The organism is Mesorhizobium sp. M1D.F.Ca.ET.231.01.1.1 (assembly GCF_003999155.2).
Lineage (GTDB): Bacteria > Pseudomonadota > Alphaproteobacteria > Rhizobiales > Rhizobiaceae > Mesorhizobium.
Genome location: NZ_RZOZ02000001.1, coordinates 711,631 through 766,720, shown reverse-complemented (window position 1 = coordinate 766,720; position 55,090 = coordinate 711,631). Strand labels below are relative to the sequence as shown.

General features: G+C 63.9%; 58 protein-coding genes and 1 pseudogene (1 of these 59 cut by a window edge). 43 read left to right on the top strand and 16 right to left on the bottom strand.

The annotated features are described in order from the left end of the window. Positions 1 to 108 precede the first annotated feature (108 nt). The gene (locus EN874_RS03815; protein ID WP_127424120.1) at positions 109 to 1,641 is read right to left on the bottom strand and encodes an acyl-CoA carboxylase subunit beta; all 1,533 of its coding nucleotides are present in this window, start codon (positions 1,639 to 1,641) and stop codon (positions 109 to 111) included. A 408-nt stretch (positions 1,642 to 2,049) separates the two neighbouring features. Between EN874_RS03815 and EN874_RS03810 the strand changes: the two genes are divergently transcribed. After that, positions 2,050 to 3,495, top strand: a complete 1,446-nt coding sequence (locus tag EN874_RS03810) for a DEAD/DEAH box helicase (RefSeq protein ID WP_127424119.1) — start codon at positions 2,050 to 2,052, stop codon at positions 3,493 to 3,495. A gap of 65 nt (positions 3,496 to 3,560) precedes the next feature. On the opposite strand, the gene EN874_RS03805 is transcribed toward EN874_RS03810, so the two are convergent. Both EN874_RS03805 and EN874_RS03800 read right to left on the bottom strand, forming a co-directional pair. After that, positions 3,561 to 4,550: an alpha/beta fold hydrolase gene (locus EN874_RS03805; RefSeq protein WP_127424118.1), complete on the bottom strand. Its 990-nt coding sequence runs from the start codon at positions 4,548 to 4,550 to the stop codon at positions 3,561 to 3,563. Positions 4,551 to 4,723: 173 nt separating this feature from the next. Next, a complete protein-coding gene (locus tag EN874_RS03800) occupies positions 4,724 to 5,572 on the bottom strand; it encodes an SDR family NAD(P)-dependent oxidoreductase (RefSeq protein ID WP_127424117.1) in 849 nt (282 codons plus the stop codon). Between the two features lie 294 nt (positions 5,573 to 5,866). Here EN874_RS03800 and EN874_RS03795 point away from each other — a divergent pair, with 294 nt between their 5' ends. From EN874_RS03795 to EN874_RS03780, 4 genes are all read left to right on the top strand, one after another. After that, positions 5,867 to 6,901 (top strand): cysteine synthase A, encoded by a 1,035-nt coding sequence (locus EN874_RS03795; RefSeq protein ID WP_127424116.1) that lies wholly within the window; start codon positions 5,867 to 5,869, stop codon positions 6,899 to 6,901. Next, positions 6,901 to 7,644, top strand: a complete 744-nt coding sequence (locus EN874_RS03790) for an alanyl-tRNA editing protein (RefSeq protein WP_127424115.1) — start codon at positions 6,901 to 6,903, stop codon at positions 7,642 to 7,644. The genes EN874_RS03795 and EN874_RS03790 overlap by 1 nt, the downstream gene beginning before the upstream one ends. Positions 7,645 to 7,791: 147 nt before the next feature. Further along, entirely contained in the window at positions 7,792 to 8,643 is an 852-nt protein-coding gene (gene sseA, locus EN874_RS03785; RefSeq protein ID WP_127424114.1) for a 3-mercaptopyruvate sulfurtransferase, read from the top strand. Positions 8,644 to 8,648: 5 nt separating this feature from the next. Further along, complete coding sequence (locus EN874_RS03780; protein WP_127424113.1) at positions 8,649 to 9,212, top strand: GNAT family N-acetyltransferase; 564 nt, start codon at positions 8,649 to 8,651, stop codon at positions 9,210 to 9,212. A 48-nt stretch (positions 9,213 to 9,260) separates the two neighbouring features. On the opposite strand, the gene EN874_RS03775 is transcribed toward EN874_RS03780, so the two are convergent. Further along, complete coding sequence (locus tag EN874_RS03775; protein ID WP_127424112.1) at positions 9,261 to 9,671, bottom strand: GFA family protein; 411 nt, start codon at positions 9,669 to 9,671, stop codon at positions 9,261 to 9,263. A gap of 207 nt (positions 9,672 to 9,878) precedes the next feature. On the opposite strand from EN874_RS03775, the gene EN874_RS03770 reads away from it, so the two are divergent. Then, positions 9,879 to 10,346 (top strand): DUF1203 domain-containing protein, encoded by a 468-nt coding sequence (locus EN874_RS03770; RefSeq protein WP_127424111.1) that lies wholly within the window; start codon positions 9,879 to 9,881, stop codon positions 10,344 to 10,346. Between the two features lie 419 nt (positions 10,347 to 10,765). Here the strand turns inward: EN874_RS03770 and ald are convergent, their stop codons facing one another. Continuing rightward, positions 10,766 to 11,881 (bottom strand): alanine dehydrogenase, encoded by a 1,116-nt coding sequence (gene ald / locus EN874_RS03765; protein WP_127424110.1) that lies wholly within the window; start codon positions 11,879 to 11,881, stop codon positions 10,766 to 10,768. 213 nt (positions 11,882 to 12,094) lie between these two features. On the opposite strand from ald, the gene EN874_RS03760 reads away from it, so the two are divergent. Beyond that, positions 12,095 to 12,568 (top strand): Lrp/AsnC family transcriptional regulator, encoded by a 474-nt coding sequence (locus tag EN874_RS03760; protein ID WP_059188527.1) that lies wholly within the window; start codon positions 12,095 to 12,097, stop codon positions 12,566 to 12,568. Between the two features lie 3 nt (positions 12,569 to 12,571). On the opposite strand, the gene EN874_RS03755 is transcribed toward EN874_RS03760, so the two are convergent. Further along, the gene (locus EN874_RS03755; protein ID WP_127424109.1) at positions 12,572 to 13,234 is read right to left on the bottom strand and encodes a 5-formyltetrahydrofolate cyclo-ligase; all 663 of its coding nucleotides are present in this window, start codon (positions 13,232 to 13,234) and stop codon (positions 12,572 to 12,574) included. A 173-nt stretch (positions 13,235 to 13,407) separates the two neighbouring features. Here EN874_RS03755 and EN874_RS03750 point away from each other — a divergent pair, with 173 nt between their 5' ends. The 9 genes from EN874_RS03750 (at position 13,408) to eno (ending at position 21,672) form a co-directional block, all read left to right on the top strand. Next, entirely contained in the window at positions 13,408 to 14,673 is a 1,266-nt protein-coding gene (locus EN874_RS03750; protein ID WP_127424108.1) for an NAD(P)/FAD-dependent oxidoreductase, read from the top strand. Between the two features lie 130 nt (positions 14,674 to 14,803). After that, positions 14,804 to 16,777 carry a bifunctional 2',3'-cyclic-nucleotide 2'-phosphodiesterase/3'-nucleotidase gene (locus EN874_RS03745; protein WP_127424107.1) on the top strand — a complete coding sequence of 658 codons (1,974 nt, stop codon included), beginning with the start codon at positions 14,804 to 14,806 and terminating at the stop codon, positions 16,775 to 16,777. Between the two features lie 170 nt (positions 16,778 to 16,947). Further along, on the top strand, positions 16,948 to 17,082 hold the full coding sequence (locus tag EN874_RS34785; protein WP_281058947.1) for a hypothetical protein: 135 nt from the start codon (positions 16,948 to 16,950) through the stop codon (positions 17,080 to 17,082). Between the two features lie 101 nt (positions 17,083 to 17,183). Further along, complete coding sequence (locus EN874_RS03740; protein WP_126089306.1) at positions 17,184 to 17,474, top strand: Dabb family protein; 291 nt, start codon at positions 17,184 to 17,186, stop codon at positions 17,472 to 17,474. An 80-nt stretch (positions 17,475 to 17,554) separates the two neighbouring features. After that, positions 17,555 to 18,430 carry a VOC family protein gene (locus tag EN874_RS03735; protein ID WP_127424106.1) on the top strand — a complete coding sequence of 292 codons (876 nt, stop codon included), beginning with the start codon at positions 17,555 to 17,557 and terminating at the stop codon, positions 18,428 to 18,430. Further along, positions 18,427 to 19,272: a 3-deoxy-8-phosphooctulonate synthase gene (gene kdsA, locus EN874_RS03730; protein ID WP_127424105.1), complete on the top strand. Its 846-nt coding sequence runs from the start codon at positions 18,427 to 18,429 to the stop codon at positions 19,270 to 19,272. The genes EN874_RS03735 and kdsA overlap by 4 nt, the downstream gene beginning before the upstream one ends. Before the next feature lie 100 nt (positions 19,273 to 19,372). Next, positions 19,373 to 19,579, top strand: coding sequence for a dodecin family protein (locus EN874_RS03725; RefSeq protein WP_127424104.1), 207 nt, complete (start codon positions 19,373 to 19,375; stop codon positions 19,577 to 19,579). Positions 19,580 to 19,651: 72 nt separating this feature from the next. After that, positions 19,652 to 20,017: a PRC-barrel domain-containing protein gene (locus EN874_RS03720; RefSeq protein ID WP_127424103.1), complete on the top strand. Its 366-nt coding sequence runs from the start codon at positions 19,652 to 19,654 to the stop codon at positions 20,015 to 20,017. A gap of 380 nt (positions 20,018 to 20,397) precedes the next feature. Then, positions 20,398 to 21,672: a phosphopyruvate hydratase gene (gene eno / locus EN874_RS03715; RefSeq protein ID WP_127424102.1), complete on the top strand. Its 1,275-nt coding sequence runs from the start codon at positions 20,398 to 20,400 to the stop codon at positions 21,670 to 21,672. 164 nt (positions 21,673 to 21,836) lie between these two features. On the opposite strand, the gene EN874_RS03710 is transcribed toward eno, so the two are convergent. Further along, positions 21,837 to 22,433, bottom strand: a complete 597-nt coding sequence (locus EN874_RS03710) for a gamma carbonic anhydrase family protein (protein ID WP_127424101.1) — start codon at positions 22,431 to 22,433, stop codon at positions 21,837 to 21,839. After that, a complete protein-coding gene (locus EN874_RS03705; RefSeq protein ID WP_245513435.1) occupies positions 22,430 to 22,948 on the bottom strand; it encodes a MarR family transcriptional regulator in 519 nt (172 codons plus the stop codon). The genes EN874_RS03710 and EN874_RS03705 overlap by 4 nt, the downstream gene beginning before the upstream one ends. Positions 22,949 to 23,163: 215 nt before the next feature. Between EN874_RS03705 and EN874_RS03700 the strand changes: the two genes are divergently transcribed. From EN874_RS03700 to EN874_RS03650, 11 genes are all read left to right on the top strand, one after another. After that, positions 23,164 to 23,487 (top strand): septum formation initiator family protein, encoded by a 324-nt coding sequence (locus EN874_RS03700; protein WP_126089298.1) that lies wholly within the window; start codon positions 23,164 to 23,166, stop codon positions 23,485 to 23,487. Between the two features lie 175 nt (positions 23,488 to 23,662). Beyond that, the gene (pdhA, locus tag EN874_RS03695) at positions 23,663 to 24,709 is read left to right on the top strand and encodes a pyruvate dehydrogenase (acetyl-transferring) E1 component subunit alpha (protein WP_126089297.1); all 1,047 of its coding nucleotides are present in this window, start codon (positions 23,663 to 23,665) and stop codon (positions 24,707 to 24,709) included. A gap of 15 nt (positions 24,710 to 24,724) precedes the next feature. After that, positions 24,725 to 26,134 carry a pyruvate dehydrogenase complex E1 component subunit beta gene (locus EN874_RS03690; RefSeq protein WP_127424099.1) on the top strand — a complete coding sequence of 470 codons (1,410 nt, stop codon included), beginning with the start codon at positions 24,725 to 24,727 and terminating at the stop codon, positions 26,132 to 26,134. A gap of 12 nt (positions 26,135 to 26,146) precedes the next feature. After that, positions 26,147 to 26,434 carry a hypothetical protein gene (locus EN874_RS03685; protein WP_126089295.1) on the top strand — a complete coding sequence of 96 codons (288 nt, stop codon included), beginning with the start codon at positions 26,147 to 26,149 and terminating at the stop codon, positions 26,432 to 26,434. Positions 26,435 to 26,437: 3 nt separating this feature from the next. Next, positions 26,438 to 27,823, top strand: coding sequence for a pyruvate dehydrogenase complex dihydrolipoamide acetyltransferase (locus EN874_RS03680; RefSeq protein WP_127424098.1), 1,386 nt, complete (start codon positions 26,438 to 26,440; stop codon positions 27,821 to 27,823). 14 nt (positions 27,824 to 27,837) lie between these two features. Continuing rightward, positions 27,838 to 28,263, top strand: coding sequence for a hypothetical protein (locus EN874_RS03675; RefSeq protein WP_127424097.1), 426 nt, complete (start codon positions 27,838 to 27,840; stop codon positions 28,261 to 28,263). Continuing rightward, positions 28,260 to 28,898, top strand: coding sequence for an SGNH/GDSL hydrolase family protein (locus EN874_RS03670; protein WP_127424096.1), 639 nt, complete (start codon positions 28,260 to 28,262; stop codon positions 28,896 to 28,898). Before EN874_RS03675 ends, EN874_RS03670 begins: the two co-directional genes overlap by 4 nt. Positions 28,899 to 28,925: 27 nt before the next feature. Further along, on the top strand, positions 28,926 to 30,371 hold the full coding sequence (gene lpdA, locus EN874_RS03665) for a dihydrolipoyl dehydrogenase (RefSeq protein WP_127424095.1): 1,446 nt from the start codon (positions 28,926 to 28,928) through the stop codon (positions 30,369 to 30,371). A 102-nt stretch (positions 30,372 to 30,473) separates the two neighbouring features. Further along, on the top strand, positions 30,474 to 30,731 hold the full coding sequence (locus EN874_RS03660) for a GlsB/YeaQ/YmgE family stress response membrane protein (RefSeq protein WP_126089290.1): 258 nt from the start codon (positions 30,474 to 30,476) through the stop codon (positions 30,729 to 30,731). A 130-nt stretch (positions 30,732 to 30,861) separates the two neighbouring features. Next, positions 30,862 to 31,827 carry a lipoyl synthase gene (gene lipA / locus EN874_RS03655; RefSeq protein ID WP_127424515.1) on the top strand — a complete coding sequence of 322 codons (966 nt, stop codon included), beginning with the start codon at positions 30,862 to 30,864 and terminating at the stop codon, positions 31,825 to 31,827. Between the two features lie 8 nt (positions 31,828 to 31,835). Beyond that, positions 31,836 to 32,291, top strand: coding sequence for a type II toxin-antitoxin system RatA family toxin (locus EN874_RS03650; RefSeq protein WP_126089289.1), 456 nt, complete (start codon positions 31,836 to 31,838; stop codon positions 32,289 to 32,291). Here EN874_RS03650 and EN874_RS03645 read toward each other — a convergent pair. Both EN874_RS03645 and EN874_RS03640 read right to left on the bottom strand, forming a co-directional pair. Next, positions 32,270 to 32,776, bottom strand: coding sequence for a CinA family protein (locus EN874_RS03645; protein ID WP_127424094.1), 507 nt, complete (start codon positions 32,774 to 32,776; stop codon positions 32,270 to 32,272). The genes EN874_RS03650 and EN874_RS03645 overlap by 22 nt on opposite strands. Next, a complete protein-coding gene (locus EN874_RS03640) occupies positions 32,773 to 34,002 on the bottom strand; it encodes a bifunctional 2-C-methyl-D-erythritol 4-phosphate cytidylyltransferase/2-C-methyl-D-erythritol 2,4-cyclodiphosphate synthase (RefSeq protein ID WP_127424093.1) in 1,230 nt (409 codons plus the stop codon). Before EN874_RS03640 ends, EN874_RS03645 begins: the two co-directional genes overlap by 4 nt. A 139-nt stretch (positions 34,003 to 34,141) precedes the next feature. On the opposite strand from EN874_RS03640, the gene dusB reads away from it, so the two are divergent. From dusB to ntrC, 3 genes are read left to right on the top strand one after another with little or no spacing between them, the layout of a single operon-like run. Continuing rightward, positions 34,142 to 35,161, top strand: coding sequence for a tRNA dihydrouridine synthase DusB (gene dusB / locus EN874_RS03635; protein ID WP_127424092.1), 1,020 nt, complete (start codon positions 34,142 to 34,144; stop codon positions 35,159 to 35,161). Next, a complete protein-coding gene (locus EN874_RS03630; RefSeq protein WP_127424091.1) occupies positions 35,158 to 36,300 on the top strand; it encodes a nitrogen regulation protein NR(II) in 1,143 nt (380 codons plus the stop codon). The genes dusB and EN874_RS03630 overlap by 4 nt, the downstream gene beginning before the upstream one ends. Beyond that, positions 36,297 to 37,757, top strand: a complete 1,461-nt coding sequence (gene ntrC, locus EN874_RS03625) for a nitrogen regulation protein NR(I) (RefSeq protein WP_127424090.1) — start codon at positions 36,297 to 36,299, stop codon at positions 37,755 to 37,757. The genes EN874_RS03630 and ntrC overlap by 4 nt, the downstream gene beginning before the upstream one ends. Before the next feature lie 144 nt (positions 37,758 to 37,901). Here ntrC and EN874_RS34240 read toward each other — a convergent pair whose 3' ends face one another. Further along, positions 37,902 to 38,366: a hypothetical protein gene (locus EN874_RS34240; RefSeq protein WP_245513487.1), complete on the bottom strand. Its 465-nt coding sequence runs from the start codon at positions 38,364 to 38,366 to the stop codon at positions 37,902 to 37,904. Between the two features lie 236 nt (positions 38,367 to 38,602). Further along, positions 38,603 to 38,782: pseudogene (locus EN874_RS34235) on the bottom strand (NAD-binding protein); the annotation flags it as partial. Positions 38,783 to 39,065: 283 nt separating this feature from the next. On the opposite strand from EN874_RS34235, the gene EN874_RS03615 reads away from it, so the two are divergent. From EN874_RS03615 to hflX, 6 genes are all read left to right on the top strand, one after another. After that, positions 39,066 to 39,722: an AraC family transcriptional regulator gene (locus tag EN874_RS03615; protein ID WP_348631709.1), complete on the top strand. Its 657-nt coding sequence runs from the start codon at positions 39,066 to 39,068 to the stop codon at positions 39,720 to 39,722. A 168-nt stretch (positions 39,723 to 39,890) separates the two neighbouring features. After that, entirely contained in the window at positions 39,891 to 42,182 is a 2,292-nt protein-coding gene (locus EN874_RS03610; RefSeq protein WP_127424088.1) for a PAS domain-containing sensor histidine kinase, read from the top strand. Then, entirely contained in the window at positions 42,172 to 43,533 is a 1,362-nt protein-coding gene (locus tag EN874_RS03605; RefSeq protein ID WP_127424087.1) for a sigma-54 dependent transcriptional regulator, read from the top strand. The genes EN874_RS03610 and EN874_RS03605 overlap by 11 nt, the downstream gene beginning before the upstream one ends. A gap of 80 nt (positions 43,534 to 43,613) precedes the next feature. Continuing rightward, positions 43,614 to 44,477, top strand: a complete 864-nt coding sequence (locus EN874_RS03600) for a D-amino-acid transaminase (protein WP_127424086.1) — start codon at positions 43,614 to 43,616, stop codon at positions 44,475 to 44,477. Positions 44,478 to 44,620: 143 nt separating this feature from the next. Further along, a complete protein-coding gene (hfq, locus tag EN874_RS03595) occupies positions 44,621 to 44,866 on the top strand; it encodes an RNA chaperone Hfq (protein ID WP_006202172.1) in 246 nt (81 codons plus the stop codon). Next, complete coding sequence (hflX, locus tag EN874_RS03590; protein ID WP_127424085.1) at positions 44,867 to 46,255, top strand: GTPase HflX; 1,389 nt, start codon at positions 44,867 to 44,869, stop codon at positions 46,253 to 46,255. It abuts the gene before it with no gap. Positions 46,256 to 46,263: 8 nt separating this feature from the next. Here hflX and mazG read toward each other — a convergent pair whose 3' ends face one another. Both mazG and EN874_RS03580 read right to left on the bottom strand, forming a co-directional pair. Continuing rightward, complete coding sequence (gene mazG / locus EN874_RS03585; protein ID WP_127424084.1) at positions 46,264 to 47,088, bottom strand: nucleoside triphosphate pyrophosphohydrolase; 825 nt, start codon at positions 47,086 to 47,088, stop codon at positions 46,264 to 46,266. A gap of 82 nt (positions 47,089 to 47,170) precedes the next feature. After that, positions 47,171 to 48,355 carry an amino acid aminotransferase gene (locus tag EN874_RS03580; protein WP_127424083.1) on the bottom strand — a complete coding sequence of 395 codons (1,185 nt, stop codon included), beginning with the start codon at positions 48,353 to 48,355 and terminating at the stop codon, positions 47,171 to 47,173. Between the two features lie 170 nt (positions 48,356 to 48,525). Between EN874_RS03580 and EN874_RS03575 the strand changes: the two genes are divergently transcribed. From EN874_RS03575 to EN874_RS03555, 5 genes are all read left to right on the top strand, one after another. Then, positions 48,526 to 49,047, top strand: a complete 522-nt coding sequence (locus EN874_RS03575; RefSeq protein ID WP_245513433.1) for a sigma-70 family RNA polymerase sigma factor — start codon at positions 48,526 to 48,528, stop codon at positions 49,045 to 49,047. Next, the gene (locus EN874_RS03570; protein ID WP_127424081.1) at positions 49,044 to 49,817 is read left to right on the top strand and encodes an anti-sigma factor; all 774 of its coding nucleotides are present in this window, start codon (positions 49,044 to 49,046) and stop codon (positions 49,815 to 49,817) included. The genes EN874_RS03575 and EN874_RS03570 overlap by 4 nt, the downstream gene beginning before the upstream one ends. Positions 49,818 to 49,849: 32 nt before the next feature. Further along, a complete protein-coding gene (locus EN874_RS03565; protein WP_127424080.1) occupies positions 49,850 to 50,566 on the top strand; it encodes a Bax inhibitor-1/YccA family protein in 717 nt (238 codons plus the stop codon). A gap of 200 nt (positions 50,567 to 50,766) precedes the next feature. Continuing rightward, positions 50,767 to 51,636 carry an aldose 1-epimerase family protein gene (locus tag EN874_RS03560; RefSeq protein WP_127424079.1) on the top strand — a complete coding sequence of 290 codons (870 nt, stop codon included), beginning with the start codon at positions 50,767 to 50,769 and terminating at the stop codon, positions 51,634 to 51,636. Positions 51,637 to 51,639: 3 nt separating this feature from the next. Then, positions 51,640 to 52,050 (top strand): hypothetical protein, encoded by a 411-nt coding sequence (locus EN874_RS03555; protein WP_127424078.1) that lies wholly within the window; start codon positions 51,640 to 51,642, stop codon positions 52,048 to 52,050. 94 nt (positions 52,051 to 52,144) lie between these two features. Here EN874_RS03555 and EN874_RS03550 read toward each other — a convergent pair whose 3' ends face one another. Continuing rightward, positions 52,145 to 52,588, bottom strand: a complete 444-nt coding sequence (locus EN874_RS03550) for a class I SAM-dependent methyltransferase (protein WP_127424077.1) — start codon at positions 52,586 to 52,588, stop codon at positions 52,145 to 52,147. A gap of 128 nt (positions 52,589 to 52,716) precedes the next feature. On the opposite strand from EN874_RS03550, the gene EN874_RS03545 reads away from it, so the two are divergent. Then, positions 52,717 to 53,109 (top strand): GFA family protein, encoded by a 393-nt coding sequence (locus tag EN874_RS03545; RefSeq protein ID WP_127424076.1) that lies wholly within the window; start codon positions 52,717 to 52,719, stop codon positions 53,107 to 53,109. Positions 53,110 to 53,141: 32 nt separating this feature from the next. Here the strand turns inward: EN874_RS03545 and EN874_RS03540 are convergent, their stop codons facing one another. Then, the gene (locus EN874_RS03540; protein WP_245513431.1) at positions 53,142 to 54,659 is read right to left on the bottom strand and encodes a winged helix-turn-helix domain-containing tetratricopeptide repeat protein; all 1,518 of its coding nucleotides are present in this window, start codon (positions 54,657 to 54,659) and stop codon (positions 53,142 to 53,144) included. A gap of 258 nt (positions 54,660 to 54,917) precedes the next feature. On the opposite strand from EN874_RS03540, the gene EN874_RS03535 reads away from it, so the two are divergent. Beyond that, a protein-coding gene (locus tag EN874_RS03535) for a DUF1127 domain-containing protein (protein ID WP_168247385.1) crosses the window boundary here: on the top strand, positions 54,918 to 55,090 show its 5' portion. It continues 28 nt past the right edge of the window; 173 of the gene's 201 nt are visible here — the first part of the coding sequence; its start codon is at positions 54,918 to 54,920; its stop codon lies off the right edge, out of view.

Genomic DNA, 55,090 nt, shown 5'->3' with positions numbered 1-55,090 from the left:
AGATGGAGCCACACGCCAAGCGGGACGAAGAGCGGTAAGGCGAAAAGCAGGACGGCAAACCTGCCGAAACGTTCGCCAGCTAAAAGAACCAGTCGCGACATCGCCGCCTCACAGCGGAATGTTGTCGTGCTTCTTCCAGGGGTTCTGCATGTCCTTGTTGCGCAGCATGCGCAGCGCCCGGGCGACACGGCGACGGGTGGAGTGCGGCATGATCACCTCATCGACATAGCCGCGCTCGGCGGCGACAAAGGGCGACAGGAAACGATCCTCGTAAGCCTTTGTGTGGGCTGCGATCTTTTCCGCGTTGCCGATATCCTTGCGGTAGATTATCTCGACCGCGCCCCTGGCGCCCATCACGGCGATCTGCGCCGTCGGCCAGGCATAGTTCATGTCGCCGCGCAGGTGCTTCGAGGCCATGACGTCATAGGCGCCGCCATAGGCCTTGCGGGTGATCACGGTGATCTTCGGCACTGTGGCCTCGGCATAGGCAAAGAGCAGTTTTGCGCCATGCTTGATCAGCCCGCCATATTCCTGCGCGGTGCCGGGCAGGAAGCCCGGAACGTCGACGAAGGTGACGATCGGGATCGAGAAGCAATCGCAAAAGCGCACGAAGCGCGCCGCCTTACGGCTGGCGTCGGAATCCAGCACGCCAGCCAGCACCATCGGCTGATTGGCGACGAAGCCGACCGTTCGGCCTTCGACGCGGCCGAAGCCGGTGACGATGTTCCTGGCGAAACTCGCCTGGATCTCGAAGAAGTCGCCCTCGTCGGCAACCTTCAGGATCAATTCCTTGATGTCGTAGGGTTTGTTGGCGTTGTCGGGAATCAGCCGGTCGAGCGACATGTCGTGATCCGTCACCGACTGATAACATTCGATCTCGGGAATCTCGGAGGTATTGGACGCCGGCAGCAGATCCATCAGCCGGCGCATCTGCAGCAGCGCCTCGACGTCGTTGTCATAGGCACCGTCGGCGATCGAAGATCTCGTCGTGTGCACAGTGGCGCCGCCGAGGCTTTCGGCCGTCACCGTCTCGTTGGTCACCGTCTTCACCACATCCGGCCCGGTGACGAACATGTAGGAGGTGTCGCGCACCATGAAGATGAAATCGGTCATGGCCGGCGAATAGACGTCGCCGCCGGCGCAGGGGCCCATGATCAGCGAAATCTGCGGGATGACGCCGGAGGCAAGCACATTGCGCTGGAAAATCTCGGCATAGCCGCCGAGCGCGGCGACGCCTTCCTGGATGCGGGCGCCGCCGGCGTCGTAGAGCCCTATGATCGGCGCGCGATTGCGCAGCGCCATCTCCTGCACCTTGATGACCTTTTCGGCATGCGCTTCCGACAGCGAACCGCCAAAAACGGTGAAATCCTTGGCGAAGATATAGACTGGACGTCCATTGACCGTGCCCCAGCCGGTCACGACGCCGTCGCCTGCGATCTTGGTCTTCTCCATGCCGAAATCGGTGGAACGGTGCTCGACATACATGTCGAACTCTTCGAACGAGCCCTCGTCGAGGAAGATTTCGATGCGCTCGCGGGCGGTCAGCTTGCCCTTCCTGTGCTGGGCCTCGATCCGATCCTTGCCGCCGCCCATGCGGGCGATTTCGCGGCGGCGCTCGAGTTCCTTCAGCACGTCCTTCATCGCTGCCCCCAAAAAGGAAAGGTATTTTGTGGTAATGGCGAGGGCAGCCAAGCGCAAGCGGCAGCGCTTTTCGATCGTGATTTTGCTGCGCTGCAACATAGCCTCTTGCATTTCGGGCCGGACTCGGCCATATGCGGCGGCATAGGCGCTTGGGCCGGGACTGTCCGGCTTTCTCCACGCATTGAGACTGGTTGCGTCTGTTTTCCCTCCTTCCGGCAAGTCGGCTTTCCATCCGGCGGTCGACAAGGTGGCGAAAAAGCCCCGGGGCATGACGCCCGCGGGCACGACAGCGCAGCCGCGCGGACGCTCCCGTCCGCCGCCTTGTCGTTTCCCGACAATTTTTCGACGGCAGGTTGCGCCCTGGCGCGATTGATATTTGCGGCCTTGGCCGCGTGAAAGAAGACTATTTTGACCAACGAAAACCAAGCGGAACCGAACGGTTTCGCAGCCCTTGGAATAACCGGCGCGCTGCTCAAGGCCGCCAACGCGGCTGGCTTCACCGATCCGAAGCCGATCCAATCCCAGGCGATCCCGGCGCAGCTCGAAGGCCGTGACATATTCGGCATCGCCCAGACAGGTTCCGGCAAGACGGCGGCCTTCGCGCTGCCGATCCTGTCGAAGATCATCGGGCTCGGCACCAAGCGCCGGCCGAAGACGGCGCGCGCGCTGATCCTGGCGCCGACGCGCGAGCTTGCCGTGCAGATCGAGGACACGATCAAGCTGCTCGCCAAGGGCGCGCATATCTCGACCGCGCTCGTGCTCGGCGGCGTGTCGCGCTACAGCCAGGTAAAGAAGATCGGCCCCGGCGTCGACGTCCTGATTGCTACGCCGGGTCGCCTGACCGATCTCGTGCGCGAGGGCGACCTCATCCTTGCCGACACCAAATGGCTGGTGCTCGACGAGGGCGACCGCATGCTCGACATGGGCTTCATCAACGACGTCAAGCGTATCGCCAAGGCGACCGCGCCCGACCGCCAGACCGCGTTGTTCTCGGCCACCATGCCGAACGAGATCGCCGAGCTTGCCAAGGGGCTGCTGAAGGACCCGGTCCGCATCGAGGTGTCGCCGCAGAGCACGACGGCGGCCGAGATCGTGCAGAGCGTGGTGCTCGCCCGCACCAAGCAGAAGCGCCAGGTGCTGTCCAAGATGTTGGCCGACGAGGCGATGCGCTCGGTGATCGTGTTCTCGCGCACCAAGCATGGCGCCGACCGCGTCACCAAGGACCTTGCACGTGACGGCTTCGATGCCGCCGTCATCCACGGCAACAAGTCGCAAAACGCTCGCCAGAAGGCGCTCAACGATTTCCGCGACGGCTCGGTGCGCATCCTAGTCGCGACCGATATCGCCGCGCGCGGCATCGACGTGCCCGGCATCAGCCATGTCGTGAATTTCGACCTTCCGGACGAGGCGGAAAGCTATGTCCACCGCATCGGCCGCACCGGCCGCAACGGCAGGGACGGCATCGCGATCACGCTTTGCGATCCGTCGGAGAACGGCAAGCTGAGGCAGGTCGAGCGCATCATCCGCATGCGCCTGCCGGTCATTGCCGATCATCTGGGCAGCCCCGACCCGCAGCGTGATCCAAAGGAGAAGACCGAGCGTCATTTCGAGCCGGCCAACGACCGCGAGCACCACGGCGGCCGCCGTGACGGCCGTCGCCCCGCCAATGGCGGCGGCAAGAAGCGGTTCGGCGGCCAACCCAATGGCGAGCGCCAATTCGCGCCGAAGCCGCAAGGCGAACGCCCCATGGCCGCCAAGCCGAATGGCGAGCGCAAGCCTGACGGCTTCAAGCGCTTCAAGGGCAACAACAAGCGCCGCTTCGGCGGGAAGCGGCCGGCCAACCGGGCCGCTTGAGTTTCGTCCTCGAGGCTTGATCGGAACAGAAAACGGCCGGAGCAGCGCTCCGGCCGTTTCTCGTTTCACAGGCCCGATTGCTGCTCCATCAACGCCTTCACCCACACCACGATCCGCTCGGTAAGAAAGGCCGTGGTCTGCGGCGACAGCGCATCGCCGGCAATGACGTGATTGTCCGGGTCGCCGGTGTCGTCGACCGGCACCAGCTCGTGGGCGCCGCCCCAGCGGCCGGCGATCTCGCGCGTGCGATCGGGCCGCACCACCTTGTCGGCATCGGAGAAGATGAACAGGGCAGGGACGGTCGCCTTCTCGACCGGCGCGCCATAGGCGAGATTGGTGAGCGCGGCCATCGGCAGCGTTGCCGCCATCGGGTACTTGGTGGTCCAGAACCTTTCGTGCAGCGGGTTGCGCGCCGGAAAGCTGCGCTGCTTGCCGCCGACGAGCTCGGCGACCTCTCTGCCCCAGGGCATGGTCAGCAACTCGGCGCCGGACGCCTTGACGCCGAAATTCGGCGAGATGAATGCGATTGCAGCGACGCCGTCGGAGGCGCTGGGCTGGGTTGCGGACCAAGTCGCCAGCGAGCCGCCGGTCGAGGTGGCGATCACGATCACCTTGTCGCCGATCGCACGGCCGATCGCCAGCGCCTCCTCATAGTCGTTGATCCAGGCGTTGACGCTGCCTTCGGCCATGGCCGCGCCGTCCTGCCCATGTCCGGTCAGGCGGGTGTAGAAGAGATTGGCATCCAACGCGTCGGCGACATCGTCCGGCAGCGGGCGGACCTCGCCTTTCGACGCCGAGAAGCCGTGGATATAGACGATTGCAAGCTTCGTCCTGGCGTGAACCAGTGGGTTCGCCCAGATGATCTCCTTGTCCAGCCCGTCGCGGATATTGGGCACGGCGGCCTCTTCGCGCGCCAGATAGGCCTGCGGATCGTCGCCGATCGCGGAAGGATCGAACCGGATCGTCGTGTCGACCGCCACGCGTGGCCCGAGAACGAAACCAGCGACCAGAAAGAGGGCGAGACCCAGTACCGCAAGCACGATCCGTCGCCCCATCGCCGACTCCAAGCAACAATACTCAACCTAATGCATGTCGCGCAAAAGTGTGCAGCGGTTTTGCGAAAACGACATGCATAAAAACAAAGACATAAAGCGCGTCGCCTGAACCCATTTCAGCGCGACGCGCTTTATGGCCGCATCCGCCGGCAGGCAATCGCAGTTTCGCCGGCTTATTTCGCCTTGTCCGATGATGGGCCCATCCCGCTCGGCATCTTGCGATCGAAAAACAGCGGCCGAACCTTCCAGCTGGTCGTAAGGCTGATGACCAGGCGGCCGATCGGCCGCGGCAACAGACCAAGCAGCTTCAAGGGCCAGCTTATGTGATAGGGGAAGGTGACTTCGAAGCCGCCCTTCCTGATGCCGCGCGCCATGCGGCGCGACGCGCGTTGCACAGGCATCAGGCTTGGCATCGGCAGCGTGTTCTTTTCCGTCAGCGGGGTGTCGACGAAGCCCGGGTTGATCACCTGGATGCGGATATTCATCTTGTCGAAGTCGTATTTCAGCGATTCCGCCAGGATGTTGATCGCCGCCTTGGTGCCGCCATAGGCCGCGGTGGTCGGCCAGCCGGAATAGGCCGTGACCGATCCGACCAGGACCACATGCCCGCGCGCCCGTGCGCGCATGTAGTCGACCACGGGCACCAGGCCGTTGACGATTCCGAAATAATTGACGGCGAAGGAACGGTGAAAATCGCGCACCACCAGGTGTTCGCCGGGGGTGGCGATGTAGTTGCCGGCGTTGAAGACGGCGAGCACGATCGGTCCCATCTCCTTCTCGATCGCGGCGGCCGTCCGCGCCATGCCTTCCTCGTCGGTCACGTCGCAGGGGAATGATTTCACATGGCCGGTCATCTGGGCCGTCTCGACCAGCAGCGTGTCCGCCGGGTCACTCGGCAGCGACGTCACCGCCACGGCGTAGCCCTGCCGCGCGAGGTCCTTGGCCAGCGCCCGGCCGAGGCCGCTGCTGCCGCCCGTGATCCAGGCGACACCGTCTTTCGGGTTGGCCCGGTAAAGTGTCATTGAAAGCCCTGCGAGTTGTCTGGGTCGGCGCATGACCCCGAAAACCGGTACCGGTTTTCGGAAAGGAATCATGCGCCAGATTAAAGTCCTACAGCTTTGCGCGTCCGGTCGGACGCGCAAAGCATTAGTGCTCTAGCGGCGAAGAAATCCGATGAAAAGAGCGCTTTTGGGTGCATCGCCGAAATGATCGCGAGCATTGCAGCGTCCGGAATGCGACTGGACCAGGCAAAATCTTGCCTTGAAACCGCGGCTTCCGGTTTCTAGGGTCTCGCCGCATGCACAAAGGAATCCTGGATGCCCCGTAACGTGATCGAAGCGATCGGCAACACTCCCCTGATCCGGCTCAACAAGGCCTCGGACGCGACCGGCTGCGAGATCCTGGGCAAGGCCGAGTTCATGAATCCGGGGCAATCGGTCAAGGACCGTGCGGGCCTCTTCATCATCAGGGACGCCGAACAGCGCGGATTGCTGCGACCGGGCGGCGTCATCGTCGAAGGCACCGCCGGCAACACCGGCATCGGCCTGACGCTGGTCGCGAAGGCGCTCGGCTACCGGACCGTCATCGTCATTCCCGACACGCAGAGCCAGGAGAAGAAGGACACGATCAAGATCCTGGGGGCAGAGCTGATCGAGGTGCCTGCCGTGCCGTACAAGAACCCCAACAACTACGTGAAGCTTTCGGGGCGGCTCGCCGAGCAGCTCGCTCGGTCGGAGCCGAACGGCGCGATCTGGGCGAACCAGTTCGACAATGTCGCCAACCGCGACGGCCATATCCGCACGACGGCTGAGGAGATCTGGACCCAGACCGGCGGCAAGGTCGACGGCTTCGTGTCGGCCGTCGGCTCCGGCGGCACGCTCGCCGGCGTCGCGATCGGGCTCAGGGCCAAGAGCAAGGCCGTCAAGATCGCGCTTGCCGATCCGCTCGGCGCCGCCCTCTACAGCTTCTACACCAGCGGCGATCTGAAATCCGACGGCAGCTCGATCACCGAAGGCATCGGCCAGGGCCGCATCACCGCCAATCTCGACGGGTTCACGCCGGACTTCTCCTACCAGATCCCGGACGAGGAAGCGTTGCCGATCATCTTCGACCTGATCCAGGAAGAGGGGCTCTGCGTCGGCGGCTCGACCGGAATCAACATCGCCGGCGCCGTCCGGCTGGCGCGCGAGCTCGGCCCCGGCCATACTATCGTGACGATCCTCGCCGACTATGGAACGCGCTACCAGTCGAAGCTGTTCAATCCCGAGTTCCTGCGCGGCAAGAACCTGCCGGTGCCGGGCTGGATGGAAGAGAAGGCCGACATCTCGGTGCCGTTCGAAAAGGTGGCGTGATGGCGCAGAGGACCGAAGCGCTGTTTCGCGACGACGCCTATCTGAAGACTGCGGACGCGCAAGTCGTGGCCATCAACGACCGGGGCGGCATCCTTCTCGACCGCACCATCTTCTACGCCACGTCGGGCGGGCAGCCTGGCGATACCGGCTTGCTCGAACGCGCCGACGGCAGCCGCATCGCGATCGCCGCCACCATCACCGGCGAGACCAAGGACGAGATCATCCATGTGCCGACGCCAGGACAGGCGCTGCCTTCGGTCGGCGAAAGGCTGAGGCTCAACATCGACTGGCAGCGGCGGCATCTTCTCATGCGCATGCACGCCGCCTGCCATCTGCTCACCGTCGTATGTCCGTTTCCGATCACCGGGGCAGCGGTCGCCGAGGACGACAGCCGCGTCGACTTCGACATTCCCGATGCGGGCTTCACCAAGGAGGACGTGACGGCGAGATTGATGGAGCTCGTGCGCGCCGACTATCCGATCTTCACCCGGCTGATCACCGAAGAGGAACTTTCCGCCAATCCCGGGCTTGTGAAGTCGAAGAACGTGCGGCCGCCCGTCGGCACCGGCAGGATCCGCCTGGTCTGCATCGGCGAGAATGCCTCGGTCGACAGCCAGCCTTGCGGCGGCACTCATGTGAAGAGCACCGGCGAGGTCGGCGAGATCCATATCGGCAAGATCGAGAAGAAGGGCCGCGAGAACCGGCGCTTCCGCATCCGCTTCGGACCGATGCCGACGAATTGACGGGCGAAGGCTAGAGCAATTCCAGGAAAAGTGCGTAGCGGTTTTCCGTCCGGAATTGCGCAAAAACAAAGCCTAGAGCGGATCAGCGATTCTGTAAGAAGCTGAACCGCTCTAGCAGCGTCGCGAGAGGCGGACAGGAGCAGCAACATGGCCGAAGACAGCCCTTTCATCGTCGACGCGGACTGGCTCGAGAAGCGGCTGGGAACGCCCGGACTCACCATCATCGACGCCTCCTGGTACCTGCCGGCGCAAAAGCGCAATGCGCACGCCGAATACGTCGCCGCCCATATTCCCGGTGCCCGCTTCCTCGACCAGGACGCCGTTTCGGACCCGGAATCCAAGCTGCCGCACACATTGGCTTCGCCCCCGTACTTCGCCCAATATGTCGGCTCCATGGGAGTTTCGGCCGACGACACCATCGTCGTCTATGACGGCCCGGGCTTGTTTTCAGCGCCGCGCGCCTGGTGGATGTTCCGCGTCATGGGGGTCTTCCAGGTCTACATCTTGGGCGGCGGTTTCGACCGCTGGCAGGCGGAAGGGCGGCCGGTGACGGCGGAGCAGACCAGGATAGCGCCTTGCGTCTTTTACGCCGATTTCGATGCCGGCCGGGTCGTCGGCCTCGACGAGATGCGCCGGATCGTCGGAAGCGGGGAAAGTCAGATCGCCGATGCGCGCTCTCCAGGGCGCTTCGCCGGTACCGATCCGGAGCCGCGTCCCGGCGTCCGTTCCGGCCATATGCCGGGCGCTCACAATGTTCCGGTCGCCGCGCTCGCCGAGAATGGCGAGCTACTGCCCAAAGACCGCTTGCGCAAGGTCATCGAGGATGCCGGCATCGATCTTTCGAAGCCGGTCGTCACTTCCTGCGGATCGGGCATCACCGCTGCGGCGATCACGCTGGCCCTGGAGACGCTTGGCCATACCGACAACAGGCTGTACGACGGCTCCTGGACCGAATGGGGCGGGCTCAGCGATACCCCCGTCGTGACGGGCAAGGAATGATGGCGATGGAAAATGGTGTGCCGGAGGATATCGATGTCACGGTCACATTCCTCGAAATGCACGCACCACCGGCCGCATCGCCGCCGCTGCCGTACAACCGCCAGATCGCGCTCTTGAAGACCAAGGACATCCCGCTGCATTTCTATCGCTACCTGATGGATCGCGTCGGGCGCAAATGGCATTGGGTCAATGTGCTGAGACTGAGCGACGAGGAACTGGCCGCCGGCCTGCATCGCGAGGACCGCGACATCAGGGTGCTTTACCTTGACGGCTCCCCAGCCGGCTTCTTCGACCTCAAGCCGCATCTTCCGGACGAAGTGGAACTCGCCTATTTCGGCATGATGGAACATGCGCATGGCCAAGGCATCGGCCGCTGGTTCCTGGGGGCGGCGATCTCCGCTGCATGGTCGTATGGGCCGAAGCGCGTCACGGTGCAGACCTGCACGCTGGACCATCCGGCGGCGCTGCCGCTTTACCAGAAGCTCGGCTTCACGCCGGTGGCGCAGAAGAAGGAGGTCGTGCATCCGCTGACCTTCGCCGAGCGCTCGGCAAGCGTCATGCGGCCGTAGTCAGCGCGGGTAGCAAGAGGTCGATCGGTCGCCTTCATCGATGCCGGCCTACGCCACCGGCGGCGGCTGGGCCTCGAACGTGGGCAGCGAGGTGTCGATGCAGGCCCAGGCGGGCGCCATGCTCGTCCAGATCGTCGCTGTCGGCCTGATCATGTTCGGGTCGTCCAGCGTGCCCGCGCGCACGAAGATCAGATGCGGGCGCGACTCGGCCTCGCTAAAAAGATGCACGCCGCAGGCTGGGCAGAAGCGTCGGTGCATCCTGTCGCCGCTATCGGCCACGCTTTCGTAATCGCGCATCTCGCCGGCGACCTTGAAGTGCGCCGTCAGGAAACAGACGCTCACCGCCGCGTTGCCGGCCGCAATATACTGGCAGAAGCGGCACCAGCACAGCCGCGCGGTGATAGCCTCGGCGCGGCTCTCGTAGCGGACTGCGCCGCACAGGCATCCCCCGGTAATCATGCTCGGACCATCGCCAGACTCCAGCCGCCTGCACAGCGATGATCATGGCGCGGAACGCCCTGTCTGGCGAGTTCGATAACTTCAGTGTTGGGATTTCGGATTCGCTATATGCGCTCCGAGTAAGGCGCGCGGGCCGCTTGGCAGGAATCGGGTGGGAGACGCGACCGCCCGGGCATAATTTCCGGTCAACGCCATCGGAGATTTGCCATGCGCATCCAGTTCAAAGCCTTGCCGACTGAAGCCGTGCGCGCCCTGCAGCGGGGAGGACCCGACGCCTATGGCCGCGCGCCCGAACAACGGATCTCCGACGGCGACGGCGTGCCATGCCGGCATTGCATGAAGAACGTTGCGGAAGGCGAGGGCTATCTCATCCTTGCCTACCGGCCGTTCCCGGAACTTCAGCCTTACGCCGAGACCGGGCCGATCTTTTTGCATACGGGCGAATGCCAACGCGCCGCGGAGGCGGATGCGCTGCCCGAGATGCTCCAAAGCAGCGACTACATCGTGCGCGGCTATGGCAAGGACGACCGCATCGTCTATGGCAGCGGCGCCGTCATTGCGACCGGCGATATCGCGGCGCGCGCCGGGACCTTGTTCGAGCGCGACGACATCGCCTACATCCATGTCCGCTCGGCGCGGAACAATTGCTATCAATGCCGCATCGAGCGGGCATGACCCAAAAAGAAGCCCGCCGATGGTCAGGCGGGCCGTTGGAGGGTCTGACAGAAGCTGTCGGCAAGTGCTGTCCGGGCCGGGCCTTGTCCGACCCGGCAAACAGCTCAAGCCACCAGTAACGGTACGTGTCTAGGCGTCGTTCACGCGGTGCGAATGTGAAGCATTTCACACAAGGGCTGGAAGATGCAAATCGGGTTGCCTGTCGGGACTGTCGTATTCCCGTCGTACTACTGCGCTAAAAAGTAATGGTTGATGAGCTGTCGACCGCGGATGGACCGGCGACAGATCGCAACATCGAGGAAGCGGGGCTTTTGCTCCGCTTTTTTGTTGCCCGGATTCCGGACGGAACCAGTCTGCGCGCAAGAAAAAGCCCGCCGGAATGACCGGCGGGCGCGACAGGAGGAAGTTCTGGCCGGATGTCAGGCGGCGAGCACGGCCTTCGGCTCGACCATTTCGTAGCCGAGCGCCTCGGCCACGGCGCGGTTGGTGATCTTGCCCTTGTGGACATTGAGGCCATTGCGCAGGTGGTGGTCGTCGACCAACGCCTTCAGGCCCTTGTCGGCAAGCTGCAGGCCATAGTGCAGGGTCGCGTTGTTGAGCGCATGCGCCGAAGTGACCGGCACCGCGCCCGGCATGTTGGCCACGCAGTAATGGATCACGCCGTCGACCTCATAGGTCGGCTCGGCATGGGTCGTGGCGTGCGAGGTCTCGAAGCAGCCGCCCTGGTCGATAGCGACGTCGACGAGCACCGAACCCTTCTTCATGCCGGAGAGCATTTCGCGGGTGACGAGCTTGGGCGCGGCGGCGCCCGGGATCAGCACGGCGCCGATGACGACGTCGGCCGAGAAGCACTCTTCTTCCAGTGCCTCGACCGTCGAGTAGCGGGTATGCACACGGCCGGCGAAAATGTCGTCGAGCTGGCGCAGGCGCGGGATCGAGCGGTCGATGATCGTGACGTCGGCGCCGAGGCCGACGGCCATCTTGGCCGCATGCAGGCCGACGACGCCGCCGCCGAGCACCGTGACCTTGCCCGGCAGCACGCCGGGCACGCCTCCGAGCAGCACGCCGCGGCCGCCATTGGCCTTCTGCAGCGCGGTCGCGCCGGCCTGGATCGACAGCCGGCCGGCGACTTCCGACATCGGCGCGAGCAGCGGCAGGCCGCCGCGGTCGTCGGTCACCGTCTCATAGGCGACAGCGGTGACGCCCGAAGCGAGCAGACCCTTGGTCTGCTCCGGATCCGGAGCGAGGTGGAGATAGGTGTAGAGGATCTGGCCGTCGCGCAGCTGCACCCATTCATTGGGCTGCGGCTCCTTGACCTTGACGATCATGTCCGACTTGGCGAACACGTCGGCGGCCGTCTTGGCGATCGTGGCGCCGGCGCCGCGATAGGCGTTGTCGTCGGCGCCGATGCCTGCACCGGCGCCCGTCTCGACCAGCACTTCGTGACCGTGCGCGACATATTCGCGGACCGAGCCGGGCGTTAGGCCGACGCGGTATTCATGGTTCTTGATTTCCTTGGGGCAGCCGACGCGCATTTTCTTCTCCTGTCCGGCCCTTGAAAGGGCGCTCTCCCTGACATTTCCGAGCATGCCATCAGTGCCAAAACCGCCGCGCGATTTCGGGCGACATGCAATAGACGCAGTCAATCACGAATCGTTCCGTATGTGTTTGCGAATGCGCTTGCAGCAGGTCGCCATCTTCGATAATCGTTGCGCAAATTTCCAAAATATTCGCAGGAATCACGAAGAATGCCGCTCGACAGGATTGATATCGCCATTCTGGAGACTTTGCAGAAGGATGGCCGGATACCCAACGCTGCGCTTGCCGAGAAGGTCGGCCTGTCGCAATCCGCCTGCTCCAGGCGCCTGGACAATCTGGAGAAATCCGGAACCATCCGCGGCTACCACGCGCGGCTGTCGAATGCCGCGCTCGGGCATCAGATGACGGCGATCGTGCATATATCGCTGTCAGGACAATTCGAGAAGACGCTGTCCGATTTCGAAGCGGCGATCAAACGCTGCCCGAACGTGCTCTCCTGCCACCTGATGTCGGGCGAATACGACTACATCCTGCGCATCGCGGCGAAAGACCTTGCCGACTATGAGCGCATCCACAAGGAATGGCTGTCGGCCATGCCGCACGTGACGAAGATCAATTCGTCCTTCGCTCTGCGCGAGATAGTCGACCGGACGGCGGTCGGATTGAGGCCGGAGATGGCCTAGCCGTCATCGACCTCCAACCGCTTCGGTCACCACCGTCGTCATCGGGATATCGTGCGGCTGCGGGTAAATGGTGGGGATGCGCTGCAATTCATAGCCGACGCCGATCACCAGCGGCCTGAACGGCAGGGCGGCAAGCGTGCGATCGTAGAAGCCGCCGCCATAGCCGAGCCGGTAGTTGCGGGGGTCGATACCGACCACAGGCGAGATCACGATATCGGGCAGCACGGAATCGCCCTCGGCCGGGATCGGGATGTTCCAGACGCCTTTCTCCAGCCGGTCGCCAGGCGTGTAGGCGCGGAAGACCAGAGGCTGGCCCTTCTCGATGACGACGGGCAGCGCCGTGCGGCCGCCGCGCGCGTTGATCGACGCCATCCAGCCGCGCAGGTCCGGCTCGCCGCGGAACGGCCAGTAGAGGCTGACCATGCGGCCGGCAATGTCGCCGACCAGGGCGTCGAGGCTCTCGGCTATCCGCTGTGACATTGCCGCGCGCGCATCGGCCGAAACCGCAAGCCGCGCGCCGATCAGCCGTTCGCGCTCTGACTTGCGCCAGCGCCTGACATCGGTCCAATCGGTGAGCGGCATCTGATAAGCAGGGTCGAGCTCGTGCATGAAACAAGGCGGCGAGGCGTATTGGGCGGGGCCTTCGTCATCGCGGTTGTCGGCCATGCTTTGCTCCTATCGTTTCGCTCCACGTTATACCCGGCGCTCCGGGCGCGGCGTGCGCATTCACGACGCCGGGCGACGACTCCCGGGCAGGGAGTGGCTGGCAGCGATGTTGTTGCAGTGCACAAAAATGCTTACATCTAGGCAGTTGGATTGGTTTGGCGAGGTGACTGAAAATGGACGAAGCCAAGCATCATGTCGTGGTCGTCGGCGCGGGATTCGGCGGCCTCGAACTCACCCGTGCTCTGGCCGGCGCACCGGTGCGCATCACCATGATCGACAGGCGCAATCATCACCTGTTCCAGCCGCTGCTCTACCAGGTGGCGACCACCTCGCTGGCGACTTCGGAAATCGCCTGGCCGATCCGTCATTTGCTGCGCAAGCGTAAGGATGTGACGACACTTCTGGGCACAGTCACCGGCGTCGACCGCGCCGGCAAACGTGTTCTGCTGGAAGACGGCAGCTCGGTTGCCTACGACACGCTGGTGCTCGCCACCGGCGCGCGCCACGCTTATTTCGGCCATGACGAATGGGAGCCCTTCGCGCCGGGGCTGAAGACGCTTGAGGATGCCACCACGATCCGCCGCCGCATCCTGCTCGCTTTCGAAGAGGCCGAGCGCGAGACCGATCCGGCCAAGCGCCAGGCCTTGCTGACGCTGGTCATCGTCGGCGGCGGCCCGACCGGCGTCGAGCTTGCCGGGACCATTGTCGAGCTTGCACATGACACGCTGCGCGGCGAATTCCGCAACATCGACACGCGGCAGGCGCGCGTGGTGCTGATCGAGGCCGGCGACCGGATCCTCGCCAATTTCGCGCCGGAACTCTCGGCCTACGCCCAGAAAGCGCTGGAGCGGCTTGGCGTGACGGTCGAGCTTGGCCGCGCCGTCACGCAACTGGATGCCGAGGGCGTCGTCTTCGGCGATACGCATCTGCCGGCAAAGACCATCCTGTGGGCGGCAGGCGTTGCTGCTTCGCCGGCGGCGGATTGGCTGGGAGCATCGGCCGACCGGGCGGGCAGGGTGCTGGTCGAGCCCGGTCTCACCGTCCCGGGCAGTCCGGAGATCTTCGTCATCGGCGACACCGCGCATCTGTTGCGGCCGGATGGGAAACCGGTGCCGGGCGTTGCACCCGCGGCCAAGCAGCAGGGCAAGCATGTCGCCGCGACCATCAGGGCGCGGCTCGGCGGCGATACGGCGCAGCGTCCGTTTCGCTACCGGCATGACGGCGACCTGGCGACGATCGGCAAGCGCGCCGCGGCGATCGACTTCGGCTGGATCAAGCTCACCGGCTGGCTTGCCTGGTGGCTCTGGGGCATCGCCCACATCTATTTCCTGATTGACTTCCGCAACCGGCTCGCGGTTTCGCTTAGCTGGCTATGGATCTATTTCACCGGGCAGCGCAGCGCCCGGCTGATCACCCAGGGCGACGACGACAAAGCCTGATTTGCCTTCATCGACGCGTCACCTTGTCGTGATCAACAGGCGATCAGCAGACGTGGACTCAAAGTGCCTTCAGAGCCATGCTCCGTATCCGGGGCAGGGGTTGTCACGTTGTCGAAGAGGGAGGAAAGCAATGTCACAACCGCTCATCACCCGCCGTTCGCTGCTGGCCGGAGCCGCCGCCACCGGAGCGCTGATCATGTTGCATCCGTTCTCAGCCCGCGCCGCTGCCAATCAGGCGCATCTCAGGATCATGGAAACCACCGACATCCATGTGAACCTGCTCCCCTATGATTACTACGCCGACAAAGCAAACGACACGATGGGCCTGTCGCGCACGGCTTCCTTGATCGACGCGGTGCGCAAGGAAGCCACCAATGCGATGCTGATCGACAACGGCGACCTGCTGCAGGGCAACCCGATGGGCGACTACGTCGCCTATGAGAAGGGCATGAAGGACGGCGACCTGCATCCGATCATGAAGGGCATGAACCTGCTCGGATACGAATGCTCGACGCTCGGCAACCACGAATTCAACTACGGCCTGTCCTTCCTGGACAAGGTGCTGGCCGGCGCCAGTTTCCCGTTCGTGTGCGCGAACCTGATCCGTGGCACCACGCTTGCCGCCAACCCGCGCGACGACAAGCTCTACCTCAAGCCCTATGTCATCCTCGACAAGAAGATCAAGGACGGCTCGGGCGCCGAGCGGCCGATCAAAATCGGCGTCGTCGGCTTCGTACCGCCGCAGATCATGGTCTGGGATCTGAAGAACCTCGAAGGCAACGTCCAGACGCGCGACATCGTCGAAGCGGCCAAGGCCTGGGTACCGCAAATCAGGGAAGAGGGGGCCGACATCGTGATTGCGCTCTCGCATTCGGGCATCGACATCAATCAGGGCGACAAGATGGAAAACGCCTCCTTCTTCGTCGCTGGCGTCGAGGGCATCAACGCCGTCTTCACCGGCCACCAGCATCTCGTTTTCCCCGGCAAGAAGGACTTCCAGTCGCTCGAAGGCGTCGATACCGAGAAGGGCACGCTGCAGGGCAAGCCGGCGGTGATGGGCGGCTTCTGGGGCTCGCATATGGGCCTGATCGACCTTTTGCTGGAGCGCGACGGCTCGAAATGGCGGGTCGTCTCGGCGACCTCCGAAGCGCGGCCGATCTACGAGCGCGTCGACAACAAGAACAAGGCGACCGTGCCCGACGACAAGCGCATCATCGCGGCGCTGGAGCAGGATCATGAGGCGACGCTCGCCTATGTCCGCCGCCCCGTCGGCAAGACGTCCGCGCCGCTCTATTCCTATTTCGCCTTGGTCGCCGACGATCCGTCGGTGCAGATCGTCAACCAGGCGCAGAGCTGGTACCTGAAGGACATATTGAAGAGCACGCAGTGGAAGGACGTGCCGCTGCTTTCAGCGGCTGCACCCTTCAAGGCCGGCGGCCGCAACGGCGCCGACTATTATACCGACGTTCCGGTCGGCGACATCGCCATCAAGAACGTCGCCGACCTCTACCTCTACCCGAACACGGTACGGGCCGTTGAAATCACTGGCGCCGAGGTCAAGGAATGGCTGGAAATGTCGGCCGGCATCTTCAACAGGATCGAGCCGGGCAAGGCCGATCAGCCGCTGATCAACACCGACTTCCCGTCCTATAATTTCGACATCATCGACGGCGTCACGTACAGGATCGACCTGTCGCAGCCGCCGAAATACGATTCCAAGGGCGGCGTGGCGAACGCCGGCTCCAGCCGTATCGTCGACCTGAGGTTCGACGGCAAACCGATTGATCCGGCAGCCAAATTCGTGGTCGCCACCAACAACTACCGCGCCGCCGGCGGCGGCAATTTCCCCGACATCAACGCCTCGAAGATCATCTACGAGGCGCCGGACACCAACCGCGACGTCATCGTGCGCTACGTCATCGACGAGGGCACGATCAATCCGTCGGCGGACGGCAACTGGTCGTTCGCGCCGCTGGCCGGCGCCAGCGTCGTCTTCGAGACCGGCCTCAGGGCGAAGGATTTTGTCGATCAGGTGAAATCCCTGAAAATCGAGCCGGCGGGCGAGGGCGAGGCGGGATTTGCCAAATACCGCATCACCCTTTGAGTTCGTTCGCGGCCAGGGCGACAAGGGCGAAGGCTCGATTCCGTGGCACGCCTGCCGCGACCGGCGCACCAAACTGCTGGGAACGCATGAAGGCGCAAAAAGCGGTGGCCCCGGAGAATTGCCGCCGGGGGCGCTCTGGTTACGGCTGGAGACATGCGTTAGTTTTAGCCATGCGTTATGTGATCGTCATCGTCGCCATCACCTTCTTCCTGATCTGGGATGGCCTCTACAACCATGGCTACTATCTCGATGCGACCGTCAGGGAGATGTCGCGCATCGTGCGCTTTGTCACCGGCGCGGCCTGAGGTCCGACGCCGCTTGGACGGCAGGCGCGACATCGTTGCCGGTTGACGCGACGGCCCTGCTCCCACAAAAACGCGCTCATCGGTCGATCAAGGAGGCTGGATTGATCCGGCACATCGTTTTCTTCAGCGTGCGGCGCAAAGAGGATGTGGAGGCCGTGCGGTCAGGGCTGCAGGCGCTGGGCAATATCCCGCATTCGAAACACTTCGAGGTCACGCTCAACACCAAGGTCGATCTGTTCTCGAACGCGATCGATGTGGTTGTCTATGCCGAGTTCGAGGACGAGGCCGCTCTCGCCGCCTACAAGGCGCATCCGATCTATGCGGAGACGACCAGCAAGGTGAAGCCCTTGCGCGAGCTGCGCTATTCAGCCGACGTCGTGGCCGCCGCCTGAGCCGGGCAGTCCGCGCCTCCGTCAATGCCTTGAACGGCGGACCTTGAACCGCTCTCCGGAATGGGGCAAACCGCGCCGGTATGATCGAAACTTCGACCCATCCGCTCGACCACCTGGTTCTGCCGACGCTGAGCCTCGATGTCGCAAGGCAGCGTCTCTCGTCGCTCGGCTTTGTCGTCGCGCCGACCGGCGTCCATCCTTTCGGCACCGAGAACGCATGCGTCTTTTTCGCTGACGGCACCTATCTGGAGCCGCTGGCCGTCGGCGACCAGAAAGCGGCCGGAAAGGCGATCGACGAAGGTAATGTCTTTGTCGCGCGAGACCGCCTTTACCGCCACAAGCTTGGCGACGACGGCTTTTCTGCGATCGTGTTCGGGACCGCGGATGCCGATGCCGACCAGGTGCGCTATGTCGAAGCAGGCCTGTCGGCCGGCGATATGCTGAGCTTTTCGCGCGTCTTCACCGACACCACGGGCAAAAGCGACACGGCATCGTTCAAACTGGCGTTCGTGGCCGATAGAAAGGCAACGGACGCGTTCCTGTTCGCCTGTCAGCGCATCAACGCGCCGAAGATCGACCGCACCGCCCTGCAGGCGCATGCCAATGGGGTAACCGGCATTGTCGAGATCATTGCTGTCAGCGACGAGCCTTCGAGCCGGGCCGGGCTGGTGTCGACCGCAGCCGGCAAGGTCGCGAAGGACGGTGACAAGGTTGAGTTGCCCAACGCGACCGTCTCCATCCTGAGGCCTGATGCAGTTGCCTCCCACCTCGGCATTCCGGCAGGGGGCGCTTCTGACCTGCGTTTTGCAGCCATCGTTTTGTCGACCCGCAGCACGGCTGATGCCGCTGATCTGCTTGTAGCCAACGCAATCGAACACAACATGAGCGGCAGCGATATCATCGTGCCGCCGGCGCCCGGTCAGGGCGCTGCCTTCATATTTCGGGAGATCCCATGAGTGAGCCCCTGGCGCCCAATGCATCGGTAACCGTCGGCAAGGTCGTCTTCGCCAATAATGCGCCGCTGTCGCTGATCGCCGGCCCCTGTCAGCTCGAATCGCGCCAGCACGCCTTCGACATGGCCGGCGCGCTGAAGGAACTGACCGAGCGGCTGGGCATCGGCCTCGTCTACAAGACCAGCTACGACAAGGCCAACCGCACCTCGCTCTCGGCCACGCGCGGCGCCGGCCTCGAGGCGGCGATGCCCATTTTCGACGATTTGCGCAAGACGTTTTCCGTCCCCGTGCTGACGGACGTCCACACCGAGGAGCAATGCGCGATCGTAGCGCCGCATGTCGACGTGCTGCAGATTCCGGCCTTTCTGTCGCGACAGACCGACATGCTTGTCGCGGCTGCGCGGACGGGCAAGGTTGTCAATGTGAAGAAGGGCCAGTTCCTGGCACCGTGGGACATGAAGAATGTCGTCGCCAAGATCACCGGCTCCGGTAACCTGAACGTGCTGACCACCGAACGTGGCGCTTCGTTCGGCTACAACACGCTTGTGTCGGACATGCGCGCGTTGCCGATCATGGCCGAGATCGGTGCTCCAGTGATTTTCGACGCCACCCATTCCGTGCAGCAGCCGGGCGGGCAGGGCGGCTCCTCCGGCGGTGAACGGCGCTTCGTCGCAACGCTGGCTTGCGCGGCCGTCGCCGTCGGCGTTGCCGGGGTCTTCATCGAAACCCACGATGATCCGGACAACTCGACCTCTTCCGACGGCCCCAACATGGTGCCGCTCAAGGACATGCCGGCTTTGCTGGAAAAGCTGATGGCGTTCGACCGCGTCGCCAAGGGGCACTGACATTTGCAGGTGTCCCGGCGAATCCTGGGTCGGCTTGTGGTTGCAGTAAGCCGGCTGTAGGCTCGTTTGCGCAACTGAGCGTCTTGGCAGGAGGAAGCCAATGTCTGTCGCCCGCGTCACCGAGATCACGTCGTCGTCCAAGAAAAGCTTTCAGGACGCGATCGAGAAGGGCATCGCACGCGCCGCAAAGACCCTGAAGAACGTCGAGGGTGCCTGGATCCAGGACCAGAAGATCGTCGTCCAGGCCGGCAAGATTGCCGCCTATCGCGTCAACATGAAGGTGACCTTCATCCTGACCGACAGCTAAGCAACAAAGTCTGGAACCTTCGCCTGATCCTCTCATTGTCCAAGCAGATATTGAATCGAGAGGAGCACCACCATGACTACCCCGTCTGGGCATACCGAAGCCATTGCCGCCTCGCGCGTCATCGGCACCTCGGTCTACAATACCGAAGGCAACAGCATTGGCAGCATTGAGGATGTCATGCTGGACAAAATGTCGAATGGCATCATGTTCGCGGTCATCGGCTTCGGCGGTTTCCTCGGCATGGGCGAGAAATATCACGCAATACCGTGGGCGAGCCTCGACTATGACGCGGACAAGGGCGGCTACGTCGTGCCGTTCACCAAGGACCAGCTCAAGGCGGCGCCGGCCTACTCAATCAAGGAATTGACCGGCGGCGACGGCGAGGCGGCCCGCGATGCGTCCTTCGAGTACTATCACGTAAAGCCTTACTGGCATTGACCAGCGCAAGCGGCTGGCTGGAATAGAAAAGGCCCCGGCAAAACCGGGGCCTTGGCGTTGGACTATTCTGCCGCATGAAAGAACTCCACCGAGCTCTGCTGGGGTTTCTGACTGTCGCATGAAGTCAGGAACGCCGCCGCGATCAGAAACAAACTCACGATACCGCTCAACTGGGACATGGCGAAACTCCTCCTGTTTCGCCCCGCGCAGCACGAATCATAACCCAGAAGGCGCCCGTGGCCGGCATGACTTATGATGACAGAAATTTGCGCTTCGTGAATCCTGCCGCCGGCAATAATTGCGGGCGGCCCGATTGCCTTTTGCGGTGCTTTGGCTAAGAGGGGCGCGTCGCTTCAATCGATCAATCGGGGACATCGCAAATGACCGCCATCATCGACATTGTCGGGCGTGAAATCCTGGACAGCCGTGGAAATCCGACCGTCGAGGTCGACGTGGTGCTGGAAGACGGTTCGATGGGCCGCGCCGCGGTGCCATCGGGCGCTTCGACAGGCGCGCATGAGGCGGTGGAGCTGCGCGACGGCGGGCCGCGCTATCTCGGCAAGGGCGTCCAGCGCGCGGTCGAGGCCGTGAACGGCGAACTGTTCGAGGCGATTGGCGGCATGGAAGCCGAGAACCAGATCCATATCGACCAGACGATGATCGAGCTCGACGGCACGCCGAACAAGAGCCGTCTCGGCGCCAACGCCATTCTCGGCGTTTCGCTGGCGGTGGCCAAGGCCGCCGCCGACGCCGCCGGCCTGCCGCTCTACCGCTATGTCGGCGGCGCCAAGGCGCATGTCCTGCCGGTGCCGATGATGAACATCATCAATGGCGGCGCCCATGCCGACAATCCGATCGACTTCCAGGAGTTCATGATCCTGCCGGTCGGCGCGCCGACGCTGCGCGACGGCGTGCGCTGGGGCTCGGAGATCTTCCACACGCTGAGGAAGAAGCTGAAGGACGCCGGCCACAATACCAATGTCGGCGACGAGGGCGGCTTCGCCCCCAACCTGAAGAGCGCGCCGGCCGCGCTCGATTTCATCATGGAATCGATCGAGAAGGCCGGCTTCAAGCCCGGCGAGGACGTGGCGCTTGGCCTCGATTGCGCGGCGACCGAGTTCTTCAAGGACGGCAACTATGTCTATGAGGGCGAGAAGAAGACGCGCGATCCGAAGGCGCAGGCGAAATACCTTGCCAAGCTCGCTTCCGACTATCCGATCGTCACCATCGAGGACGGCCTTGCCGAGGACGACTGGGAGGGCTGGAAGATCCTGACCGACCTGATCGGCAAGAAGACCCAGCTCGTCGGCGACGATCTGTTTGTCACCAACACGGCACGCCTGCGCGACGGTATCCGCATGGGCGTTGCGAACTCGATCCTGGTCAAGGTCAACCAGATCGGCTCGCTGACCGAGACGCTGGATGCCGTCGAGACCGCGCACAAGGCCGGCTACACCGCCGTCATGTCGCACCGCTCGGGAGAGACCGAGGATTCGACCATTGCCGATCTCGCGGTCGCCACCAATTGCGGGCAGATCAAGACCGGCTCGCTGTCGCGCTCCGACCGCATGGCCAAGTACAACCAGCTCATCCGCATCGAGGAAGAGCTCGGCAAGCAGGCGCGCTACGCCGGCAAGTCGGTGTTCAAGGACTGATCCTGAGCAATTTCCGGGGAACGTGACGGGCAGATGATTCGTCCAGCCCGCCAGGGGCGCCGCATCACCTCAGGCGGCGCACCTTGAGGTTGGATGCATGTCGTCGCCAAGCTGCGGCGCGTTTTTGGCGACATGCACTGATCCTGTGAAAGGCCTGCCGCCGCTCACACGCTTTCCGTGCGATGCACGCTCAGCGCCGCCGAGAGGTTCCCCGTTATTTTCTGCATCACATCGGGAAGGCTTCGGTCGACGCCGTAGACGAAGCCTGGGAAATCGAGCGGCTTCTGCTCGGACCAGATTGCCTCATGCTGGTCCGGGGGCAGGACCCGAGCCGGATCGCCAACCGCGATCCAGCCGATCGGCACGACCGTGCCGGGCTCGAGGCGGGTACGCAGGTGAACGGTGCCATTGATGCGGACCTCCGAGCCACGCTCGATGTGCGCACCATGGAAAACCGCCGCGCCCGTGGCGATGAAGACCTCGTCCGCGACTTCTGCGCCAACCACGTGGCTATTGGGGCCGACGAGGCAATGGCTCCCTATCGTGCAAGGGTGGTGTTCCGTGGCGCGGATCACGGCATTCTCCAACACGATACAGTTGCGGCCGATGCGGATCGAGCCGCCTGCCTCCGCCACAAGGCGGGCGCCATGCATGACCCGGCTGCCGGCGCCAATGACGACATCGCCACACACGGTGGCGTCCGGGGCGACCCACGCATCGGCGTCGATGGCCGGCTCATGCCCACCGTAAGAAATGATCATCGAACACTCTCCTCTTTCTCGATCTCAGCCGCGCGACAGCCGATCGGGCAAACCTCAGCTCCGCAAAGGTCATGCTCGCAGAGGCGACACGTTGTCCTGGCGAAGGCGCGGGAAGTCGTCGCGCCGGCAAGGATCTTATCCACCATGGACACAAAGCGCTGCCGCTCGTCCGGCTGCAGTGCGGACAGCAGTCCGTCGAGCATGGCGAGCCGGAGAGCCTGCATCTGCCTGACCTGGGCGTGACCGCTCTCCGTCAGCGTCAGCGGCGTGACACGACCTTTCGGTTTGCCACGCACAATCACCGCCTGCCGTTCCAGCCCGTCGATCAAGCGCACAGCGGTCGGTTGACTGACGCCGACAATTTCAGCGAGTTCGGTCGTCGTCAGCCCCGGCTTGAAATGCAGCATCGACAGCACCGCCGCCGCGCTCGGTGACAGCTCTCGCAAGGACGCTTCCGTCCTGTCGCGAATCATCGCGCCGAGCGCACCGAGCTTGTTGGCGTCCAATTGTTGCATAGCGTATGCATATATCATTTTGGAGCAGGATCAACTTCTTTCTCGCGCGCGGCGATCGCGAACGCGTTGAGCAACCAGATAGGCGACAGGATGCGACCTGCCGGACCAGGCCATTCCCGCTCGCCGATTCCATGGGCCCGTAACCGTCCGTTAAGCACAATCGGGCGAAAAGATTCGGACCGCCGCATGCGTTCGCGGCCGCGAGGGTTCGGGTCATGTGGACACGTCAGCACAAGCAGAGAAACACCGGCAGGCTGATCATTCCGTCGCTCTGCGTGCTGTTTCTCGCCTATTTCGGCTTCCATGCCTATCACGGCGAGTTCGGCATCTACTCCAAGTATCGGCTGCAGGCCCAGGCGGCCGAACTGCAGGCCCAGTTCGACGCCGTCAAGGCGCGCCGGGTCGACTTCGAACGCCGTGTCCAGCTCATGCATGAAGGCACGCTGGAGAAGGATATGCTTGACGAGCAGGCCCGAAAGGCGCTCAATCTGTCCCAGCCGGATGAAATCACCATAATGCTGCCCGCCCCAACGAAATAACCTCATTTTGGTTAATCGCACTTATTCGCAATGATTCTAACCGCTTAGATGCATGCCAGCCATGCATTTTTCAGCATGGCGCAATGCATCCTTGCGTGTTAGCCTCGCTCAAATCGTTTGGGAGACGATCGCTCTCCCTGAATGTCCGCGAAGAGACGCCAACAGGGAGTGATGCATGGCCACCGCCGCCAGAAAAGCGCCTGCCAAGTCCAAATCCAGATCCGACGGCAAATCGTCGAGCCTTTCCACCCCCAAGCCAGCCGAATTCACCAAGGACGAAGAGCTAGCCGCCTACCGGCACATGCTGCTCATCCGCCGCTTCGAGGAGAAGGCCGGCCAGCTCTACGGCATGGGCTTCATCGGCGGCTTCTGCCACCTCTATATCGGCCAGGAGGCCGTCGTCACCGGCATGAAGATGGCGCTGATCGAGGGCGACCAGATGATCACCGCCTATCGCGACCACGGCCATATGCTGGCGATGGAGCTGTCGCCGCGCGGCGTCATGGCCGAGCTCACAGGGCGCCGCGGCGGCCTGTCGAAAGGCAAGGGCGGCTCCATGCACATGTTCTCCAAGGAGAAGCATTTCTATGGCGGCCACGGCATCGTCGGCGCGCAGGTGTCGCTCGGCACCGGTCTCGCCTTCGCCAACCGCTATCGTGACAACAAGAATGTCTCGCTGACCTATTTCGGCGACGGCGCCGCCAATCAGGGCCAGGTCTACGAGAGCTTCAACATGGCTTCGCTCTGGAAGCTGCCGGTGATCTACATCATCGAGAACAACCGCTACGCCATGGGGACGTCGGTGTCGCGCTCGTCCGCCGAGACCGACTTCTCCAACCGCGGCGCTTCCTTCAAGATCCCCGGCATTCAGGTCGACGGCATGGATGTGCGCGCGGTCAAGGCTGCCGGCGAGGTCGCCGCCGAATGGTGCCGCGCCGGCAACGGCCCGCTGATCCTCGAGATGCAGACCTATCGCTATCGCGGCCACTCGATGTCCGATCCGGCGAAATACCGCTCCAAGGAGGAAGTGCAGAAGATGCGCTCCGAGCACGACCCGATCGAGCAGGTCCGGGCGCGGCTGATGGACAAGAAGTGGGCGAGCGAGGACGAGCTCAAAGCAATCGACAAGGAGGTTCGCGACGTCGTCGCCGATGCCGCTGAATTCGCCCAGAACGACGCCGAGCCGGATCCGTCCGAGCTCTGGACCGACATCGTACTTTAAAGGGAGGGCAAGGACATGCCGATCGAGATTCTCATGCCCGCGCTTTCCCCGACCATGGAAGAGGGCAATCTTTCCAAATGGCTTAAGAGCGAAGGCGACAAGGTTGTCGCCGGCGACGTCATCGCCGAGATCGAAACCGACAAGGCGACGATGGAAGTCGAGGCCGTCGACGAAGGCACGCTCGCCAAGATCGTGGTTCCCGCCGGTACCGAGGGCGTCAAGGTCAACGCGGTGATAGCCGTGCTTGCGGTGGACGGCGAAGACGTCGACAAGGCCGGCGAAGGCATCGGCGAAGAAGAGCCTGCCAAGCCTGAAACAGCCAAGCCTGAAACAGCCGCGGCTGCGCCAGCGCCGGGTGCGGCCAAGAACGAAGCTGCGGCACCTGTCGCGGCCGCACCGAAAGCGGAAGTCGCGGCCGATCCTGACATTCCCGCCGGCACCGAGATGGTTTCGACCACCGTGCGCGAGGCGCTTCGCGATGCGATGGCTGAAGAAATGCGCCGCGACGGCGACGTCTTTGTCATGGGCGAGGAGGTTGCTGAGTACCAGGGCGCCTACAAGATCACGCAAGGGCTGCTGCAGGAATTCGGCCCGCGCCGCGTCGTCGACACGCCGATCACCGAGCATGGCTTTGCCGGCGTCGGCGTCGGCGCGGCCATGGCCGGGCTGAAGCCGATCGTCGAGTTCATGACCTTCAACTTCGCCATGCAGGCGATCGACCAGATCATCAACTCGGCCGCCAAGACGCTCTATATGTCCGGCGGCCAGATGGGCGCGCCGATCGTCTTCCGTGGGCCGAACGGCGCAGCCGCCCGTGTCGCCGCGCAGCACTCGCAGTGCTATGCCGCCTGGTACAGCCATATCCCGGGCCTGAAAGTGGTGATGCCGTATACGGCGGCCGACGCCAAGGGCCTGCTCAAGGCGGCGATCCGCGACCCGAACCCGGTCATCTTTCTCGAGAACGAAATCCTCTACGGCCACTCCTTCGACGTGCCGAAGCTCGACGATTTCGTGCTGCCGATCGGCAAGGCGCGCATCCACAAGCAGGGCAAGGACGTCACCATCGTCTCCTTCGGCATCGGCATGACCTATGCCATCAAGGCGGAAGCCGAACTGCGCGGCATGGGCATCGATGCCGAGATCATCGACTTGAGAACCATCCGTCCGCTCGACTTCGACACGGTCATCGCCTCGGTAAAGAAGACCAACCGCCTCGTGGTGGTGGAAGAAGGCTTCCCGCAGAGCTCGGTCGGCGACCACATCGCCAGCCAGGTGTCGCAGCGCGCCTTCGACTTCCTCGATGCGCCGGTCGTCACCATCGCCGGCAAGGACGTGCCGATGCCTTACGCGGCGAATCTCGAGAAGCTGGCATTGCCCAATGTCGGCGAGGTCGTCGAGGCGGTCAAAGCTGTTACCTATCGCTAGGAAACAACGCGGATGCCGTCTCTCTGGGTCCTGGCCGCCGTCATTGTCCCCACCATTGCCGTGGCCTTTTTTGTGCGCTCGATGACAGGAAAGTTCGATGCGGTCTTGCTGATGCTCAGCGGTGTCGCCTCGCTTGTCCTGGCAATTGTCGCAACTGGTTCCGCACAGGTTGATCAAACCGGTGGCATGATGAGCCTCGAAATGAGCAAAAGCAGCTTTCATTTCGGAGTCTTGCCACCAGTGTTCATCGTCGCCACGCTGACCGTCATGCGCGGCCTGTTCAAATTCATTCAGGAGTGAGCGATGCCCATTAACATCACCATGCCGGCGCTCTCGCCAACGATGGAAGAAGGCAATCTCGCGAAGTGGCTGGTCAAGGAAGGCGACAAGGTTTCGCCCGGCGACGTGATCGCCGAGATCGAGACCGACAAGGCGACGATGGAAGTCGAAGCCGTCGATGAAGGCACGGTCGCCAAGCTGGTCGTTCCGGCCGGCACCGAAGGCGTCAAGGTCAATGCGGTGATCGCCATCCTGGCCGGCGAAGGCGAGGATGCCGGCGCTGCCGCGAAGAGCGATGGCGGCGCCGCGCCCAAGGCTGAGGCCCCCAAGGCGGAAGCTCCGAAAGCCGATACGCCGAAGGCCGACGCGCCCAAGGAGGCGCCGAAGCCGGCAGCCGCAGCGCCCGCGCCGGCGAAGGCCGAGCCCGCTCCGGTCGCCAACGGCCACGCCGGCGGCGAGCGCGTGTTCGCCTCGCCGCTGGCCCGCCGCATCGCCAAGGATGCCGGCGTCGACGTGGCGGCGCTGACCGGCTCCGGCCCGCATGGCCGCGTGGTGAAGGTAGACGTCGAGGCGGCGATCGCTTCCGGCGGCGCCAAGGCGGCGCCTGCCGCCAAGGCTCCCGCGGGTGCGCCGGCCGCTCCGGCCCCAGCGCCGAAGCCGATGTCGGATGATCAGGTGCTGAAGCTGTTCGCCGAAGGCTCCTACGAACTCGTCCCGCACGACAATATGCGCAAGACCATCGCGCGCCGCCTGGTCGAGGCCAAGAGCAGCATTCCGCATTTCTACCTGACGCTCGACTGCGAGCTCGACGCGCTCTTGGCGCTGCGCACGCAGCTCAACGCCGCGGCGCCGATGAAGAAGTCCGAGAAGGGCGAGGTTCCCGGCTACAAGCTCTCGGTCAACGACATGGTGATCAAGGCGATGGCGATGGCGTTGATGGCGGTGCCGGACGCCAACGCCTCCTGGACCGACAATGCCATGGTCAAGCACAAGCATGCCGATGTCGGCGTTGCCGTCTCGATCCCCGGTGGCCTGATCACGCCCATCATCCGCCGCGCCGACGAAAAGACGTTGTCCACCATTTCCAACGAGATGAAGGACCTCGCCAGCCGCGCCCGCAGCCGCAAGCTGAAGCCCGAGGAATATCAAGGCGGCACGACAGCCGTCTCCAATCTCGGCATGTTCGGCGTCAAGGACTTCGCCGCCGTCATCAACCCGCCGCACGCGACGATCCTTGCGGTCGGCGCGGGTGAAGAGCGCGCGGTGGTGAAGAAAGGCGAGATCAAAATAGCCACTGTGATGTCGGTGACGCTGTCCACCGACCACCGCGCCGTCGATGGCGCGCTTGGCGCGGAGTTGCTCGGCGCCTTCAAGCGCATCATCGAAAATCCGATGGGCATGCTGGTGTAGGAAGGAAAAAGGCGGTGCGGAAATTCTTCACCAGCCTTTTCGCCTTCATCCTTTCCGGTCTGGCCGGCGCGCTGGTTGTTCAAGAGCTGGCCGTGCTCACCGGCGCGACTGAGGAATACATACTGGTCTTCGCGGCGACGGTGATGATCATCATCGTGGTGACGATCGCCTTCTTTCTGGTCCAGTTCCGGGCCGAGCCGGTGCGGGCGGTCGACCGCATGCTGTGGTGGCTGCTTGCGATCTTCGGGATCCTGCTGATCGCGCTCGCCGGCTGGACGTTTTCGGTGCCGGCCGAGAACCGGGCGACCGCCAGCGACCTTTCGATCGTTGCCGGGCTGATCCTGCCCGGCGTCGTGGCGATCATCGTGCAATGGCTGTTCGTGCGCTGGCGACTGAAGCGCTCGTCGGCGGGGTTCGGCAGGGGTGGGGCAAGCACATGAAGACAATCCTCTGCTATGGCGACTCGCTGACCTGGGGCTACGACGCCGCCGGCCTCGGCCGCCATGCGCTCGAGGACCGCTGGCCGAGCGTGCTCGAAGAGGCGCTGGGCGACGGCATCGAGGTCGTCGCCGAGGGCCTGAACGGCCGCACCACCGCCTTCGATGATTACCTGGCCGGTGCCGACCGCAACGGCGCGAGAACGCTGCCGACGATCCTCACAACGCACGCGCCGCTCGACCTGGTCATTTTCATGCTCGGCGCCAACGACATGAAGCCGTGGATCCACGGCAATCCCGTCGCCGCCAAGCAGGGCATGCAGCGCCTGGTCGATATCGTTCGCGGCCACGACTATCCGTTCGGCTGGCCGGCGCCGCAGATTCTCGTCGTCGCGCCACCCGCCGTGACGCGCACCGACAATGCCGAGTTCAAGGAGATGTTCGCCGGCGGCGACGATGCCTCCAAGCGTCTGGCGCCGCAATATTCCGCGCTCGCCGACGAGGCCGGCTGCGGCTTCTTCGATGCCGGCTCCGTGGCGACGACCACGCCGCTCGACGGCGTCCATCTCGATGCCGAAAACACGCGGCGCATCGGCCAGGCGCTGGCCCCGCTCGTGCGTGTGATGCTTTCACTCTAACCCTCAGAAAGATCAGGGAGAAAACCCGTGGCTGAATCCTACGACGTCATCATCATCGGCTCCGGCCCCGGCGGCTATGTCACCGCGGTGCGTTCCGCTCAGCTCGGCTTCAAGACGGCGATCGTCGAGCGCGAGCATCTCGGCGGCATCTGTCTGAACTGGGGCTGCATCCCGACCAAGGCGCTGCTGCGCTCGGCCGAGATCATGCATTATTCGGACCACCTCAAGGATTACGGCCTGAAGCTCGACGGCAAGGTCAGCCCCGACACGGCCGCCGTCGTCGACCGTTCGCGCAAGGTGTCACTGAGGCTGAATGGCGGCGTCGCCTTCCTGATGAAGAAGAACAAGGTCGACGTCATCTGGGGCGAGGCCAAGCTCTCCAAGCCCGGTGAGATCGTCGTCTCCAAGACCGCCAAGAAGCCGATGGAGCCGCAGCCGCCCGTGCCGAAGGGCGTCAAGGGCGAGGGCACCTATACGGCCAAGCACATCATCCTTGCGACCGGCGCCAGGCCGCGGGCGCTGCCCGGCATCGAGCCGGACGGCAAGCTGATCTGGACCTATTTCGAGGCGATGGTGCCGAAGGAGATGCCGAAGTCGCTGCTGGTGATGGGCTCCGGCGCCATCGGCATCGAATTCGCCTCCTTCTACCGCACCATGGGCGCCGACGTGACCGTGGTCGAGCTTCTGCCGGCGGTAATGCCGGTCGAGGACGCCGAGGTCTCGAAATTCGCGCAAAAACAGTTCGAGAAGCAGGGAATGAAGATCCTGCTCGAGGCCAAGGTGACGAAGGTCGAGAAAGGCGCCAACTCGGTCACGGCGCATGTCGAGATGAAGGACGGCAAGGTCGAGAAGATCACCGCCGACCGCATGATCTCGGCCGTCGGCGTGCAGGGCAACATCGAGGGCCTCGGCCTCGAGGCGCTCGGCGTGAAGACGGATCGCGGCTGCGTCGTTGTCGACGGCTACGGCAAGACCAATGTGCCCGGCATCTACGCCATCGGCGACGTGGCCGGGCCGCCGATGCTCGCCCACAAGGCCGAGCACGAGGGCGTCGTCTGCATCGAGCAGATCGCCAATTTCCCGGGCGTGCACGCCACCGACAAGCTGAAGATCCCTGGCTGCACCTATTGCAGCCCGCAGGTCGCCTCGGTCGGCCTCACCGAAGCCAGGGCCAAGGCCGAGGGCAAGGACATCCGCGTCGGCCGTTTCCAGTTCGGCGCCAACGGCAAGGCCATCGCGCTCGGCGAGGACCAGGGCTTCATCAAGACCATCTTCGACAAGAAGACGGGCCAGCTTCTCGGCGCGCATATGATCGGCGCCGAGGTGACCGAGCTCATCCAGGGCTTCGTGGTCGCGATGAACCTGGAAACCACAGAGGAAGAGCTGATGCACACCATCTTCCCGCATCCGACGCTGTCGGAGATGATGAAGGAAAGCGTGCTCGACGCCTATGGCCGCGCTTTGAACGCATGATAGATTGGGCAGGCGAGACTCAGACTCGGCAGCCGGAAGACTCCGAGGTCAAGGCGGTTCGTATCCGGATGCATTTTCACCTTATCGAGGAGGAATTGGCATATGGACGTGAATGGCGTGGGCTGGATTGCAGCCATCATCATCGGCGGCTTGGCCGGATGGCTTGCCGAGATGGTCATGAAGAGCAACACCGGTATCTTCATGAACATCATCCTGGGCATCGCCGGCGCGGTGGTGCTGAACGCAATCCTGCGCGCCCTCGACATCGAGGCCTTCGGCGTCGGCTGGTTCGCTTACCTGATCACCGGTTTCATCGGCGCCTGCCTGCTGATCTTTGTCGGCCGGCTGGTACGACGCTGAGCCCCAGCGAGCATCGTCATGCGAAAATGGCCGTGGCGGCATGCGCCGGCGCGGCCTTTTTCTTTGCTTCGAAAAGTCCTAGATGACGCAGACAGGCGGCCGCGACGCCGGCGGCCGCGAAGGGTTTGAAATGGTCACTGTTCTCGACACCATCGCCAACGCGCCGCGTCCGCGGCATCCCGAGAAGGCGCATAGACCCGACCAGGAAGTGCTGCGCAAGCCGGACTGGATCCGCGTCAAGGCACCGGTTTCGAAGGGCTATGCCGAGACGCGCGAGATCGTCAAGTCGCACAAGCTGGTAACGGTATGCGAGGAGGCCGGCTGCCCGAACATCGGCGAATGCTGGGACAAGAAGCACGCCACCTTCATGATCATGGGCGAGATATGCACGCGCGCCTGTGCCTTCTGCAATGTGGCCACCGGCATCCCGACCGCGCTCGATCACGACGAGCCGGCGCGTGTCGCCCATGCCGTCAGGCAGATGGGTCTCAGCCATGTCGTCATCACCTCGGTCGACCGCGACGACCTCGCCGATGGCGGCGCGCAGCATTTCGCCGACGTCATCCATGCCATTCGCGAGGCCGCGCCTTCGACGACGATCGAGATCCTGACGCCCGATTTCCTGCGCAAGGACGGCGCGCTGGAGATCGTCGTGGCGGCCAAGCCAGACGTCTTCAACCACAACCTCGAAACCGTGCCGTCGAACTATTTGACGGTCCGGCCGGGCGCTCGCTATTTCCATTCGATCCGGCTGCTGCAGCGCGTGAAAGAACTCGATCCGTCGATCTTCACCAAGTCCGGCATCATGGTCGGGCTCGGCGAGGAACGGAACGAGGTGCTCCAGCTCATGGACGACCTGCGTTCGGCCAATGTCGACTTCATGACCATCGGCCAGTATCTGCAGCCTTCGAAGAAGCACCATCCGGTGATCCGCTTCATCACGCCGGACGAGTTCAAGTCCTATGAGACGATCGGCAAGACCAAAGGCTTCCTGCTGGTGGCGTCGAGCCCGCTGACCCGCTCCTCGCATCATGCCGGCGAGGATTTCGCCAGGCTGCGCGCGGCGCGCGAGGCGCAGCTCAAGAAAGCCAGCTGACCGCCTAAATGCCGAAATTCGAAGCCACCCGCCGCGTCGCTCATCCGCCGGAAAAGATGTTCGCGCTGGTGGCGGACATCGAGGCTTACCCGCAATTCCTGCCGCTTTGCGAGGCGCTGACGGTGCGCTCGCGCAAGGAGCGCGACGGCCGCACCATCCTGGTCGCCGACATGAGCATCGGCTACAAGGCAATCCGCGAGACTTTTACCACCCAGGTGCTCTTGAAGCCCGACGAGAACGCCATCGACGTCAAATACATCGACGGCCCGTTCAAATATCTGAGCAATATCTGGCGCTTCGACCCGGCCGAAGGCGGCTGCGAGGTCCACTTCTTCATCGACTACGAGTTCAAAAGCCGCATCCTCGGCGTGCTGATGGGCACGATGTTCGACCGCGCCTTCCGCATGTTCTCGGAGGCCTTCGAAAAGCGCGCCGACGTGATCTACGGCGCAAAGCCGGCCTGACTTTCCCCAAGGGCGCGCAGCGCTAGCTGCAATGCATGCCTAACCGTCTCGTGGCGGATGAATTCGCGGCCCTTATGACCGAAAAGCTGGCGCTCCGCGACGACAGGCTGGCCGGCAAGCGCTATCCCGAACCAGACGAGCCCGACCGGCTTTTCCGGCGAGCCGCCGCTCGGGCCGGCAATGCCGGTGACGGCAAGCGATAGGCTCGCGCGAGAATGCGCCAGCGCGCCGGCCGCCATTTCGAGCACCGTCTCGCGCGAGACGGCGCCATGCGCCTCCAGCGTCGCGGCGGAGACCCCGAGCATCTCCATCTTGGCTTCGTTGGAATAGGTGATGAAGCCGCGGTCGATGACGGCGGAAGAGCCGGCAATGTCGGTGAGCGCCGCAATGATCATGCCGCCGGTGCAGCTTTCCGCGGTGGCGAGCATGACGCCGCGTTGCTGGCAGGCCTGGAGCAGGGCGATGGCGAGTTCGGCGTTGCTCATGCCGGCACGTCTCCCGGATAGGCGACACTGGCGGTGGCGATCGCCGCTATGCCTTCGCCGCGCCCGACGAAGCCGAGCTTCTCATTGGTCGTCGCCTTGATCGAAATGCGCTCCGGCGCAATGCCGAGCATCGCAGCCAGCGCTGCCGTCATCGCCGCGCGATGCGGTCCGACGCGCGGCGCCTCGCAGATCAGCGTGATGTCGGCATTGGCGATGCGGCCGCCGCGCTCGCGCACCAGTTTCGCGGCGTGCTCGACGAATATCTTCGAGGCCACACCCTTCCACTGCGGGTCCGATGGCGGGAAATGCGTGCCGATGTCGCCCGCGCCGCAGGTGGCGAGCAGCGCGTCGGTAAGGGCATGGAGCCCGACATCGGCGTCCGAATGACCGGAAAGTTTTCGGTCATACGGGATGGCGACGCCGCACAGCGTGACGTGGTCGCCAGGCTCGAAAGCGTGCACATCATAGCCATTGCCGGTGCGGATGTCCGGAAAGCGCGGCAGCGCGCTGGAAAGCCGCTGGTCGGCCATCGCGATATCCCTTGCCCAGGTGAGTTTGACGTTGTCCGGCGAGCCGGTGACGATCTTGACCGGAATATGCGCCCATTCGGCAATTGCCGCATCGTCGGTGAAATCGGTCTTGCCGAGGTGATGCGCCTTTTCATGCGCGGCAAGCAGCGGCCAGAACGGAAAGCCTTGCGGCGTCTGCGCGGCGTGCAGGCCGGTCCGCGACACCGTCGCCTCGATCATGCCCGTCGCGGATTCCCGTTTGAGCGTGTCGGCGACGGGAAGGGCAGGCAGCGCGCCCTGGCGCTGGCCGATGGCCTCGATGGTGCGGTCGATAAGCGCGGCATCGACGAACGGGCGCACCGCGTCATGCACAAGCACTTTTGCCGGCGCCTGCTCCCTGAGCGCCAGAAGTCCTAGCCGGACGGAAGCCTGACGGGACAGACCGCCGGTGATGGCACGGACGCGCTCGGCATCGGCTCCGGCCGCACGGTCGAAAAGTTCGCGGTCGTCGGCGTGAATCGCCACGATCACCGGTCCGACACTCGGGTGCGAGAGGAACTTTTCCAGCGTATGCGCGATCACCGCGCGGTCGCCGATGCGCTGATATTGCTTCGGCCCGTCCGCTTGCCCGGCACGCGCGCCGCGCCCGGCGGCGACGATGACCACGCCGACCTTGCCGCCCGCGTCCGAAGCCCGATTTTCACTTGCGTCAGTCATGGCGAGAGGCTTAGTCGCGGCACGAAGGGAAGGCCAGCATTTTCCAAAATGCGCCTTAATGTGACGTCATTGCGCGTTGCACAACGGCTTGTATCTGGCTAGAGAATGTGCAGCAATCGAACATGCTTGGTTTTTGTGCATGCCTGAATTGACCACATTGGCTTCGCCGCTCGATGTCGGCGGCGTGAGGATTCGCAATCGCGTCTTCCTTGCGCCGATGTCGGGCATCACCGACGAGCCGTTCCGGCAACGCGCCCATGCGCATGGCGCCGGGCTGGTGGTGTCCGAAATGGTGGCGAGCGGCGAACTGGCCAAGGGTAGGGCGGGCTGCGACCTGCGTATCCGCCATTCGGGCCTGCCTGTCCATATGGTGCAGCTTGCCGGCCGCCAGGCCGCGCACATGGCCGAAGGCGCACGAATCGCGGCCGGCGAGGGCGCTGACGTCATCGACATCAACATGGGCTGTCCGGCCAAAAAGGTGACGGGCGGCTATGCCGGCTCGGCGCTGATGCGCGATCTTGATCACGCGCTGTCGTTGATCGAAGCCGTCGTCGGTGCGGTCGCGGTGCCGGTGACGGTAAAAATGCGGCTCGGCTGGGACGAAAGCGCGCTCAACGCCCCGATGCTGGCGCGCCGCGCCGAGCAGGCCGGCGTGACGATGGTGACCGTGCATGGCCGTACGCGCTGCCAGTTCTACCAGGGCAACGCCGACTGGCGCGCCATTGCGCGCGTCAAGCAGGCGGTCTCGATCCCGGTGGTGGCCAATGGCGACGTCGGCTCGCCGGAAGAAGCGGCGACCATCCTCGATCAGTCGGGCGCCGACGCAGTGATGATCGGCCGTGCCCACTACGGCGCGCCGTGGATTGCCGGCAGCATCGCGGCGGTGGCCGCCGGTGCATCGGCGCACGACATTCCCCAAACGCGGCAAGCTCTCGCCGACTACGTCGTTTCCCATTACGAGGACATGCTCTCGCTCTACGGCGTCGAAAGCGGACTGCGCCAGGCGCGCAAGCATCTCGGCTGGTATCTCGACCGGCACGGTGCCGCGGCGGCGGAGCAGCGCAAGCACATCCTCACCTCGTTCGAGCCGGCTGAAGTCATCACCGGGCTGCGCCAAGCGTTCACAGAAAGCGCGGCTGAATTGCGGAGCGCGGCATGACGGCGAGCGTCCCCCAGGCAGCCGACATGGCGGATGCTGCCAACATCGTGCTGAACACCATCCGCCGCCCGGTGATCATGGTCGAACCCGACGGCTTCATCACCTTCGCCAATGCGGACGCCGAGGATTTCTTCCGCTCCAGCGCGACCATGCTGGCCCGCAACACGCTTTCCAAGCTGGTGCCGTTCGGCAGCCCGCTGCTGACGCTGGTCGATCAGGTGCGCGAACGCCGCGCGCCGGTCAACGAATACCGCGTCGATATCTCCTCGCCGCGCCTCGGCATCGAGAAGATGGTCGACCTATATGTCGCGCCAGTGCCCGAGTTTCCGGGCTCGGTCGTGGTGATGTTCCAGGAACGGTCGATGGCCGACAAGATCGACCGCCAGATGACGCATCGCGGCGCCGCACGCTCGGTCACCGGCCTCGCCGCCATGCTGGCGCACGAAATCAAGAACCCGCTTTCCGGCATTCGCGGCGCCGCGCAACTGCTCGAACTTTCGGCCTCCGACGAGGACCGCGCGCTCACCCGCCTGATCACCGACGAGACCGACCGCATCGTCTCGCTGGTCGACCGTATGGAAGTGTTTTCCGACGAACGGCCGATCGAGCGCTTTCCCGTCAACATCCACGTCGTGCTCGACCATGTGAAGGCGATCGCGAAGAATGGCTTTGCGAAAAAAATCAAGATCTTGGAGGAGTATGATCCATCGCTTCCTCCGGTCTTTGCCAACCGCGACCAGCTAATCCAGGTATTCCTCAATCTGGTCAAGAACGCCGCCGAGGCGATCGGCGCCGACCCGCAGGGCGAGGTCGTGCTGTCGACGGCGTTCCGGCCGGGCATCCGCGTTTCCGTGCCGGGAACGCAGGATCGCGTCTCGCTGCCGCTCGAATTCTGCGTGCATGACAACGGCCCCGGCGTTTCCGAGGACATCCTGCCGATCCTATTCGATCCATTCATCACCACCAAGCCGAACGGTTCGGGCCTTGGGCTGGCGCTGGTCGCGAAGATCGTCGGCGAGCACGGCGGCATCATCGAATGCGACTCGACGCCGCGCGGAACCACGTTCCGCGTCCTGATGCCGGCATGGAAGGAGACTTCGCCCGGCGTCGGCGATGAAGCTGAAGGAGACCGCAAATGACCGTTCGCGGCAATATTCTCGTCGCCGACGACGATGCGGCCATCCGCACCGTGCTGAACCAGGCGCTGTCGCGCGTCGGCCATGAAGTGCGCGTGACGTCGAACGCCTCGACGCTGTGGCGCTGGGTGGCGGCGGGCGAGGGCGATCTCGTCATCACCGACGTGGTGATGCCGGACGAGAACGCTTTCGACATGCTGCCGCGCATCAAGAAGGCGCGGCCGGAACTGCCGGTCATCGTCATGAGTGCGCAGAACACCTTCATGACCGCGATCCGCGCGTCCGAGACCGGCGCCTACGAATATCTGCCGAAGCCGTTCGACCTCACCGAGCTGCTCAACATCGTCAACCGGGCACTGGCCGAGCCGAAGCGGCCGAAGCTCGATTCGCGCGCGGACGAGCAGCCGGAGACGATGCCGCTGGTCGGCCGGTCGGCCGCCATGCAGGACATCTACCGCATGCTGGCGCGCATGATGCAAACCGACCTCACGGTGATGATCAGCGGCGAATCCGGCACCGGCAAGGAACTGGTGGCGCGCGCCTTGCACGAATACGGCCGCCGCCGCGGCGGGCCGTTCGTGGCCATCAACATGGCGGCGATCCCGCGCGACCTGATCGAATCGGAGCTTTTCGGCCACGAGAAGGGCGCTTTCACCGGTGCCCAGAACCGCTCCACCGGCCGCTTCGAGCAGGCCGAGGGCGGCACGCTGTTCCTCGACGAGATCGGCGACATGCCGATGGAGGCGCAGACGCGCCTCCTGCGCGTCCTGCAGCAGGGCGAATACACGACCGTCGGCGGCCGCACGCCGATCAAGACCGACGTGCGCATTGTCGCCGCCACCAACAAGGATCTGCGGACGCTGATCAACCAGGGTCTGTTCCGCGAGGACCTGTTCTATCGCTTGAATGTTGTGCCGCTGAGGCTCCCGGCGCTGCGCGAGCGCTCCGAGGATGTTCCGGACCTGGTCAGGCACTTTTTCAAGCAGGGCGCCAGCGAAGGCCTGCAGACCAAGCGAATTTCCGCGGGCGGCATCGAACTGATGAAACGCTATCCCTGGCCCGGCAACGTGCGCGAGCTGGAGAATCTGGTGCGCAGGCTGGCCGCGCTCTATTCGCAGGACGAGATTTCGGCCGAGATCATCGAGGCGGAGCTCAAGACCGGCGAAAGGCCCGTCGTGCCGGACGGCGGCGCGCTGATGCCCGACGATCTGTCGATCGGCCAGGCGGTCGAGCATTTCCTGCAGCGCTATTTCGCGTCCTTTGCCGGCGACCTGCCGCCCTCCGGACTCTACCAGCGCATCCTCGCGGAGGTCGAATATCCGCTGGTGCTGGCATCGATGACGGCAACGCGCGGCAACCAGATCAAGGCGGCCGAGCTTCTGGGCCTGAACCGCAACACGCTGCGCAAGAAGATCCGCGAGCTCGGCGTCAATGTCTACAAGACCTCGAGACAGATCTAAAGCGTGTCTTGGAGCGAGTCTGAAAGATCGCGACGCGCTTTCGGCCTTCGATGCCGGCCCATGTGCTTTGCCGGCCCGTCTCGCTTGCCCTGTTCCGCCCGCCGGTCGACGGGAAACAGGGCGTTCCCATGCCACTTGGCTGGTTCAGAGATAATCTCTGACGGTGTCCGCGATCATCACGTCAAGGCTGCTGGCCTTCACGCCGAGGAGATGCTCGGTGTCGGAAGAATCGACCAGCAGCCGGCGATCGAACAGATATTGCATTTCCACGAGTTCATGCAGGCCCAGGGCTTCCATCTCGGCGACGGAATAGCAGCGCATTGGCGCAACCTCCCTTCCGAGCATCGCCGCGGTCCTGCGGACAAGGTCGCGGGGCGAGGCGTATTGCGACGGGACATGGAAGGCTCGCCCCCATTTGCCCGTGTAGGAAGCCGACGCGACGAGCGTCCGGGCGACGTCCTTGATGAAAGCCCAAGCATGATCGGCGTCAAGGTCTCCCAGGAAAGCGACAGGCACTCCTTCGACGATGGACGGCAGCGCCAGAAGCGAGAAGTAGGTGACCGCGCCATATCCCAGATAATCGCTGGAACGCACCTCGATGGCCGGCACGTTGGCGCGAAACGCACGTTGCCACATGATCGCCCGGACAGTGCCCTTCCTCGATGTCGGGTCGAGAGGCGTGTCTGAACGTAGGGGGCCGTCGGCGTTTCCGCCATAGCCATACAGGTTTCCATCTTCGCATCAACGGTTTCCGCCGCGCGCACTGTGCCGTCGACGATCGGGAAGAAGTCGATCGGCCACCGGTCGTAAGGCGCCATGGCGCACATGAAGATGGCATCGGCGCCCCGGCTGATGCGCGAAAGTTCGGCGGCATCGGTGGCGTCCGCCTGCATCGCGCGCACGCCGGGCAGATTGATGTCGCCAACGCTCCGGCTAGTGAGGACGACGTCATGTCCTTGCTCCCCAAGCAGGCGAGCCGTCTCGCGCCCGACCGGGCCTGCTCCGACGACAACATAGTAACCCATAGGAACCTCTTCGCGTTGGCAAATGAGGCTCAGGTCTAAAGGGCTTCGGCATTGAAAATCGCGCAGGAACCGCCAAATGTTGGGCAGGTTCTGCCACGATTTTTGAGGCTTGTTCCGCATGCATCCGCAGTTCGCCCCGGCCCCCGCCTCGGCTGGCATATCGATCGCTTCTCGGCATATCGAAGCTGGCACCCACCGGCTGGCGCGCACGGATCATCACCGCATCATGGTTCATGCCAGCGCGGCGACGCGCTCATACTGCAATGATTCCGGGCGATATTTCTTGCGGCGCGCCGGCGACATCGATTTCGTACCCGCGGGACAGGAGGGCGGGTTCGAGGCCGAAACCTCATTCGAGACGAGGGAGGTTCGACTGTCGCCTGCCATGCTCGACGGTGTGGCGTCGGAGATCGGGGGCAGCGCAAGGGCGCGCCATTTCGACATGCGGCATTTGCTTCGGGACGAACGCATCGAATACCTCGTCCGGGCGCTTGAGACCGACCAGAACGCAGGCTCGCCGGGTGGGGCCCTGTTTGCCGAAAGTCTCGGTATCGCGCTTGCGGTACGGCTGGTTGGTCTTGACGTTCTGGAGACAGATCGAACGGTTCGGCTGTCGGATGCGCAGCTCAAGCGTGTCCTGGACTATGTCGACGCCCATCTTTCCGAACCGCTCACGATCGACACGCTGCGGCGCATCGCCAATGCCAGCAGCTCGCATCTTAGGACATGGTTCAAGGCGGCGACCGGCATGACGCTTCACCGCTATGTGCTGCGACGCCGGGTTGAGCGTGCCCGCTCCCTGATTCTGGGAAGCGATCTCGGCACCAGCGAGGTGGCCCATCTGACAGGCTTCGCGCATCAGTCGCATCTGGCGCATTGGATGCGCCGCGAGATCGGGCAGACGCCGCGCAGTTTGCGACGGTCGCGACCGGGGAAGTGACGCAGGTCAACGCATCGCCGAACCGTCTCGTCCGGCGACATTGGATCGCCGGCATGGTCCTTTTGCGTGAATGAGCCGGGGAAAGATTTCCGTCCTGGCCACACTTGTTGCATAATCGCCACAATGCGTTGCATACATCCGACGCAATGACCGACTCTAGACGGCGACATGGCTGCTGAGGCTCCGACACTGAACCAACCGCTTTTCAGCCGGGCCGGCGCTCGCGACGGTCGCCGGCTGCTGGCGCTGCCCGGCGTGGTCGCGATCGTCGGCGCGATGATCACGGCTGCGATCTCGTTCGCAATCCTTGTCGGCGCGACCCCGATCGCACCGAATGCCAACGCCACTTGGGCGCTGATTGCGCTCAATGCCGTCTTCGTCCTGTTCCTGATTGCCCTGATCGGCCGCGAGATCCGCCGCATTGTCATGGCGCGCAAGCATGGCCGTGCGGCCTCGCGGCTGCATGTGCGCATCGTCGCCATGTTCGCGCTGGTCGCTGCAATTCCCGCCATCATGGTCGCGATCATCGCCTCGATCACGCTCGATATCGGCCTCGACCGCTGGTTCGAGATCCGCACCAAAACGATCGTCAATTCGTCGCTGTCGATTGCCGATGCCTATGTCCAGGAAAATGCCCGCAACCTGCAGGGCACGACCCTGTCGATGGCCTACGACCTCGATGCCTCGCGCACGCTCTATGGGCTCGACCGGACCGGCTTCCTCGATCTGATGAACAAGGAGGCCGTTGGCCGCGGACTGGCGCATGCGGCGCTGATCAAGCCTGATGGCTCCTCTGTCATGAGCGCCAAGACCGACGCCAACTTCGCTATGCCGGAGCCGCCTCCCGGAGCGGTCAACTCGGCAGCGGACGGCAAGCCGGTGCTGATCGAACCGCGCACCCGCAACATCATGGGCGCCATCGTCAAGCTGCGCGAGATCGAAGGGCTTTATCTTTACACGATCCGGCTCGTGGACCCGGACGTCATCAAGGCGCGGCAGATCGTTCGGTCGAACACCGACGAATATCGCGGACTGGAAGAGAACCGTCGCACTTCGCAGGTCGCTTTCGCTCTGCCCTATCTGTCACTGACCCTTATTGTCATCCTTTCCGCGATCTGGACCGGCATCGCGGTCGCCGACCGGCTGGTCCGGCCGATCCGCCAGCTGATCGGCGCGGCCGACGAGGTGGCGACGGGCAATCTCGACGTCGCCGTCCCCGTGCGCCACTCCGACGGCGATGTCGCGTCGCTCGGCGACACCTTCAACAACATGATCCTCGAGCTCAAATCGCAGCGCAACGAGCTGTTGTCGGCCAAGGACCTGATCGACGAGCGACGGCGCTTTTCGGAGGCGGTGCTGGCCGGCGTGACCGCGGGCGTCATCGGTGTCGATCCCTTCGGCGTCATCACCATCGCCAATCGCTCGGCCGAAACGATGCTGGCAATCTCGGCAAGCGCTGCGCTCGGACAGAACCTGTCGGCCATCCTGCCGCATGTCGGCCGCGTCTTCGAGATCGGCCGCCAATCCGGCAGACCGGTCTATCGCGAGCAGGTGACTTTCTTCCGCACCGGCATGGAACGGACTTTCAATGTCCAGATCACCGTCGAGGCCGGCGACGACGGCTCGGAAGAAAAATCCTATGTCGTCACCATCGACGACATCACCGATCTGGTCCAGGCACAGCGCTCTTCGGCCTGGGCGGACGTGGCGCGGCGCATCGCCCACGAGATCAAGAATCCGCTGACGCCGATCCAGCTCTCGGCCGAGCGCATCAGGCGTCGTTACGGCAAGGTCATCACCGAGGATCGCGAGGTCTTCGACCAGTGCATCGACACCATCATCCGCCAGGTCGAGGACATCGGCCGCATGGTCGACGAATTCTCGGCCTTCGCCCGCATGCCGAAGCCGGAGATGAAGGTCATAGACCTGCGCGAATCGCTTCGCGAAGCCTCTTTCCTTGTGGAGGTCAGTCGTTCCGACATTGCTTTCCAGCGCGATTTCGGCAACGAGCCGCTCAAGGGCACGTTCGACAGCCGCCTGATGGCGCAGGCCCTTGGCAACGTCATCAAGAACGCCGCCGAGGCCATCGACGGACTTGATGCACAAGACCGTTCCGACGGCACAATCCGGATTCAAGCCGGGCGCCAAGATGGCGCCATAAGGATCGACGTTATCGACAACGGCAAAGGGCTGCCGCGCGAGAATCGGCAGAGGCTGCTCGAGCCCTACATGACGACGCGGGAAAAAGGCACCGGCCTTGGCCTCGCTATCGTCAAGAAGATCGTGGAGGACCATGGCGGCCGGCTCGAATTGCACGACGCGCCGCCGGATTTCCACGACGGCCGGGGCGCGATGATCTCGATCATCCTGCCGCCGGCGGCGGTCGTCGCCGCGCCGCCACGCGGCGAAGGCCGCAATGAACACGAACGAGAAACTGAAAAGGTCGGTAATGGCGTCTGACATTCTCATCGTCGATGACGAGGAAGACATCCGCGAACTCGTCGCCGGTATCCTGAGCGACGAAGGTCACGAAACCCGCACGGCGCACGACGCCGATAGCGCGCTGGCGGCGATCGCCGATCGCGCGCCGCGGCTGATTTTCCTCGATATCTGGCTGCAGGGCTCGCGCCTCGACGGCCTGGCGCTGCTCGACGAGATCAAGACGATGCATCCGAACATGCCGGTGGTGATGATCTCCGGCCACGGCAACATCGAAACGGCGGTCTCGGCCATTCGTCGCGGCGCCTATGATTTCATCGAAAAGCCGTTCAAGGCCGACCGGCTCATCCTGGTCGCCGAACGCGCTTTGGAAACGTCCAAATTGCGGCGCGAGGTCTCCGACCTCAAGCTGCGCAGCGGCGAGACCTTCGACCTGATCGGCATGTCGTCGGCCATGAGCCAGCTGCGGCAGACCATCGAGCGCGTCGCGCCGACCAACAGCCGCATCATGATCATCGGCCCGTCCGGCTCCGGCAAGGAACTGACGGCGCGCGCCATCCACGCCCTGTCGGCGCGCAAGACGGGACCGTTCGTGACACTGAGCGCCGCCACCATCACGCCGGAACGCATGGAGATCGAGCTGTTCGGCACCGAATCGAACGGTACCGAGCGCAAGGTCGGCGCGCTGGAGGAGGCCCATCGCGGCATCCTCTACATCGATGAGGTGGCCGACATGCCGCGCGAGACGCAGAACAAGATCCTGCGCGTGCTGGTCGAGCAGCAGTTCGAGCGGGTAGGGGGCACCAAGCGCGTCAAGGTCGACGTCCGCATCATCTCCTCGACGGCGCAAAACCTGGAGGCGATGATTGCCGACGGGCGCTTCCGCGAGGATCTCTATCATCGCCTGGCGGTGGTTCCCGTGATGGTGCCGGGTCTCGCCGAGCGGCGCGAGGATATCCCCTATCTCGTCGACAATTTCATGAAGCAGATCGCGCGCCAGGCCGGAATCAGGCCGCGCCGCATCGGCGACGACGCTTTGGCCGTGCTGCAGGCGCACAACTGGCCGGGGAACGTCCGCCAGCTGCGCAACAATGTCGAGCGGCTGATGATCCTGGCGCGCGGCGGCGACGTCGAAGCGCCGATCACCGCCGACCTTCTGCCCTCCGAGATCGGCGACGTCATGCCGCGCACGCCGAACCAGTCGGACCAGCACATCATGGCGCTGCCGCTGCGCGAGGCGCGCGAGCAGTTCGAGAAGGACTATCTGATCGCCCAGATCAACCGCTTCGGCGGCAACATCTCGAAGACGGCCGAGTTCATCGGCATGGAGCGCTCGGCCTTGCACCGCAAGCTGAAGTCGCTGGGCGTGTAGCGACTGTTGGCCCACGCGATTGTCTATTACGGCAGCGATGGAATCGCCTAAGAAAGCCGGACATTTCCCTGAGGTGTTCCATGCCGCGCATTGCCTATGTCAACGGGCGCTACGTCGCCCATGCTGAAGCCCGCGTCCATATCGAGGATCGCGGCTACCAGTTCGCCGACGGTGTCTATGAGGTCTGCGAAGTGGCGCGCGGCTTTATCGTCGACATGCCGCGCCATCTGGCTCGGCTCAAGCGCTCGCTGAAGGAATTGTCGATCGCCTGGCCCGTCTCCGAAGGCGTGCTGCCGATGCTTCTGCGCGAGGTCGTGCGCCGCAACCATGTCGTCAACGGCCTGGTCTATGTCCAGGTGACGCGCGGCGTCGCCAGCCGTGAATTCTTTTTCCCATCGGACGACACCAAGACGTCGCTGGTGATAACAGCCAGAAAGGCCGACCCCGCTGCGGCCGCCAAGCGGGTCGAGACCGGCATCAAGGTCATCACCGTCCCGGAGAATCGCTGGGACCGCGTCGACATCAAGAGCACCGGCCTCTTGCCCAATGTGCTCGCCAAGCAGAAGGCCAAGGAGGCCGGCGCCCAGGAGGCCTGGTTCGTCGACGCGGACGGCACAGTCAAGGAAGGCGGTTCGTCCAACGCCTGGATCATCACCAAGGACGGCGTGCTGGTGACGCGGCCGGCCGAGCACGGCATCCTGCGCGGCATCACGCGCACGACCTTATTCGATGTCGCCGCCAAGCTCGGCTTGAGGATCGAGGAGCGTGGATTTTCGGTTGCCGAGGCCAAGGCGGCGCGCGAGGCTTTCATCAGCTCCGCAACCACGATCGCCATGCCTGTGGTCGAAATCGACGGCGCGCCGATCGCAAATGGCCACCCTGGCTCCATGACACTTTCGTTGCGGCAGGCATTTTTTGACATTGCGGAAAAAAGTCCAGCCTGATAACCGCAAAGGTGGAATGAACCTCAACTATCTCGTTCTGCTTGCCGTTTAGACGGCAAGAGGGGGTTTGCGCGCTTGACAGGTGCCACGTAATTTGGCGCATTGGCCTGCAGACCGAAGGGGATCGGCGAAAGACAAAAACAATGGCGGAACGATCGCAAAACCTTCAGGACCTGTTCCTGAATTCAGTTCGCAAGAGCAAAAATCCACTTACCATCTTCCTCATCAACGGCGTGAAGCTAACCGGCGTCGTCACTTCGTTCGACAATTTTTGTGTGTTGTTGCGGCGCGACGGGCATTCCCAGCTCGTCTATAAGCACGCCATTTCCACGATCATGCCGAGCCAGCCGGTTCAGATGTTCGATGGTGAGGAAAGCCAGGGCGCCTGATTGGCACGTGAGAAAGACGCGGATCGCGGCGTTCGCGGGAAGCAAGGACACCAACTCGGGCCGGAATCCAAGGATCCGACCCGGGCTGTCGTCATTGTGCCGGTGCTTGCGCGCCAGCCGCGCGGCGACGATGATTCGAGCCGCCCACGCCTGAACCGCTCGGCGGATGCCCGCCACGACGAGGCGGTGGGGCTTGCCAGCGCCATCGATCTCAACCCGGTCCACACGGCGGTGGTGACGGTCGCCGATCCGCGCCCGGCAACGCTGCTCGGCAGCGGCAAGGTGGCGGAGTTCGCCGACATCGTGAAGGAGCGCAAGGCGGAACTGGTCATCGTCGACCATCCGCTGACGCCCGTGCAGCAGCGCAACCTGGAAAAGGAACTGAACGCCAAGGTGCTCGATCGCACCGGGCTGATCCTCGAGATCTTCGGCGAGCGCGCCAGGACCAAGGAAGGCACGCTTCAGGTCGAGCTGGCGCATCTCAACTACCAGAAGGGCCGCTTGGTGCGGAGCTGGACCCACCTCGAACGCCAGCGCGGCGGCGCCGGTTTCCTCGGCGGCCCCGGCGAAACGCAGATCGAGTCGGACCGGCGCATCCTGCAGGACAAGATCACCAAGCTGAAGCATGAGCTGGAAACGGTTCGCCGCACCCGCGACCTGCATCGTGCCAAGCGCAAGAAGGTGCCATTCCCGGTTGTGGCGATCGTTGGCTACACCAATGCCGGAAAGTCGACGCTGTTCAACCGGATGACCGGGGCAGGGGTGCTGGCCGAGGACATGCTGTTCGCCACGCTCGACCCGACATTGCGCCGCGTCCGGCTGCCGCACGGCACGCCGATCATCCTGTCGGACACGGTCGGCTTCATCTCCGATCTGCCGACGCATCTGGTCGCGGCCTTCCGGGCAACGCTGGAAGAGGTGGTCGAGGCCGACCTCGTACTACATCTGCGCGACATTTCCGATCCCGACACGGCCGCCCAGGCCGAAGATGTCGAGCGCATCCTCGGCGATCTCGGCGTCGATGCCGCAGACACCAGCCGCGTCATCGAGGTGTGGAACAAGATCGACCTGCTCGACGAAGGCAATCGCGAGCGCCTGCTTGCCGGCAGCGCCGGCGGCAAGGCGGCGCCGATCGCGATATCGGCGGCGACCGGCGAGGGGATCGACGCGCTGAAGGCTCTGATCGAGACCAGGGTGTCGGGCGAACTGGAAACCATGACGGTGACGCTGAGGCCCGCGGAGCTCGGCCAGGTGGACTGGCTCTACCGCAACGGTGATGTCGTTTCGCGAACCGACAATGAAGACGGCAGCGTCACCCTCTCGCTGACAGCGACGCACAGCGCCCGCCAGGAGATCGAGAATCGGCTGCAGCGCAGGAACGGCGAATAGCCCGTTGCTTATTTTGCGCTTTTTGCCTGCTGCCAGAGCACTTCCATCTCGTCCAGCGTCGCTTCTTCCAGTGAACTGTCCTTGGCCTCGAGCGCTCGCTCGACATAGTGGAATCGGGAACGGAATTTCTCGTTGGTACCGCTGAGCGCGGCTTCCGCATCGAGCTTGAGATGGCGTCCGAGATTGACGACGGCAAACAGCATGTCGCCGAACTCGTCCTTGATCGGTGCCGCGTCGCCTCCTGCGAGCGCCTCGCGCAATTCGCCGATCTCTTCCTCTATCTTGTCGAGGATCGGTGCTGCCTCGCTCCAGTCGAAGCCGACGCGGGCGGCCTTCTCCTGCAGCTTCAGCGCGCGGGTGAGCGCAGGGAGCGCGACCGGCACACTGTCGAGATAGCCCTTGCCATGATCTTCCGGATCGAGGCCGCGGGCGATGCGGGCGTTGCGTTTGTCGGCCTTCTCCGCCGCCTTGATCTTCTCCCACATGCCCTTGGCCATGCCGGCGCTGCGCGCCTTCTCGTCGCCGAAGACATGCGGGTGGCGTCGGATCATCTTGCTGGTGATTGCTTCGACGACGTCGCCGAATGCGAACTCGCCGGCTTCCTCGGCCATCTGCGCGTGGTAGACGACCTGCAGCAGAAGGTCGCCCAGTTCCTCGCGCAGATCGTCGAGATCGCCGCGCGCGATCGCGTCCGCCACCTCATAGGCTTCCTCGATCGTGTAGGGCGCGATGGTCGAAAAATTCTGCTCGATGTCCCAGGGGCAACCGGTTTTCGGTGCCCGCAGCGCCGCCATGATCTCGATCAGCCGGGAAATGTCCTTCGAGGGTTTCATGCCGCAAACCCTAGCGCGCGCAGCGGCGGGCGACCAATCCCGCCGGCGGGCAAAAGCCTATTGTCCACAGTTGCGCGGTCGCTCAGTCGAGAACCGAGACGATAGCCTTGGCAAGGTCGTCCAATCCGTCCTCGGGCAAGCCGGCCACGTTGATGCGGCTGTCGCCCACCATATAGACGGCGTGCTCGGTGCGCAGGCGCTCGACCTGCGCTTCCGTCAACCCGAGACGGGAAAACATGCCGCGGTGGCTGGCGACGAAATCGAAGCGGTCGGAGTTGGACTGCCGGCGCAGCGCCTCCGCGAAGGCGACGCGCAGTTTCAGCATGCGCAGCCGCATTTCCTCGAGTTCCGTCTCCCAATCCTTCTTCAGGGCGGCGTCTTCGAGCACCATGCGCACAGCGGCCGCGCCATGGTCCGGCGGCATCGAGTAGAGCGCGCGCGCCGCGGCCAGCATCTGGCTCATCGCCACATCCGCCTGTGCGCCGTCCTTGGCCACGATCATCGCGGCCCCGACGCGGTCGCGATAGACGGCAAAATTCTTCGAGCAGCTCGAGGCGACCACCATCTCCGGAACCTTGCCGGCAAGCAGCCGCAGGCCGGCGGCGTCGGCATCGAGGCCTTCGCCAAAGCCCTGATAAGCGATGTCGACGAAGGGCAGAAGGCCGCGATCCAGCAGGACGTCGGCGACCTCGGCCCACTGGGCGGCATCGAGGTTGGCGCCGGTCGGATTGTGGCAGCAGCCATGCAGCAGCACGACATCGCCGCTATTGGCCGTCTTGAGCACCGCCAGCATGTCGTCGAAGCGAACGGCGCCGGAAGCGGCGTCGAAATATGGATAGTCGCGCACCTTAAGGCCGGCGGCGCGCATCACCGGCAGATGGTTCGGCCAGGTCGGGTCGGACAGCCAGACCGTTGCGCCGGGACGCGTGCGCTGCAGAAGCTCGGCCACCAGCCTCAGCGCGCCCGATCCGCCCGGCGCTTGCGCTGCGCGGATGCGCGACGGGTCGGCACCCTCGCCGAAGGCAAGCTTGATCATCGCGGCGTTGAAGCCGGTGTCTCCGGCAAGGCCGAGATAGGTCTTGGTATCCTGGCTGGCGAGCAGCCGCTTCTCGGCCTCGCGCACGGCGCGCATCACCGGCGTCCTGCCGTCGCGGTCCTTATAGACGCCGACGCCGAGGTCGACCTTGCCGGGGCGTGTGTCGGCGCGATAGAGGCCGATCAAGGCAAGGATCTTGTCGGCGGGCGCGGGCTGCAGGGTTTCGAACATCGATAGGCCTCCAATGGCGGCGGAGTGATACGCAAATCGGCCGCGCTTCGCCAGCGGTTTCCTCCGGATGCCCGCTCGCGAATGCGACACGACGTCTGTCAGATCGCAAAGAAACGGCGAGCAAGGATTAAAATCCCCACATGCTCCGTATAGAGGGCATGAAACGGTCGATGGCACGCTTTGATATCGTCGGGCAGTTGGGGTCGCTGCGGCGCTATGCGCGCTCGCTGACGCGCGACAGCGCCGATGCCGAGGATCTGGTCCACGATGCGCTGGTGCGCGCCTATGAGCGGCGCGGCACCTTTCGCTCGGGCGGCAACCTGCGCGCCTGGCTGCTCGCGATCGTGCACAACATCTTCATAGACCGCATGCGCTCGCGCCGGTCCGAGGCGACGCGCATCGAGCAGGCCGGCCGTCTCGCCGATCAAAGCGTGGCGGCATCTCAGGACCATTCGCTGCGCCTTTCACAGGTGCGGGAAGCTTTTCTCTCGCTGCCGGAAGAGCAGCGCTCCGCCCTGCACCTCGTCGCCATCGAAGGGCTTTCCTATCAGCAGGCCGCCGAAGCGAGCGGCGTGCCGCTCGGAACCCTGATGTCGCGCATCGGCCGCGCGCGTGCGGCGCTGCGCGAGATGGAGGAGGGCGCTCCGGCGCGCGGCAAAAACCACTTGAGGATCGTGGGAGGTGAATCATGACCGCTATCGTCGATCCCGTGACCGATGCCGATCTCGACGCCTATGTCGACGATCAGCTCGACGTCGCCCGCCGCATCGAGGTCGAGGCCTTTCTTTCCACGCGCCCGGAAGTGGCTGCGAGGGTGATGTCCGACCTCAGAACGCGCGACGAGCTGCGCGTGGCGCTGGCCGGCCCCGTCGGCATGGCGGGCCCGGCAACGACAGAGGCGGCGCGGCGGCTGGAGCGGGCGCTCGCCAGGGATCGCGTCTTTTCCGTGCTGCAGCGGGCTGCTGCAGCGGCCGTGCTGGTGGCGGCAGGCTGGCTGGCGAACAGCGTCTTCGGGCCGATCGCCGTCACCAAGGTGGTCGCCTCGACGCACCCGCCCGCTTATGTCGAGGAAGCGGTGAGCGCGCACCGCACGACCCTGGTGCGCGAGACGATGCCGTCGCAGCGGGAAGCGCCCGGCTACAATGCCGATGAAATCCGCGCCGCGACCGCGATCGTCATGCCGTCATTGCCCGACGACTGGCGGATCCGCGACGTCCAGATCTATCCGTCGCGGTTCGGGCCGAGCGTCGAGATGGCGGTCGAAACGAAGGATTTCGGCCTGGTGTCGCTGTTTGCCATCAGGCCGGGCACCTTCGACGTGGTGAAGCCCACGGTCGTGCCCTCGCGCGACATCTCATCCGCCTATTTCCAGATTGGCGAGGTGGCTTACGCCGTCGTTGGACGAAGCGATGCCGGCGATCTCGACCGTGCCGCCGAAAAGCTGGCCCGGACGCTTTACTGAACTCACAACCGATCCAACCAAGGAGAACCCGAATGAACAGCCCCAATCTGGGATACCGAATGGGCGCCGGCGCCCAGGCCGGAGCGGTCTATGACGAGGGCCTGCGCCGGCACATGCTCCGCGTCTACAACTATATGGGCTTTGGCCTGGTGGTCACCGGCCTCGTCGCACTTGCCGTGGCCTCGACGCCGGCGCTTTATGTGCCGATCTTCTCCAGCCCGTTGAAATGGGTGGTGATGCTGGCGCCGCTCGCCTTCGTCATGCTCTTCTCCTTCAAGATGCAGACGATGTCGGCGGCGAGCGCGCAGGCGATGTTCTGGGCCTTCTGCGCCGTCATGGGCCTGTCGCTCGCTTCCGTGTTCCTGGTCTTCACCGGCACCAGCATCGCGCGCACCTTCTTCATCGCCGCCACCATGTTCGGCGCCACCAGCCTCTACGGCTATACGACCAGGCGCGACCTGACGCAGTTCTCGTCCTTCCTCGTCATGGGCCTGATCGGCGTGGTGATCGCGAGCCTCGTCAACCTGTTCCTCGGCTCGACCGCACTGCAGTTCGCCATCTCGGTGATCGGCATCGCCGTCTTCATCGGCCTGACCGCCTGGGACACGCAGACGATCAAGGAGCAATATGCCGAGAATTTCGACGCGGAATCGCAGCAGAAGCTCGCCGTCTTCGGCGCCTTCTCGCTCTATCTCAACTTCATCAACATCTTCCAGCTGCTGCTGAATTTCACCGGCGAGCGCGAATAGGGCAAATCGTGGCAGGCAACGCTGCTGACCTTGGCGTGGCTGGAGGGCAACCTCCGGCCACTTTTTTGGGCAGGGCGGGACTCATGGATCGTTCGTCTTGAAGGCGTGAAGCGCGGCCCTGTCCGCCGCCCCAATCCGCTGCCCTTGAGTTCACGCGAGGGCTTTTGTTAGCCTGCCGGCCGCACCAACTGCGAGGACACATGGAACAGGTGACGCTTCATGCTGACGGTATCTCGGCGACCATAGTCGGGCAGGGGGCTGAACTGGTTTCCTTGCGCGATGCAGAAGGAACAGAGCTGCTGTGGCAGGCCGGCCCGGCCTGGCGACGCCATTCCCCGGTCCTGTTTCCGATCGTCGGCCGATTGAAGGGCGATCAACTGCGCCATCGCGGCCAGAACTATCCGATGACGCAGCACGGTTTTGCCCGCGACAGGCGCTTTGCCTGGGCGGAGCAGAGGCCTTCCTCCTGCACGCTGGTCCTGACCGACGATGCCGAAAGCCGCATCCATTACCCGTTCGCCTTCCGGCTGGCGGTAAGCTACAGCCTGGCATCTCGCCAACTTGGCGTGACCTTCGAAGTCGCCAACACTGGCGACGAGATGCTGCCGGCCTCGATCGGCGCTCACCCGGCCTTCAACTGGCCGCTGCTGCAGGAACTGCCCAAGGAAGCCTATCGGCTGACCTTTGCCGACAATGAGCCCGCGCCGATCCGCCGCCTGAAGGACGGGCTGATGGTGCCGACACCGCAACCCACGCCCATTCAAGGCAGGACGCTCGCGCTCTCCGAGCGGCTCTTCGACGCCGTCATTCTGGACCGGCCGGCCAGCACCAGCGTGCGTTATGCCGCCGACCGCGGACCCGCGATCGCGATATCCTGGCACGGGTTCAACGAGCTGGGCATCTGGTCCAAGCCGGGCGGCGCGCCGTTCCTGTGCATCGAGCCCTGGCACGGCGTCGCAAGCCCGGTCGATTTCGACGGCGAATTTACCGACAAGCCGGGCGTGATGCTGATCGAGCCGGGCGCGAAGCGCACGCTGACCTACCGGATCGCCATCGGCCGGGAGCCGTAGGGCATGGCCTTTGCGATCAAGGCCGAGGTCAAGGATCCGCAGGCGGAGACGTTCTCGTTCGCCGCGCAGAAGACCATGTATGGCGGCAAGCATATCGCCGAAGGCGACACGATCTTCGTATTCGCCAGCGAGAACGAAGGCGGGCAGGGGCTTGTCGCGCGTGGCGTGGTCACGTCTTCCGAGGCCATCCTCAGAACGCCCGGCCTCGAACGGCAGACGCCGCGCGTCAGCATCTCCATCCACCGCACCGCGACTGCGGCCAAGAGGATGGGCAGGAACGAACTCAAGCCGTTCGACGACTGGACCGATGGCCGGCCCGAGACCGAGCTCAACTTCAAATTCTATCGCCAGGCAACCAATAAGATCGTCGGCGTCTCGGATCGGACGGCTGCGTTTCTCGACGGGTTTTTCTAGAGCAATTCCGGGAAAAGTGTGAAACGGTTTTCCGTCCGGAATTGCCAAAAACAAAGCGATAGAGCGGTTCGCCGTGCCATGAAACGATGAAACGCTAGGACGGCAGGCCCCGCACCAAATCGATCTCCTTCAACGGATCGCCGCCGTCGATGAAGAGCCGGCCACCTGGCTTCAGTGCCACCTTGATACGCGCCAAGGCCGCCCGGCCAGCCTCGGGGTGACGTCCGTCGAGCGCGCCGACCCGCATGGCAAAGGCGATATCGAAGAGCGCATCATCAGGCCTCAATGCGAAGTCCTCGATTGCTATATGTCGAAAATCCAGGCTGCCCAAAGCCATCTCACCGGCCGATCCCGCCCGCGCCAACCGGATTGCCTTTTCCGACCGGTCGATGGCCAGGACGAAGCCGTGGCCGACACGGCGAGCGACAGCACGGGCGGCAACGCCGGGGCCGCAGCCGATCTCCAGAACGCGAAGTCCCGGCTTCAATGGAAGCGCTTCGACGAAAGCGGAGATCCGCTCGGAGATTCCGACAGCCATGAGATAAATTATGCAATTCGGTTTGTGGGCAACGCAAGCCGAAGGGAAGGGTGTGCATGCGCGATCCAGGCTTTCTCTCGCCGTTCGTTGTAAACATCTCGACCGCTTGATTTGGAAGGAGACACAGCATGGACCGGTTCACGGGCAGCTGCCTTTGCGGCAATGTCCGACTTGTGGCGTCGGGCCGACCATACCGGGTCGGCATCTGTCACTGCCTCGACTGCCGCAAGCATCATGGCGCGCTTTTCTACGCTGCCGCCATATTCCCTCAGGAGGCGGTGACGATCGATGGCGAGACTCGCGACTATGCCGGGCGGTTCTTCTGTCCGCGTTGCGGCTCCTCCGTTTTCGCGCGCACCGCGGACGAAATCGAAGTGCACCTTGGCTCCCTGGATGCACCTGACCAACTGATGCCAACCTACGAACTCTGGACCGTTCGTCGCGAGTCCTGGCTGCCGCCTTTTCCACTCGCGAGACGATACAAGCGCGACCGTGGGGCCAAGGGCCGCTCCGAGGGGTAGGGCCGGGCAATTTGGAACGTCGCGGCGGTGCGCTACTCCGGAAGACCGGCCTTGCGAAAGCCGTCGACAAAATGCTCGAGCGTCGCTTCGTCGCGGAACGGCTCGGTCCAGACCCAGTGGCTGGTCGTGAAATGCGGGTTGGCGATGAGGAACATCTCGACTTCGGCGTGCGCCTCGTCGAGCCGGCCGAGTTGGGCAAGGCTTGCCGCCAGGAAGCGGCGTGAGCTAGTCCGATAGGTCTCCTCCCGGCGCAGCGTCTCGACGGCGGCCTCATAGGCGCCTGCCGCATATTGCGCCGCGCCGAGTGTCAGATAGTACCAACTCGGCGGGAACGGGTTCAGCCGGAACGCCTTGCGAACCTGCTCGAGGCCTTCGTCGACATGCCCGGCCAGGACCGAGATATCGGACAACGTCGCCCAGGCGTCGGCCTCGTTCGGGTCGAGCTCGAACGCCTTAGCGAATTCAACGTCGGCCTCGTCGAACCGGCGTTCATAGGCAAGCAGGTTGGCCAGCACCCAGCGGCAGCCGGCGTCGTTGGGATCGATCGCCACGGCCTTGCGCGCCAATTCCAGGGCCACGCCGCGGTTGGGCTCGATCGGTTCGCCCCAATGCACCCATCCCATCCAGTGGTTCATGGCAAGCCACCGATAGGCCTCGGCATATTCCGGATCGAGCGAGACCGCGCGCGTCAGCATCAGATGCGCTTCGCGCGCCGTCTGCGGCGAATCGTCGATCAGCTTGCGCGCCCGCACGCACAGGTCGTAGGCCTCTAGATTCTTGGGCCGGTTGCGTGGCGGCGATGCGCGCAGCCTGCCGAGCAGCGCCTCGACGATCTTGGCGGTCACCTCGTCCTGGACGGCAAAGATATCTTCCAGGCTGCGATCGAAGCGTTCCGCCCAAAGATGCTCGCCGCTCATCGCATCGACCAGCTGCGCGTTGATGCGCACGCGTCCGGCGGCGCGCCGTGCGCTCCCTTCGAGCAGGTAGCGCACGCCGAGATCCTCGGCGATCGCGCGCACGTCCATCGCCTTGCCCTTGTAGGCGAAGACCGAATTGCGCGCGATGACGAACAGGCCGTCGTTCCTGGACAGGTCGGTAATCAGGTCTTCGGTCAACCCGTCCGCGAAGGAGTCCTGCTCGGGATCATTGCTGAAATTGACGAAGGGCAGCACGGCTATCGACGGCTTGCCGGGCAGCGGCAAGGGTTTCCGCTTCGCGTCGCCGAGCTGCTCGATGGCGCCTGTGAAGCGGTAGCCGACGCGCGGCACCGTGGCGATCCATTCACTGCCGTCGCCAGCCGGTCCTAGCAGCTTCCTGAGCTGCGCGATCTGAACGGTGAGGTTGCCTTCCTCGACGGCCGTGCCCGGCCATGCCGCGTCCATCAGCTCGGCCTTGGCCAGGATTTCGCCAGGACGTTCGACGAGCGCCGCAAGCAGCTTCAGCCCGCGATAGCCAGCAGCGACGGGGACATCGTTTCGAAGCAGCGTTCCCGCAGCCGAATCAAGCACGTACGGACCAAAGGCAAAGCGCGATCCCTGCATGCGGCGCATCTATAGAGCAATTCCAGGAAAAGTGTGAGACGTGGAGGGGTTCATCGTGCGTGTGAGACGATCAACCGCTCAAGCCCGTTTGCAAGTTTTGAGAACTATTTGGACGGGCTTAATTACGGCGCTGCCCGCATCCTGCAGAATCCAACCTCATTCAGGTCGAAGGCCTCCAACTCCCAAACCGTGGGGGGCCTCAAGCCATAGGAGGTTGCCATGAACGATACTCTTGCATCAGTCCGGCATCGGGCAGCGCGGTCGCAAATGCTGGTCGGGCAGGCATCGCGTCGGCGCTACGGCCTGGCGACCCTGCACAGCGTGATCTCGGCTTGGCGTGAGCAGAACCGCTTCCGCTGGGATCTCAAGCGAATCTTGGAGGCCAATCCGCATCTGATCGACGATATCGGCCTGACGAGGCGGCATGCAGAGGAAGAGAT

Excerpts from the sequence above, each read along its gene's own strand:
- EN874_RS03815 (WP_127424120.1), bottom strand. The coding sequence starts at position 1,641 with ATGAAGGACGTGCTGAAGGAACTCGAGCGCCGCCGCGAAATCGCCCGC.
- EN874_RS03805 (WP_127424118.1), bottom strand. The coding sequence starts at position 4,550 with ATGGGGCGACGGATCGTGCTTGCGGTACTGGGTCTCGCCCTCTTTCTG.
- EN874_RS03800 (WP_127424117.1), bottom strand. The coding sequence starts at position 5,572 with ATGACACTTTACCGGGCCAACCCGAAAGACGGTGTCGCCTGGATCACG.
- EN874_RS03795 (WP_127424116.1), top strand. The coding sequence starts at position 5,867 with ATGCCCCGTAACGTGATCGAAGCGATCGGCAACACTCCCCTGATCCGG.
- EN874_RS03790 (WP_127424115.1), top strand. The coding sequence starts at position 6,901 with ATGGCGCAGAGGACCGAAGCGCTGTTTCGCGACGACGCCTATCTGAAG.
- sseA (WP_127424114.1), top strand. The coding sequence starts at position 7,792 with ATGGCCGAAGACAGCCCTTTCATCGTCGACGCGGACTGGCTCGAGAAG.
- EN874_RS03780 (WP_127424113.1), top strand. The coding sequence starts at position 8,649 with ATGGAAAATGGTGTGCCGGAGGATATCGATGTCACGGTCACATTCCTC.
- EN874_RS03775 (WP_127424112.1), bottom strand. The coding sequence starts at position 9,671 with ATGATTACCGGGGGATGCCTGTGCGGCGCAGTCCGCTACGAGAGCCGC.
- EN874_RS03770 (WP_127424111.1), top strand. The coding sequence starts at position 9,879 with ATGCGCATCCAGTTCAAAGCCTTGCCGACTGAAGCCGTGCGCGCCCTG.
- ald (WP_127424110.1), bottom strand. The coding sequence starts at position 11,881 with ATGCGCGTCGGCTGCCCCAAGGAAATCAAGAACCATGAATACCGCGTC.
- EN874_RS03760 (WP_059188527.1), top strand. The coding sequence starts at position 12,095 with ATGCCGCTCGACAGGATTGATATCGCCATTCTGGAGACTTTGCAGAAG.
- EN874_RS03755 (WP_127424109.1), bottom strand. The coding sequence starts at position 13,234 with ATGGCCGACAACCGCGATGACGAAGGCCCCGCCCAATACGCCTCGCCG.
- EN874_RS03750 (WP_127424108.1), top strand. The coding sequence starts at position 13,408 with ATGGACGAAGCCAAGCATCATGTCGTGGTCGTCGGCGCGGGATTCGGC.
- EN874_RS03745 (WP_127424107.1), top strand. The coding sequence starts at position 14,804 with ATGTCACAACCGCTCATCACCCGCCGTTCGCTGCTGGCCGGAGCCGCC.
- EN874_RS34785 (WP_281058947.1), top strand. The coding sequence starts at position 16,948 with ATGCGTTATGTGATCGTCATCGTCGCCATCACCTTCTTCCTGATCTGG.
- EN874_RS03735 (WP_127424106.1), top strand. The coding sequence starts at position 17,555 with ATGATCGAAACTTCGACCCATCCGCTCGACCACCTGGTTCTGCCGACG.
- kdsA (WP_127424105.1), top strand. The coding sequence starts at position 18,427 with ATGAGTGAGCCCCTGGCGCCCAATGCATCGGTAACCGTCGGCAAGGTC.
- EN874_RS03725 (WP_127424104.1), top strand. The coding sequence starts at position 19,373 with ATGTCTGTCGCCCGCGTCACCGAGATCACGTCGTCGTCCAAGAAAAGC.
- EN874_RS03720 (WP_127424103.1), top strand. The coding sequence starts at position 19,652 with ATGACTACCCCGTCTGGGCATACCGAAGCCATTGCCGCCTCGCGCGTC.
- eno (WP_127424102.1), top strand. The coding sequence starts at position 20,398 with ATGACCGCCATCATCGACATTGTCGGGCGTGAAATCCTGGACAGCCGT.
- EN874_RS03710 (WP_127424101.1), bottom strand. The coding sequence starts at position 22,433 with ATGATCATTTCTTACGGTGGGCATGAGCCGGCCATCGACGCCGATGCG.
- EN874_RS03705 (WP_245513435.1), bottom strand. The coding sequence starts at position 22,948 with ATGCAACAATTGGACGCCAACAAGCTCGGTGCGCTCGGCGCGATGATT.
- EN874_RS03700 (WP_126089298.1), top strand. The coding sequence starts at position 23,164 with ATGTGGACACGTCAGCACAAGCAGAGAAACACCGGCAGGCTGATCATT.
- pdhA (WP_126089297.1), top strand. The coding sequence starts at position 23,663 with ATGGCCACCGCCGCCAGAAAAGCGCCTGCCAAGTCCAAATCCAGATCC.
- EN874_RS03690 (WP_127424099.1), top strand. The coding sequence starts at position 24,725 with ATGCCGATCGAGATTCTCATGCCCGCGCTTTCCCCGACCATGGAAGAG.
- EN874_RS03685 (WP_126089295.1), top strand. The coding sequence starts at position 26,147 with ATGCCGTCTCTCTGGGTCCTGGCCGCCGTCATTGTCCCCACCATTGCC.
- EN874_RS03680 (WP_127424098.1), top strand. The coding sequence starts at position 26,438 with ATGCCCATTAACATCACCATGCCGGCGCTCTCGCCAACGATGGAAGAA.
- EN874_RS03670 (WP_127424096.1), top strand. The coding sequence starts at position 28,260 with ATGAAGACAATCCTCTGCTATGGCGACTCGCTGACCTGGGGCTACGAC.
- EN874_RS03660 (WP_126089290.1), top strand. The coding sequence starts at position 30,474 with ATGGACGTGAATGGCGTGGGCTGGATTGCAGCCATCATCATCGGCGGC.
- lipA (WP_127424515.1), top strand. The coding sequence starts at position 30,862 with ATGGTCACTGTTCTCGACACCATCGCCAACGCGCCGCGTCCGCGGCAT.
- EN874_RS03650 (WP_126089289.1), top strand. The coding sequence starts at position 31,836 with ATGCCGAAATTCGAAGCCACCCGCCGCGTCGCTCATCCGCCGGAAAAG.
- EN874_RS03645 (WP_127424094.1), bottom strand. The coding sequence starts at position 32,776 with ATGAGCAACGCCGAACTCGCCATCGCCCTGCTCCAGGCCTGCCAGCAA.
- EN874_RS03640 (WP_127424093.1), bottom strand. The coding sequence starts at position 34,002 with ATGACTGACGCAAGTGAAAATCGGGCTTCGGACGCGGGCGGCAAGGTC.
- dusB (WP_127424092.1), top strand. The coding sequence starts at position 34,142 with ATGCCTGAATTGACCACATTGGCTTCGCCGCTCGATGTCGGCGGCGTG.
- EN874_RS03630 (WP_127424091.1), top strand. The coding sequence starts at position 35,158 with ATGACGGCGAGCGTCCCCCAGGCAGCCGACATGGCGGATGCTGCCAAC.
- ntrC (WP_127424090.1), top strand. The coding sequence starts at position 36,297 with ATGACCGTTCGCGGCAATATTCTCGTCGCCGACGACGATGCGGCCATC.
- EN874_RS03610 (WP_127424088.1), top strand. The coding sequence starts at position 39,891 with ATGGCTGCTGAGGCTCCGACACTGAACCAACCGCTTTTCAGCCGGGCC.
- EN874_RS03605 (WP_127424087.1), top strand. The coding sequence starts at position 42,172 with ATGGCGTCTGACATTCTCATCGTCGATGACGAGGAAGACATCCGCGAA.
- EN874_RS03600 (WP_127424086.1), top strand. The coding sequence starts at position 43,614 with ATGCCGCGCATTGCCTATGTCAACGGGCGCTACGTCGCCCATGCTGAA.
- hfq (WP_006202172.1), top strand. The coding sequence starts at position 44,621 with ATGGCGGAACGATCGCAAAACCTTCAGGACCTGTTCCTGAATTCAGTT.
- mazG (WP_127424084.1), bottom strand. The coding sequence starts at position 47,088 with ATGAAACCCTCGAAGGACATTTCCCGGCTGATCGAGATCATGGCGGCG.
- EN874_RS03580 (WP_127424083.1), bottom strand. The coding sequence starts at position 48,355 with ATGTTCGAAACCCTGCAGCCCGCGCCCGCCGACAAGATCCTTGCCTTG.
- EN874_RS03575 (WP_245513433.1), top strand. The coding sequence starts at position 48,526 with ATGGCACGCTTTGATATCGTCGGGCAGTTGGGGTCGCTGCGGCGCTAT.
- EN874_RS03570 (WP_127424081.1), top strand. The coding sequence starts at position 49,044 with ATGACCGCTATCGTCGATCCCGTGACCGATGCCGATCTCGACGCCTAT.
- EN874_RS03565 (WP_127424080.1), top strand. The coding sequence starts at position 49,850 with ATGAACAGCCCCAATCTGGGATACCGAATGGGCGCCGGCGCCCAGGCC.
- EN874_RS03560 (WP_127424079.1), top strand. The coding sequence starts at position 50,767 with ATGGAACAGGTGACGCTTCATGCTGACGGTATCTCGGCGACCATAGTC.
- EN874_RS03555 (WP_127424078.1), top strand. The coding sequence starts at position 51,640 with ATGGCCTTTGCGATCAAGGCCGAGGTCAAGGATCCGCAGGCGGAGACG.
- EN874_RS03550 (WP_127424077.1), bottom strand. The coding sequence starts at position 52,588 with ATGGCTGTCGGAATCTCCGAGCGGATCTCCGCTTTCGTCGAAGCGCTT.
- EN874_RS03545 (WP_127424076.1), top strand. The coding sequence starts at position 52,717 with ATGGACCGGTTCACGGGCAGCTGCCTTTGCGGCAATGTCCGACTTGTG.
- EN874_RS03540 (WP_245513431.1), bottom strand. The coding sequence starts at position 54,659 with ATGCGCCGCATGCAGGGATCGCGCTTTGCCTTTGGTCCGTACGTGCTT.